The organism is Streptomyces olivochromogenes, from assembly GCF_021538895.1.
GTDB lineage: Bacteria > Actinomycetota > Actinomycetes > Streptomycetales > Streptomycetaceae > Streptomyces > Streptomyces olivochromogenes_A.
In genome coordinates this window covers 1-54,080 of the sequence record NZ_JADDRL010000017.1, presented here as the reverse complement: position 1 = coordinate 54,080, position 54,080 = coordinate 1, and the positions used below count along the sequence as shown (strand labels likewise).

Annotated in this window: 55 protein-coding genes, 2 pseudogenes and 1 riboswitch (1 of these 58 running past the window's edge); of the genes and pseudogenes, 29 read left to right on the top strand and 28 right to left on the bottom strand. The window is 72.6% G+C overall.

Features of this window, described 5'->3' with window-relative positions; translation table 11 throughout:
* Window positions 1-764 carry the 5' portion of a LysR family transcriptional regulator gene (locus IPZ69_RS11145; RefSeq protein ID WP_235453892.1) on the bottom strand. Its footprint begins 151 nt before the window's first position, so only the first 764 of its 915 coding nucleotides appear in the window; its start codon is at window positions 762-764; the stop codon falls past the left edge of the window.
* Between the two features lie 102 nt (window positions 765-866).
* Here IPZ69_RS11145 and IPZ69_RS11140 point away from each other — a divergent pair, with 102 nt between their 5' ends.
* Window positions 867-1,484, top strand: a complete 618-nt coding sequence (locus tag IPZ69_RS11140) for a LysE family translocator (RefSeq protein ID WP_235453891.1) — start codon at window positions 867-869, stop codon at window positions 1,482-1,484.
* A 75-nt stretch (window positions 1,485-1,559) separates the two neighbouring features.
* Here the strand turns inward: IPZ69_RS11140 and IPZ69_RS11135 are convergent, their stop codons facing one another.
* From IPZ69_RS11135 to IPZ69_RS11125, 3 genes are all read right to left on the bottom strand, one after another.
* Entirely contained in the window at window positions 1,560-2,033 is a 474-nt protein-coding gene (locus IPZ69_RS11135; protein ID WP_235453890.1) for a C40 family peptidase, read from the bottom strand.
* A gap of 3 nt (window positions 2,034-2,036) precedes the next feature.
* Window positions 2,037-2,245: riboswitch (cyclic di-AMP (ydaO/yuaA leader) on the bottom strand.
* 343 nt (window positions 2,246-2,588) lie between these two features.
* A complete protein-coding gene (locus tag IPZ69_RS11130; RefSeq protein WP_235453889.1) occupies window positions 2,589-2,897 on the bottom strand; it encodes a hypothetical protein in 309 nt (102 codons plus the stop codon).
* Between the two features lie 7 nt (window positions 2,898-2,904).
* Entirely contained in the window at window positions 2,905-3,540 is a 636-nt protein-coding gene (locus IPZ69_RS11125) for an ATP-dependent Clp protease proteolytic subunit (protein ID WP_235453888.1), read from the bottom strand.
* 128 nt (window positions 3,541-3,668) lie between these two features.
* Between IPZ69_RS11125 and IPZ69_RS11120 the strand changes: the two genes are divergently transcribed.
* A complete protein-coding gene (locus IPZ69_RS11120) occupies window positions 3,669-3,947 on the top strand; it encodes a type II toxin-antitoxin system Phd/YefM family antitoxin (protein WP_235453887.1) in 279 nt (92 codons plus the stop codon).
* Here the strand turns inward: IPZ69_RS11120 and IPZ69_RS47725 are convergent.
* A pseudogene (locus IPZ69_RS47725) lies at window positions 3,850-4,350 on the bottom strand (hypothetical protein); the annotation flags it as partial. The gene IPZ69_RS11120 and the pseudogene IPZ69_RS47725 sit on opposite strands and share 98 nt — an antisense overlap.
* Window positions 4,351-4,549: 199 nt before the next feature.
* Between IPZ69_RS47725 and IPZ69_RS11110 the strand changes: the two are divergent.
* From IPZ69_RS11110 to IPZ69_RS11080, 7 genes are all read left to right on the top strand, one after another.
* Window positions 4,550-4,852 (top strand): urease subunit gamma, encoded by a 303-nt coding sequence (locus IPZ69_RS11110; RefSeq protein ID WP_235453886.1) that lies wholly within the window; start codon window positions 4,550-4,552, stop codon window positions 4,850-4,852.
* 13 nt (window positions 4,853-4,865) lie between these two features.
* On the top strand, window positions 4,866-5,177 hold the full coding sequence (locus tag IPZ69_RS11105; protein ID WP_235453885.1) for an urease subunit beta: 312 nt from the start codon (window positions 4,866-4,868) through the stop codon (window positions 5,175-5,177).
* Window positions 5,170-6,891 (top strand): urease subunit alpha, encoded by a 1,722-nt coding sequence (locus tag IPZ69_RS11100; RefSeq protein WP_235453884.1) that lies wholly within the window; start codon window positions 5,170-5,172, stop codon window positions 6,889-6,891. Before IPZ69_RS11105 ends, IPZ69_RS11100 begins: the two co-directional genes overlap by 8 nt.
* Window positions 6,892-6,900: 9 nt before the next feature.
* Window positions 6,901-7,575, top strand: a complete 675-nt coding sequence (locus IPZ69_RS11095; protein ID WP_235453883.1) for an urease accessory protein UreF — start codon at window positions 6,901-6,903, stop codon at window positions 7,573-7,575.
* A gap of 90 nt (window positions 7,576-7,665) precedes the next feature.
* A complete protein-coding gene (ureG, locus tag IPZ69_RS11090; RefSeq protein ID WP_235453882.1) occupies window positions 7,666-8,343 on the top strand; it encodes an urease accessory protein UreG in 678 nt (225 codons plus the stop codon).
* Window positions 8,340-9,098, top strand: coding sequence for an urease accessory protein UreD (locus IPZ69_RS11085; RefSeq protein WP_235453881.1), 759 nt, complete (start codon window positions 8,340-8,342; stop codon window positions 9,096-9,098). The genes ureG and IPZ69_RS11085 overlap by 4 nt, the downstream gene beginning before the upstream one ends.
* Window positions 9,099-9,227: 129 nt before the next feature.
* Window positions 9,228-10,823, top strand: a complete 1,596-nt coding sequence (locus IPZ69_RS11080; protein ID WP_235453880.1) for an alpha/beta hydrolase — start codon at window positions 9,228-9,230, stop codon at window positions 10,821-10,823.
* A gap of 80 nt (window positions 10,824-10,903) precedes the next feature.
* Here the strand turns inward: IPZ69_RS11080 and IPZ69_RS11075 are convergent, their stop codons facing one another.
* The gene (locus IPZ69_RS11075; protein ID WP_235453879.1) at window positions 10,904-11,629 is read right to left on the bottom strand and encodes a lysophospholipid acyltransferase family protein; all 726 of its coding nucleotides are present in this window, start codon (window positions 11,627-11,629) and stop codon (window positions 10,904-10,906) included.
* Between the two features lie 295 nt (window positions 11,630-11,924).
* Window positions 11,925-15,104, bottom strand: a complete 3,180-nt coding sequence (locus IPZ69_RS11070) for a patatin-like protein (RefSeq protein WP_235453878.1) — start codon at window positions 15,102-15,104, stop codon at window positions 11,925-11,927.
* Between the two features lie 133 nt (window positions 15,105-15,237).
* On the opposite strand from IPZ69_RS11070, the gene IPZ69_RS11065 reads away from it, so the two are divergent.
* Window positions 15,238-15,636, top strand: a complete 399-nt coding sequence (locus IPZ69_RS11065) for a DUF6153 family protein (RefSeq protein ID WP_235453877.1) — start codon at window positions 15,238-15,240, stop codon at window positions 15,634-15,636.
* Between the two features lie 82 nt (window positions 15,637-15,718).
* Window positions 15,719-16,351: a DUF305 domain-containing protein gene (locus tag IPZ69_RS11060; RefSeq protein ID WP_235453876.1), complete on the top strand. Its 633-nt coding sequence runs from the start codon at window positions 15,719-15,721 to the stop codon at window positions 16,349-16,351.
* Between the two features lie 78 nt (window positions 16,352-16,429).
* Here the strand turns inward: IPZ69_RS11060 and rocD are convergent, their stop codons facing one another.
* The 3 genes from rocD to IPZ69_RS11045 form a co-directional block, all read right to left on the bottom strand.
* Window positions 16,430-17,656, bottom strand: coding sequence for an ornithine--oxo-acid transaminase (rocD, locus tag IPZ69_RS11055; RefSeq protein WP_235453875.1), 1,227 nt, complete (start codon window positions 17,654-17,656; stop codon window positions 16,430-16,432).
* Entirely contained in the window at window positions 17,653-18,477 is an 825-nt protein-coding gene (gene ddaH / locus IPZ69_RS11050) for a dimethylargininase (RefSeq protein ID WP_235453874.1), read from the bottom strand. The genes rocD and ddaH overlap by 4 nt, the downstream gene beginning before the upstream one ends.
* A 155-nt stretch (window positions 18,478-18,632) precedes the next feature.
* Window positions 18,633-19,118 carry an Lrp/AsnC family transcriptional regulator gene (locus IPZ69_RS11045; RefSeq protein ID WP_235453873.1) on the bottom strand — a complete coding sequence of 162 codons (486 nt, stop codon included), beginning with the start codon at window positions 19,116-19,118 and terminating at the stop codon, window positions 18,633-18,635.
* Window positions 19,119-19,195: 77 nt separating this feature from the next.
* Between IPZ69_RS11045 and IPZ69_RS11040 the strand changes: the two genes are divergently transcribed.
* From IPZ69_RS11040 to IPZ69_RS11025, 4 genes are read left to right on the top strand one after another with little or no spacing between them, the layout of a single operon-like run.
* Window positions 19,196-19,945, top strand: a complete 750-nt coding sequence (locus IPZ69_RS11040) for a LytR/AlgR family response regulator transcription factor (protein ID WP_235453872.1) — start codon at window positions 19,196-19,198, stop codon at window positions 19,943-19,945.
* 2 nt (window positions 19,946-19,947) lie between these two features.
* Complete coding sequence (locus IPZ69_RS11035; protein ID WP_235453948.1) at window positions 19,948-20,343, top strand: hypothetical protein; 396 nt, start codon at window positions 19,948-19,950, stop codon at window positions 20,341-20,343.
* Complete coding sequence (locus IPZ69_RS11030; protein WP_235453871.1) at window positions 20,340-22,052, top strand: sodium/solute symporter; 1,713 nt, start codon at window positions 20,340-20,342, stop codon at window positions 22,050-22,052. Before IPZ69_RS11035 ends, IPZ69_RS11030 begins: the two co-directional genes overlap by 4 nt.
* The gene (locus IPZ69_RS11025; RefSeq protein ID WP_235453870.1) at window positions 22,049-23,254 is read left to right on the top strand and encodes a sensor histidine kinase; all 1,206 of its coding nucleotides are present in this window, start codon (window positions 22,049-22,051) and stop codon (window positions 23,252-23,254) included. The genes IPZ69_RS11030 and IPZ69_RS11025 overlap by 4 nt, the downstream gene beginning before the upstream one ends.
* A gap of 14 nt (window positions 23,255-23,268) precedes the next feature.
* Here the strand turns inward: IPZ69_RS11025 and IPZ69_RS11020 are convergent, their stop codons facing one another.
* The 5 genes from IPZ69_RS11020 to IPZ69_RS11000 form a co-directional block, all read right to left on the bottom strand.
* Window positions 23,269-23,439 carry a hypothetical protein gene (locus tag IPZ69_RS11020; RefSeq protein ID WP_235453869.1) on the bottom strand — a complete coding sequence of 57 codons (171 nt, stop codon included), beginning with the start codon at window positions 23,437-23,439 and terminating at the stop codon, window positions 23,269-23,271.
* 101 nt (window positions 23,440-23,540) lie between these two features.
* Window positions 23,541-24,491: a cytochrome c oxidase assembly protein gene (locus IPZ69_RS11015; RefSeq protein WP_235453868.1), complete on the bottom strand. Its 951-nt coding sequence runs from the start codon at window positions 24,489-24,491 to the stop codon at window positions 23,541-23,543.
* Window positions 24,492-24,613: 122 nt separating this feature from the next.
* Window positions 24,614-25,639 carry a 6-phosphofructokinase gene (locus IPZ69_RS11010; RefSeq protein WP_235453867.1) on the bottom strand — a complete coding sequence of 342 codons (1,026 nt, stop codon included), beginning with the start codon at window positions 25,637-25,639 and terminating at the stop codon, window positions 24,614-24,616.
* Window positions 25,640-25,894: 255 nt separating this feature from the next.
* Window positions 25,895-26,623 carry a type 1 glutamine amidotransferase gene (locus IPZ69_RS11005; RefSeq protein ID WP_235453866.1) on the bottom strand — a complete coding sequence of 243 codons (729 nt, stop codon included), beginning with the start codon at window positions 26,621-26,623 and terminating at the stop codon, window positions 25,895-25,897.
* Window positions 26,624-26,643: 20 nt separating this feature from the next.
* Window positions 26,644-27,882: a MurT ligase domain-containing protein gene (locus tag IPZ69_RS11000; RefSeq protein WP_235453865.1), complete on the bottom strand. Its 1,239-nt coding sequence runs from the start codon at window positions 27,880-27,882 to the stop codon at window positions 26,644-26,646.
* A gap of 151 nt (window positions 27,883-28,033) precedes the next feature.
* On the opposite strand from IPZ69_RS11000, the gene def reads away from it, so the two are divergent.
* Window positions 28,034-28,573 (top strand): peptide deformylase, encoded by a 540-nt coding sequence (gene def, locus IPZ69_RS10995; protein ID WP_235453864.1) that lies wholly within the window; start codon window positions 28,034-28,036, stop codon window positions 28,571-28,573.
* 3 nt (window positions 28,574-28,576) lie between these two features.
* On the opposite strand, the gene IPZ69_RS10990 is transcribed toward def, so the two are convergent.
* Window positions 28,577-29,221 carry a TetR family transcriptional regulator gene (locus IPZ69_RS10990; protein ID WP_235453863.1) on the bottom strand — a complete coding sequence of 215 codons (645 nt, stop codon included), beginning with the start codon at window positions 29,219-29,221 and terminating at the stop codon, window positions 28,577-28,579.
* A gap of 170 nt (window positions 29,222-29,391) precedes the next feature.
* Here IPZ69_RS10990 and IPZ69_RS10985 point away from each other — a divergent pair, with 170 nt between their 5' ends.
* Complete coding sequence (locus IPZ69_RS10985; RefSeq protein WP_235453862.1) at window positions 29,392-30,621, top strand: acyl-CoA dehydrogenase family protein; 1,230 nt, start codon at window positions 29,392-29,394, stop codon at window positions 30,619-30,621.
* An 84-nt stretch (window positions 30,622-30,705) separates the two neighbouring features.
* Here IPZ69_RS10985 and IPZ69_RS10980 read toward each other — a convergent pair whose 3' ends face one another.
* The 8 genes from IPZ69_RS10980 to IPZ69_RS10940 form a co-directional block, all read right to left on the bottom strand.
* The gene (locus IPZ69_RS10980) at window positions 30,706-31,227 is read right to left on the bottom strand and encodes a cupin domain-containing protein (RefSeq protein ID WP_235453947.1); all 522 of its coding nucleotides are present in this window, start codon (window positions 31,225-31,227) and stop codon (window positions 30,706-30,708) included.
* A gap of 94 nt (window positions 31,228-31,321) precedes the next feature.
* A complete protein-coding gene (locus IPZ69_RS10975) occupies window positions 31,322-32,536 on the bottom strand; it encodes a cytochrome P450 (RefSeq protein ID WP_235453861.1) in 1,215 nt (404 codons plus the stop codon).
* The gene (locus IPZ69_RS10970) at window positions 32,533-33,597 is read right to left on the bottom strand and encodes a type III polyketide synthase (RefSeq protein ID WP_235453860.1); all 1,065 of its coding nucleotides are present in this window, start codon (window positions 33,595-33,597) and stop codon (window positions 32,533-32,535) included. The genes IPZ69_RS10975 and IPZ69_RS10970 overlap by 4 nt, the downstream gene beginning before the upstream one ends.
* A gap of 675 nt (window positions 33,598-34,272) precedes the next feature.
* A complete protein-coding gene (locus tag IPZ69_RS10960) occupies window positions 34,273-34,506 on the bottom strand; it encodes a DUF6213 family protein (RefSeq protein WP_235453859.1) in 234 nt (77 codons plus the stop codon).
* 25 nt (window positions 34,507-34,531) lie between these two features.
* Window positions 34,532-35,917: an NADP-dependent succinic semialdehyde dehydrogenase gene (locus IPZ69_RS10955; RefSeq protein ID WP_235453858.1), complete on the bottom strand. Its 1,386-nt coding sequence runs from the start codon at window positions 35,915-35,917 to the stop codon at window positions 34,532-34,534.
* A 72-nt stretch (window positions 35,918-35,989) separates the two neighbouring features.
* Window positions 35,990-36,457 carry an NUDIX domain-containing protein gene (locus IPZ69_RS10950; protein ID WP_235453857.1) on the bottom strand — a complete coding sequence of 156 codons (468 nt, stop codon included), beginning with the start codon at window positions 36,455-36,457 and terminating at the stop codon, window positions 35,990-35,992.
* Entirely contained in the window at window positions 36,454-37,992 is a 1,539-nt protein-coding gene (locus IPZ69_RS10945) for an ATP-dependent DNA ligase (RefSeq protein ID WP_235453856.1), read from the bottom strand. The genes IPZ69_RS10950 and IPZ69_RS10945 overlap by 4 nt, the downstream gene beginning before the upstream one ends.
* 29 nt (window positions 37,993-38,021) lie before the next feature.
* On the bottom strand, window positions 38,022-38,960 hold the full coding sequence (locus IPZ69_RS10940) for an NAD(P)/FAD-dependent oxidoreductase (RefSeq protein ID WP_235453855.1): 939 nt from the start codon (window positions 38,958-38,960) through the stop codon (window positions 38,022-38,024).
* 79 nt (window positions 38,961-39,039) lie between these two features.
* Between IPZ69_RS10940 and IPZ69_RS10935 the strand changes: the two genes are divergently transcribed.
* The 6 genes from IPZ69_RS10935 (at window position 39,040) to IPZ69_RS10910 (ending at window position 44,316) form a co-directional block, all read left to right on the top strand.
* Window positions 39,040-39,612, top strand: a complete 573-nt coding sequence (locus IPZ69_RS10935) for a helix-turn-helix domain-containing protein (protein ID WP_235453854.1) — start codon at window positions 39,040-39,042, stop codon at window positions 39,610-39,612.
* Between the two features lie 86 nt (window positions 39,613-39,698).
* Window positions 39,699-40,676, top strand: a complete 978-nt coding sequence (locus tag IPZ69_RS10930; RefSeq protein ID WP_235453853.1) for an NADPH:quinone oxidoreductase family protein — start codon at window positions 39,699-39,701, stop codon at window positions 40,674-40,676.
* Window positions 40,673-41,854, top strand: coding sequence for an acyl-CoA dehydrogenase family protein (locus IPZ69_RS10925; RefSeq protein WP_235453852.1), 1,182 nt, complete (start codon window positions 40,673-40,675; stop codon window positions 41,852-41,854). Before IPZ69_RS10930 ends, IPZ69_RS10925 begins: the two co-directional genes overlap by 4 nt.
* Window positions 41,851-42,942 carry an acyl-CoA dehydrogenase family protein gene (locus tag IPZ69_RS10920; RefSeq protein ID WP_235453851.1) on the top strand — a complete coding sequence of 364 codons (1,092 nt, stop codon included), beginning with the start codon at window positions 41,851-41,853 and terminating at the stop codon, window positions 42,940-42,942. The genes IPZ69_RS10925 and IPZ69_RS10920 overlap by 4 nt, the downstream gene beginning before the upstream one ends.
* Window positions 42,943-43,136: 194 nt before the next feature.
* Complete coding sequence (locus tag IPZ69_RS10915; RefSeq protein ID WP_235453850.1) at window positions 43,137-44,000, top strand: phosphatidylinositol-specific phospholipase C/glycerophosphodiester phosphodiesterase family protein; 864 nt, start codon at window positions 43,137-43,139, stop codon at window positions 43,998-44,000.
* Between the two features lie 121 nt (window positions 44,001-44,121).
* The gene (locus IPZ69_RS10910) at window positions 44,122-44,316 is read left to right on the top strand and encodes a hypothetical protein (RefSeq protein ID WP_235453849.1); all 195 of its coding nucleotides are present in this window, start codon (window positions 44,122-44,124) and stop codon (window positions 44,314-44,316) included.
* 1 nt (window position 44,317) lies between these two features.
* Here IPZ69_RS10910 and IPZ69_RS10905 read toward each other — a convergent pair whose 3' ends face one another.
* The 3 genes from IPZ69_RS10905 to IPZ69_RS10895 all read right to left on the bottom strand — a co-directional run bounded on the left by IPZ69_RS10905 (window position 44,318) and on the right by IPZ69_RS10895 (window position 47,247).
* Complete coding sequence (locus tag IPZ69_RS10905) at window positions 44,318-45,556, bottom strand: phosphodiester glycosidase family protein (protein ID WP_235453848.1); 1,239 nt, start codon at window positions 45,554-45,556, stop codon at window positions 44,318-44,320.
* A 76-nt stretch (window positions 45,557-45,632) separates the two neighbouring features.
* Window positions 45,633-46,001, bottom strand: a complete 369-nt coding sequence (locus IPZ69_RS10900) for a DUF779 domain-containing protein (RefSeq protein ID WP_235453847.1) — start codon at window positions 45,999-46,001, stop codon at window positions 45,633-45,635.
* A 49-nt stretch (window positions 46,002-46,050) separates the two neighbouring features.
* Entirely contained in the window at window positions 46,051-47,247 is a 1,197-nt protein-coding gene (locus IPZ69_RS10895) for a bifunctional class I SAM-dependent methyltransferase/NUDIX hydrolase (RefSeq protein ID WP_235453846.1), read from the bottom strand.
* Window positions 47,248-47,624: 377 nt separating this feature from the next.
* Between IPZ69_RS10895 and IPZ69_RS10890 the strand changes: the two genes are divergently transcribed.
* The gene (locus IPZ69_RS10890; RefSeq protein ID WP_235453845.1) at window positions 47,625-47,897 is read left to right on the top strand and encodes a hypothetical protein; all 273 of its coding nucleotides are present in this window, start codon (window positions 47,625-47,627) and stop codon (window positions 47,895-47,897) included.
* Between the two features lie 103 nt (window positions 47,898-48,000).
* Here the strand turns inward: IPZ69_RS10890 and IPZ69_RS10885 are convergent, their stop codons facing one another.
* The gene (locus IPZ69_RS10885) at window positions 48,001-48,477 is read right to left on the bottom strand and encodes a carboxymuconolactone decarboxylase family protein (RefSeq protein WP_235453844.1); all 477 of its coding nucleotides are present in this window, start codon (window positions 48,475-48,477) and stop codon (window positions 48,001-48,003) included.
* Window positions 48,478-48,543: 66 nt separating this feature from the next.
* Here IPZ69_RS10885 and IPZ69_RS10880 point away from each other — a divergent pair.
* The 5 genes and pseudogenes from IPZ69_RS10880 to IPZ69_RS10865 form a co-directional block, all read left to right on the top strand.
* Window positions 48,544-49,477, top strand: a pseudogene (locus IPZ69_RS10880) (pirin family protein).
* Window positions 49,478-49,602: 125 nt separating this feature from the next.
* Window positions 49,603-50,274 carry an enoyl-CoA hydratase-related protein gene (locus IPZ69_RS10875; RefSeq protein ID WP_235453843.1) on the top strand — a complete coding sequence of 224 codons (672 nt, stop codon included), beginning with the start codon at window positions 49,603-49,605 and terminating at the stop codon, window positions 50,272-50,274.
* Between the two features lie 241 nt (window positions 50,275-50,515).
* Window positions 50,516-51,964 carry an AfsR/SARP family transcriptional regulator gene (locus IPZ69_RS47375; RefSeq protein WP_308407444.1) on the top strand — a complete coding sequence of 483 codons (1,449 nt, stop codon included), beginning with the start codon at window positions 50,516-50,518 and terminating at the stop codon, window positions 51,962-51,964.
* A 344-nt stretch (window positions 51,965-52,308) separates the two neighbouring features.
* Window positions 52,309-53,274, top strand: coding sequence for a tetratricopeptide repeat protein (locus IPZ69_RS47370; protein ID WP_308407446.1), 966 nt, complete (start codon window positions 52,309-52,311; stop codon window positions 53,272-53,274).
* A gap of 23 nt (window positions 53,275-53,297) precedes the next feature.
* Window positions 53,298-54,080 (top strand): AfsR/SARP family transcriptional regulator (locus IPZ69_RS10865; protein ID WP_235453842.1); only part of this gene is annotated, 783 nt, incomplete at its 3' end.

The window sequence follows — 54,080 nt, the reverse complement described above, 5'->3', positions numbered from 1 at the left end:
GTCCGCGCCACCATCTCCGGTACCACCGCCACGCCGAGTCCCGCGCTCACGAGCGCGCACACCACCGCATACCCGGGAGTCGGGACCAGCACGGACGGCGTGGCCCCCGCCGCCGCCAGCAAGGACTCGACGCCCTGCCGGGCCGGATTGTGCGGCGCCATGCTGATCAGCGGCTGGCCGGCCAGCTCGGACAGCGGCAGCCGGGCGGAACCCTCGCTCAGGACGTGCCCCGGAGCGGTCACCAGGACCAGCTCCTCCTCCAGCACCGGCTCCAGACCGACCGAGGACGGCACCGGCCACGGCTCCGCCGGGTGGTATGCGTGCGTCAGCGCCAGGTCCACCTCCCCGGCCGCGACCGCGGCCACCCCGGCCGGCGGATCGTAGTCCGCCACCGACAGCTCCACGTCCGGATGCGCCCGGCGGAACGCGCTGAGCGCCGGCGGCAGCAGATGGATCCCGGCCGTCGGAAAGGTGCCGAGCCTGAGCGTGCCGCCCGAGAGCCCGGCCAGCCGGGCCAGTTCGTGCCGGGCGCGCTCCAGCTCGTCCAGGACCCGGCGCGCCCGCGCCACCAGCAGCTCGCCCGCGTCCGTCAGCCGCGCTCCGCGGTGGTGGCGGACCAGCAGCGCCGTGCCCGCCTCCCGCTCCAGCTTGGCCAGCTGCTGAGACAGCGCGGGGGTCGTGTAGCCGAGCCGCTCGGCGGCCCGCGTGATGGAACCCGCCTCCGCCACCGCGACCAGCGCGGCGAGCCGTGTGGGGTCGTACATGCCCGGCCGCCCGTCTGCCGTCCCGTGCCTAAAGAGATGCTTAAGGCTAACCCAGAGGATTCGACATACCTGCTGAAGGCTGTGCTCCGGCAGGCTGAGCCCATGGACCGACAGCTCATCGCCTTCACCGGGGTCGCCGCCGGCATGGTCGCCATGCCGGGTGCCGACTTCACCGTCGTCGTACGCAACGCACTGGTCTCCCGCCGCGCGGGCGTGGCCTGCGCGCTGGGCATCGCGGGCGGGCTGCTCGTGCACACGACGCTGGTGGTCGCGGGGGTCGCCGCGGTCCTGGTGGCCGTGCCGGCGCTGTTCCGGACCCTGCAACTGCTGGGCGGCGCCTACGTCCTGTATCTCGGCGTACGGACCCTGTGGGCGCTGCGGGGGCCGGTGGAGGAGCCCGAGGCGCTCTCGGCGGCGGCCACGCACCCCGTGCGGCAGGGGTTCGTCACCAACGCCCTCAACCCCAAGGTCTCGCTGACCTTCCTCAGTCTGCTGCCCCAGTTCGTGCCCGCGGGGAGCCCCGCGCTGCCCAGGACCCTGCTGCTCGCCCTGATCGTGATCGGGCTGACCCTCGTGTGGTTCCCGACGGTCGCGCTGCTCGTCGACCGGCTCGGCGGGTGGCTGCGCCGGCCGCGGGCCGCCCGGGCCCTGCGGACGGGGACCGGCCTGGCGCTGACGGTTCTGGGCGGGGCCCTGCTGCTCGAACCGTACGTGTCGTGACCTGACCGCACGTCATCTCGGGCCAGGCCCCGAGGGGGTGACGGCACGTCAGTCGCCGCCACCCCCTCGGGCAGGTCAGCTGACCCGGCCGTACCAGACGCTCCTCGTCCAGATCTTCTGGAGCTTCACCACGTCCCCGGTCTTCGGGGCGTGCCAGATCTTCCCCTTCCCGGCGTAGATGCCGACGTGGTAGACGCTGGAGCCGTAGTGGAAGAACACCAGGTCTCCGGCCTTGCGGTTCCTGGCCGAGACGTGGTGCGTCCTGTTGTACTGCTGGGCGGCCGTGCGGGGCAGGGTCTTGCCCGCCTTCTTGTACGAGTACAGCGTCAGCCCGGAGCAGTCGAACCTGCGCGGCCCCGTGGCGCCCCACTTGTACGGGGCACCCTTCTTGGAGGCCGCGACCTGGAGTGCCTTCGTCGCCATGGTCGCCGCCGAGGCGTCGGCGGCGAAGCCCGGGACCACGATCGAGCCGCCCACGGCGGCGATGGTGAGGGCCGAGGCCGTACCGGCCCGGGCCATGAGCGACGGGACACGATTGAGCGCAGTCATGCGCAACCCTTCGTCAGCCGCCTGTGAAGGATGACCTGTCGGATTCGGGCTGGCGAAGTTGCCCGGCCGCGTTGCCGCGGCTTCACCCCAAGGGCTGCTCGGAACGAACAAACAGACGAAGAACGTCCGTTCCGGCGACCCGTCTTGCTCGGGTCCTCCACTCCTGCCGATCCACTCCTGTCGACCGGTCATCCGGGCGGCGGCAGGACTCGGCGTCCGCCCGGACCGCCCCGCCGTTGTGGCGGGGGCTTGTCGTCAGACAGGGATCTTCACTCACAGGTGTCCGAAAATCCCAATGGAATCGGGGATTTGTGGTGTTACTCACCACTCACCCGTTCGGGTGGACAGTGCTGTGTTCGAGTCATGGTCCAGTGGGTCACGAGGCCCCGGACCAGCGCGAAAGCGCCTCACGACACCTCTCGGGCAAGCGCGTTGCGCAACCCTGACGGTCGAGTGAAAGGACGCGCCGCTACGCCGAACGGGGGTACGTCATTTGGATCGTTTCGACCGGACCGCGCACGTGTCGACGGACAGCCGCGCGGTCAACCCACGCCGTCAGCAGGTGTCGTCGGGCGGCACGGCGAGGCGGGCGGTGCGTCGTTCGCCGTCGAGCACCCGCAACGCCCGTGCCAGAGTGGCCGCGTGCACCTCCGCCTCGCCCCTTCGGTGCATCAGGGCCAGCGCGTCGCGCAAGTCCGTGGCCTTGGCGACCAGCGCCTGGGCCGCCCGCAGTCCACGGTACGTGTCCCCGTGCCGGCCCGGGTTGATCCGGCCGAGCAGATCGACCACGTCCAGGTATCGGTCGATCAACTCGCCCTCGGCACGGGTCAGCGCGGGCAGCGGCGGAAGTTCCGGTGGCAGCATCGGCGGCTCACCTCGCGTCCGGCGTGCCGCGCGAGGCCCTGCGGCTCGGGATGATCCCGTCCACCAGCCCGTACTCCAGCGCTCCTTGCGCGTCGAGCACCATGTCCCGCTCCAGGTCCTCGTGCACCTGCTCCGGGTCGCGGCCCGTGTGCCGGGCGAGCATCTCTTCGAGGAGGGCGCGGACCCGGGTCAACTCCTCGGCCTGGATGACGAGGTCGCTCGGCTGGCCCTGCACCGGCTCGGGCAGGGACGGCTGCCGGAGCAGCATGCGCGCGCCCGGCAGCGTGAACCGCTTGCCCGGTGTGCCGGCCGCGAGCAACAGCGCGGCGCAGGAACCCGTCTGGCCCAAGCAGATCGTCTCCACGTCGCAGGTGACGTACCGCATCGTGTCGTAGATCGCCGCCGCCGCGCTGAAGGAGCCGCCGGGGGAGTTGACGTACAGCGAGATGTCCCGGTCGGGGTTGTCGTGCTCCAGGTGCATGAACTGTGCCATCACGTCGTTGGCCGACGTGTCGTCGATGGGTGTGCCGAGGAAGACGATCCGCTCCTGAAGGAGCTTGGAGTACGGATCGAGCGTGCGGTGGCCGGTGCTCGTGCGCTCGGTGAACTCGGGCAGGACATAGCGGGCGGACGGTCGGGTCATGGCATACCCCTCCTGTCGGCAGAGCCGTCTCCGGCAGAGCTGTCTGTAAAAAATGTACAGGACGTACAGACTCTTGGGATGGCTGTCCTCGGGGCGGTGTGTCCGGGGGAGCCCCGTAAGCTGTGGGTATGGCCTACGAGATTCCGGTGACTCAAGCCAGGGCTGAGCTCGCCGACCTGATCAACCGGGTGGTGTACGGCGGTGAGCGTGTCGTCGTGACCCGGCACGGCAAGCCTCTCGTCGCCCTCGTCTCCGCCGCCGACCTCGAACGGCTGGAGGAGCTCCAGGAGCCCGCCGAGGAGCCGGTGATCAGCTCGGTCTCCGGCGTCCGCGACCCCGCCCCCGCGTCCCGCGAACGCAGGCGCTTCGGCATCGCCGCCGAGCACCGGGGGTCCAACGGGGCCTAGGGGTACGGCTCTCCGGGCCGACGCGATGCTCGTGGCGCGGGACCGCAGCGCTGCCGGCCAGTGCGGCGCCCAGGCCGAGGGCGGGGGGCGGCCGCCGCGCCGTCGAAGAACGACACCGAGCCCAGCAGGGTCGCGCCCGCGCCCAGCGGCAGCCACTGGCCGATCGTCCCGACGGCCTCGGTCGGCACCTGCGGGGCCGAGGTGGCGCCCGAGAACGGGTTGCCGAATACCACCACCCGCGCAGCCCGAGCAGGGTCCTCACCGCGCCCGCCGCTGTGGCGGCCGGGGCCAGCGGTAGCACGCTCGCCGTGAGGGCGCTGCCGCGCGGGTCCGTCGCGGGGGCGGCCACCATGCCGACGCTCGGCACGGGGGTACCCTCGGCCGCCGCCTGTCGGCGAACCGCCCGAGGGAACCCTGAAGGGCGGGACTGAGGGCGTTGACGGGCCTGCGCGCACCGCGCACCGGTGACCGAGGGATCACAGCTTGGTTAACGTGCTCGAAACTCGGTCCAACTAGCCTGCCGCATCACGCCACCAGGGACTTTGCCCCGGGGCGCGGCATCCGGACCCCGCACGGTCCGGGCGAGGACGGTGAGGTGGGACGTGCAACTGACCCCGCACGAGCAAGAACGGCTGCTGATCCACGTGGCGGCCGACGTGGCCGACAAGCGCCGGGCCCGGGGCCTCAGGCTGAACCACCCCGAGTCGGTCGCGCTCATCACGTCGCACATCCTCGAAGGCGCGCGCGACGGACGTACCGTCGCCGAACTGATGGCCTCCGGCCGCACGTTGCTCACCCGGGACGACGTCATGGAGGGCATCCCCGAGATGATCCACGACGTCCAGGTGGAGGCGACCTTCCCGGACGGCACCAAGCTCGTCACCGTCCACGACCCGATCGTATGACGGGGAGGCCGTCGTGATTCCCGGAGAGATCCTCTTCGCCGACGAGCCGATCGTCTGCAACGAGGGCCGCGAGGTCACTCGCCTGACCGTGCTCAACGCCGCCGACCGGCCCGTCCAGGTCGGCTCCCACTACCACTTCGCCGAGGCCAACCCCGGCCTGGAGTTCGACCGCGCCGCCGCGCGCGGGCTGCGGCTGAACGTCGCCGCCGGCACCGCCGTGCGCTTCGAGCCCGGCATCCCCGTCGACGTCGAACTCGTACCGCTGGCCGGCGCCCGCGTCGTGCCCGGACTGCGCGGGGAGACCGGAGGTGCCCTCGATGCCTGAGCTCTCCCGCGCCGCGTACGCCGACCTGTTCGGGCCGACCACCGGCGACCGGATCCGGCTCGCCGACACCGACCTGCTCGTCGAGATCGAGGAGGACCGCTGCGGCGGGCCCGGACTCGCCGGTGACGAGGCCGTGTTCGGCGGTGGCAAGGTCATCCGGGAGTCCATGGGCCAGTCGCGCGCCACCCGCGCCGACGGCACCCCCGACACCGTGATCACCGGTGTCGTCGTCATCGACCACTGGGGGATCGTCAAGGCCGACGTCGGCATCCGCGACGGCCGGATCGCCGGCATCGGCAAGGCGGGCAACCCCGACACCATGGACGGCGTGCACCCGGATCTGGTCATCGGCCCGGAGACCGAGGTGATCGCCGGCAACGGACGGATCCTGACCGCGGGCGCCATCGACGCGCACGTCCACTTCATCTGCCCGCAGATCGCGGACGAGGCGCTCTCCGCCGGCATCACCACCCTGGTCGGCGGCGGCACCGGGCCCGCCGAGGGCTCCAAGGCGACCACCGTGACGCCCGGCCCCTGGCATCTGGCCCGGATGCTGGAGGCGATGGAGCGGTACCCGCTCAACATCGGCTTCCTCGGCAAGGGCAACACCGTCTCCCAGGAGGCGATGCTCTCGCAGATCCGCGGCGGTGCGCTGGGCCTCAAGCTGCACGAGGACTGGGGCTCCACCCCGGCCGTCATCGACGCCTCGCTGACCGTCGCCGACCGGACCGGCATCCAGGTCGCCATCCACACGGACACGCTGAACGAGGCCGGGTTCGTCGGCGACACCCTCGCCGCGATCGGCGGGCGCGGCATCCACGCGTACCACACGGAGGGCGCGGGCGGCGGGCACGCGCCGGACATCATGACCGTCGTCTCCGAGCCGCACGTGCTGCCCAGCTCGACGAATCCGACGCGGCCGTACACCGTCAACACCGCCGAGGAACACCTCGACATGCTGATGGTGTGTCATCACCTCAACCCTGCCGTGCCGGAGGATCTCGCCTTCGCCGAGTCCCGGATCCGGCCGTCCACCATCGGGGCGGAGGACATACTCCACGACCTGGGCGCCATCTCGATCATCTCGTCCGACTCCCAGGCCATGGGGCGGGTCGGCGAGGTCGTCCTGCGGACCTGGCAGACCGCGCACGTGATGAAGCGGCGGCGGGGCGCCCTGCCGGGGGACGGGCGCGCCGACAACCTGCGGGTGCGGCGGTACGTCGCCAAGTACACGATCAATCCGGCGCTCGCGCAGGGTCTCGCGCGGGAGGTGGGCTCCGTGGAGACCGGGAAGCTCGCCGACCTGGTGCTGTGGGAGCCCGCGTTCTTCGGTGTGAAGCCGCAGCTCGTCATCAAGGGCGGGCAGATCGCGTACGCGCAGATGGGCGACGCGAACGCCTCCATTCCGACGCCGCAGCCGATCCTGCCGCGTCCGATGTACGGGGCGATGGGGCGGGCGCCCGCGGCCAATTCGGTCAACTTCGTGGCGCCGCTGGCCGTCGAGGACGGGCTGCCGGAGCGGCTGCGGCTGGGCAAGCGCTTCGTCGCCATCGAGTCGACGCGCGGGGTGACGAAGGCCGAGATGAAGGAGAACGACGCGCGGCCGCGGGTCCAGGTCGACCCCGACAGCTTCGCCGTACGCATCGACGGGGAGCTGGTCGAGGCGGCACCGGCCGCCGAACTTCCCATGGCCCAGCGTTACTTCCTCTTCTGAGGGGGCGAGATGGCACGGGCAGCGCTACTGGTCCTGGCCGACGGCCGCTTTCCCGCCGGGGGGCACGCGCACTCCGGCGGGGCGGAGGCGGCCGTCCGCGCCGGGCGGATCACCGGGGCCGCGAACCTGGAGGACTTCTGCCGGGGCCGGCTGCACACGGCGGGGCTCGTCGCGGCCTCGATCGCCGCGGCGGCCGTACTCGGGCTGGATCCCGGGGAGTTGGACGCGGCGGCGGACGCGCGGACGCCCTCGCCGGCGTTGCGGGGTGCCGCGCGGCGGCTCGGGCGGCAGTTGACGCGGGCGGCGCGGGCGACCTGGCCCTCGGCCGAACTGGACGCCCTGGCAGGGGAGTTCCCCAAGGGGGCGCATCAGCCGGTGGTGCTCGGGCTCACGGCACGGGCGGCGGGGCTGGGGGCGGACGACGCGGCGTACTGCGCGGCGTACGAGAGCGTCAGTGGGCCCGCGACGGCGGCGGTGCGGTTGCTGAGTCTCGATCCGTTCGATGCGGCCGGGGTGTTGGCGCGGTTGGCCGGGGAGGTGGACCGGGTGGTGGACCAGGCCGTGGAGGCGGGGCGGCGGGCATCGGTCGACGGGGTGGATGTGTTGCCCGCGGCTTCCGGGCCGGTGTTGGAGGTCAGCGCGGAGGCTCATGCGGCGTGGGCTGTCCGGCTGTTCGCTTCGTAGGTGCCCGGCGCCGGACTCGGTGGGTCGAGACGCCGGCCCACGGGATTCGGGCCTTTCCAGGAATCACGTCAGCTCGTACAGGAGCCGTACATGCATATCGATCACGTTCAGCACGGTCCCGCCGTCATGAGTGCCGATGCTCGTCGTCCCGACGGGGCCCGGCGGGCGTTGCGGATCGGGCTCGGGGGGCCCGTGGGGTCCGGGAAGACCGCCACCGTCGCGGCGCTGTGCCGGGTGTTGCGGGAGGAACTGTCGCTCGCTGTCGTCACGAACGACATCTACACCCGCGAGGACGCCGAGTTCCTGTTGCGTGAGGCCGTGCTGCCGCCCGAGCGGATCGCGGCCGTGGAGACGGGGGCCTGCCCGCACACGGCGATCCGGGACGACATCTCCGCGAACCTCGAAGCGGTCGAGGACCTGGAGGACGAGGTCGGGCCGCTGGACCTGATCCTCGTGGAGTCCGGCGGGGACAACCTCACCGCGACCTTCTCCAGAGGACTCGTCGACGCGCAGATCTTCGTGATCGACGTGGCCGGCGGGGACGACATCCCGCGCAAGGGCGGGCCCGGGGTGACCACGGCCGACCTGCTGGTCGTGAACAAGACCGACCTCGCGCCGTACGTCGGCTCCGACCTCGCGCGGATGGCGGCGGACGCGAAGGCGCAGCGGGCCGAACTGCCGGTTGTCTTCCAGTCGTTGCGCGGCGGGACCGGGGTGGCGGACGTGGCCGACTGGGTGCGCGGGCGGCTCGCCGCGTGGACGGCATGACCGCGACCGGGGTACGGGCCGTCGCGCGGATCGTCGCGCGGGCGGACGGGCGCGGCGGCACCTCGCTGCCCGTGCTGCGAGGGGAGGGGCCGCTCGCGCTCCGCCGGACGAGGGCGGGCGGTGACGAGGCCCGGGTCATGCTGGTGGGGGCGATGAGCGGGCCGCTCGGCGGGGACCGCTTCGCCGTCGCGGCGGAGGTGGGACAGGGGGCCCGGTTGGAGGTCCGGTCCGCCGCCGCCACCCTCGCGCTGCCGGGGCAGGCGAAGGGCGAGGCGCACTACGACGTCCGGCTCGACGTCGCCGACGAAGGGGAACTGCGGTGGCTGCCCGAGCCGTTGATCTCGGCGGCGGGGAGCGACCTGCGGGTCACCACCCGGGTCGAGCTCGCCGGCGGTGCGCGGCTCGTGTTCCGCGAGGAGCAGGTGCTGGGGCGGGTGGGTGAGCAACCCGGACGGCTCGGCAGTCGTCTTACGGTGCGGGTGGCGGGGCGGACCGTGCTCGATCAGGAGCTGGCCTGCGGACCCGGTGCGCCGGGCGGCTGGGACGGGCCCGCCGTGCTCGCCGGGCATCGGGCCGTGGGGCAACTTGTGGTCGTACGGCAGGAGTTCGAGGAGGAGCCGGCGGCCGCGCGGATGCTGGGGGAGTGCGCTGCGCTGGTGCCGCTCGCGGGGCCCGCCGTGCTGGTGACCGCTCTGGCGTCCGACGGGCTGCGGTTGCGGCGGGTGCTGGACGAGGCACTGGCACTGATCGGTTGATTCCGCTCAGCGGGACATGATCATCCGGTTATCGGATTGGTAAAGAAGGTCGACGACCCCTGTTCTCAGGCTCTTCACAGCCGCGAGGATCCCGGTGACCATCCGCAACCATGCACGGGAGGGGCCCACTTGAGGGACATCAGACCGAAGAACCGCGCGCTGACGCTCGGTTCGGCCGGAGTCCTCGTCACGGCCACGCTGATAACCGGCGCCCTCGCGGCGCCCACGGCCAGCGCCGACAGCCGGCCCGGCCAGGACCGGGAGGCCCGCGGCGCCACGATCGCCGCCGCGCGGGCCGCGAAGGCGGGCATCGACTGGCAGGACTGCCCGGCCGACTGGGGGCTGGAGAAGCCGATCCAGTGCGGCTGGGTCACCGTGCCGCTCGACTACGCGAAGCCGTTCGGCAAGCAGATCAAGCTCGCCGTCGACCGCATCGGCAGCACCGGGACGAAGTCGGAGCGCCAGGGCGCGCTCATCTACAACCCGGGCGGCCCCGGCGGCTCCGGCCTGCGGTTCCCGCGCCGGGTCACCACCAAGAACCCCCTGTGGGTCAACACCTCCAAGGCGTACGACTTCGTGGGCTTCGACCCGCGCGGCGTCGGCCACTCCACGCCGATCTCCTGCATCGACCCGCAGGAGTTCGTCAAGGCGCCCAAGATGGACCCGGTGCCGGACACCGAGGCCGACAAGAAGGCCCAGCGCAAGCTGGCCCGCGAGTACGCCGACGGCTGCTACGAGCGCAGCGGCACGATGCTGCCGCACATGACCACGCCGAACACCGCACGCGACCTGGACGTCATCCGGGCCGCGCTCGGCGAGAAGAAGCTCAACTACCTGGGCGTCTCCTACGGCACCTACCTCGGCGCCGTCTACGGCACGCTGTTCCCGGGCCACGTCCGCCGGATGATCGTGGACAGCGTGGTCGACCCGGCGCGCGAGAACATCTGGTACCAGGCCAACCTGAACCAGGACATCGCCTTCGAGGGCCGCTGGAAGGACTGGGAGGACTGGGTCGCCGCCAACGACGCCGCCTTCCACCTCGGCACGACTCGCGACGCCGTCCAGGCCAAGTGGCTCGAACTGCGCGCGACCGCCAAGAAGAACCCCATCGGCGGGGTCGTCGGCCCGGCCGAGCTGATCTCCTTCTTCCAGAGCGCCCCGTACTACGACTCCTCGTGGGTGCCGGTCGCCACCGTCTTCAGCAAGTACGTGGCCGGTGACACCCAGGCACTCGTCGACGCGGCCTCGCCCGACCTGTCCGACACCGCGGGCAACATCTCCGCGGAGAACGGCAACGCCGTCTACACGGCCGTCGAGTGCACCGACGCCAAGTGGCCCACCAGCTGGAAGAAGTGGGACCGGGACAACACGAAGCTCAACAAGGACTACCCGTTCATGACCTGGGCCAACGCATGGATGAACCTGCCGTGCGCCACCTGGCCGGTCAAGCAGCAGACCCCGGTGAACGTCAAGACCCACAAGGGTCTGCCGCCGGTCCTCATCGTGCAGTCCACGCGTGACGCGGCCACCCCGTACCCGGGCGCCGTCTCACTGCACCAGCGCTTCAAGGGCTCCCGCCTGATCACCGAGAAGGGCGCGGGCTCGCACGGCGTGACCGGCCTGGTCAACCCGTGCATCAACAGCCGGGTCGACGCCTACCTGATCGACGGCAAGGTCGACACCGCCGACGTGACCTGCGCGCCGCACGCGACGCCCAAGCCGTAACCACGTCCGGTACACGAGCGAGGGGCGGCCGGAACTCCGGCCGCCCCTTCCTCTTCGTCCGCGCCCGTCGAGCGCGAGGCTCAACCGAGCGGCGCCCGCGGGAATCTGCGTTCCCGTTCGCCCTTCGAGGCGGTCTCCTCCGCCTTGACGACCGCCGCGTACTGGTCGACGTACTCCTGCTCCGAGAGCGTCAGGATCGCGTACATGATCTCGTCGGTGACGGCGCGCAGGATCGCCTTCTCGTTCTCCATTCCGGCGTAGCGGGAGAAGTCGAGGGGCTTGCCGAAGCGGATGACGACCGGGTGGACGTTCGGGATGACCTTGCCGGGCGGCTGCGCCTCGAAGGTGCCGATCATCGCGCAGGGGACGACCGGGACCCCGGCCTTCAGCGCCATCACGGCGACCCCGACCTTGCCCTTGTAGAGCCGGCCGTCGTGCGAGCGCGTGCCCTCCGGGTAGATGCCGAGCAACTCGCCCTTGCGCAGCACCCCGAGACCCTCGCGGATCGCCGCCTGGCCCGCGTCCTTGCCGGAGCGGTCGACCGGGATCTGGCCCGCGCTGCGGAAGAAGGCCGCGGTCAGACGGCCCTTGATGCCCGGTCCGGTGAAGTACTCGGCCTTGGCGAGGAAGGTGATGCGCCGCTTGAGCATCGCCGGCATCAGGAAGTGGTCCGAGAACGAGAGGTGGTTGCCGGCGACGATGGCCGGCCCCGACGCCGGCACGTTGTCCAGGCCCTCTATTCGCGGCCGGAAGAACAGTCTCAACAAGGGACCCAACAACACATGTTTCAGCAGGTAGTAGAACAAAGGGGGTCGCTCCTCACTCCGGTGGATCTCCTGAGCCGCCGTGTTCTCGCAGGTCAACCGGCGCGTGATGGGGTGCCAGTGTAGGGGCAGGCACAGCGGGCCGGAACCGTCGCGGACGTCGGTCGCCGGACCACACTCGTCTCCGTCGCGGCCGTGGGGCAACCCGAAGCCGCAGGCTGGCGCGATAGCGGTGCTGAGTGGCAGGCGCGCGGGTCTTGCCGCCGGGCCGCCAGGTGTTCACCCGGCGCCCGACCCGGGCCCGGAGTCGGCCAACGGAGCGACGGCGGGGGCCCGTTCACGCCGTCGGAGTGCTCCGAACAGGCCGCTGAGCAGCAGCGCCAGGGCCACGAGCGCGCCCAGGGCGACGAGCGGGTGCCACCATGGCGCGCGCAGCCACGGCAGCGCGTGCCGGCCGAACGCCCCCACGTCGCCGTGGTCGTTGCCGAACAGCCAGCGGCGCCCGATCGGACAGGCGAGGAAGAAGACCGCCACCACGAGCGTGAACGTCCCCGCGCCGACCAGCACCTTGCGCCAGTGCGCGTAGCCGCCGAGCGCGAGCAGATAGCCGCCGATCAGCGCGAGCACCACGCCGGTCAGACCGAGCCAGGTGGCCTGCTGGAACATCGACAGCACGCCGACGACCAGCGCCACCAGCCCGATGAGGAGGGGCGGCCAGCGCGTCGGGGTCCGGCGCCGCGGCGGGCGAGCCGTCCAGCAGCGCCGTGGTGACCAGTCCGCGCTGTACGGGGGTCCAGGTGCCGTTCACCACCGCCGCCTCGGCGGTCCGGGCGGCCGCCTGGGCCCGGGCGGGGCGGCCCGCCGCGTCGAGCACCTGGGCGGCCCAGGTGTGGCCCCGTGCGGACGGTGTGGCCATCACCTCCCGTGCGAGGACCGGCAGTTCGACCTCGACGACGCACCGCTGCCAGGCTTTCGCCACCCACATCGACGTCAGGGGCAGGCTGCGCGGCAGGGGTGCGTCGCCGTCGTCGAGGAAGCCCAGCTCGCCCAGGACGTCCCGCTCGGTCAGCCGGATCCCGGATCCGTCGGCGGCCGTACCGACGACGTCGTCCGGGTCCGCGCCGGCCGCGAACAGCTCGCGCAACTTCCCGTAGAACCACTCGCCGCGGCTCCCGGTGGGCGGGTGCTCCGGTACGACGGTCAGGATCCGCCTCGGGTCGAGCAGGAGGTGCACCAGCCAGCCGGCGCCGTCCAGCCGGCCCCAGGTCCAGTCGTTGGCCCGCCAGGAGGACTTGTAGAAGGCGCCGAAGTGGTGCAGTTGGAGACCGGTGAGCTTCGAGGCCGCCGTCGCGCGGCGGTGTGCGAGGAGGCACCGGGTGTCGGCGCTGACCTGCACCAGCTCGACGGGCTGCTCGACCTCGGTGCCCACCGGGAGCACGGAGCGGGTCGCCACGTGCAGCTCGAACAGGGCGAGGGCCGTGCCGTCGGCGTGGGCGGGCAGGAAGTCGAAGTAGGCGAGGAGTTCCGCGGCGGCCCGCTGCCGTCGCCCCTCGGCGCTGCTGGGAGGGGACGGGACGCCGGTGGCGGGCGGGGCGAGGAGCGCGTCCGGGACGATGTCGCGCAGGACGACCACGGCCTCGGCGAGCCGCTCCCAGCCGTTCCGGAGGCGGGGATCCCGTCGGCCGTCGGACCCCGGCCCCGTGGCCGGTTCGGCGGGCTCGGGGGCGTACCGCTTCATCGCCTCGGCCGCCACGCGCGGGAGCGGCCAGCCGGCCGCGTACCCCTCGTCGAGCACCTCCTCGACCAGGTCCTCCAGGTTCGGCCGCGGCGGCGGCTCGTACGCCTCGTGCACCCGCTCCACGACATCGGCCAGCCGGTCGCGCCGGTCGGGGCAGCAGACGTGCGCCTCCCGGAGCAGGGCCAGCACCGTCGCCTTGGCGCCGTTGAACGGAGCCACGCCGAAGGCCGCCAGCCGTGGGTACAGGGCGGTGCCCTCGTCGCCGGGCTCCGGGAAGCGCCACCCCCGCGTCGTCTCGGTCACCGCGGCGGCCCGGCACTCCTCCTCGGCGCTGCGGCCCGGCCCCAGGGCGTCCAGCCAGGCGCGCGTCATCGCGCCGTACGGCCGTGTGGTCAGGGCGCGCATCAGGGCGGCGATCACGGGACGGGCCAGCCAGGCGCCCTCACGGCCGCGGAAGTCGTCGCGCATCGCGGGGCCGAGCAGCCCGCACCCCGGAGCCGGCGGGCCGGCCCCGTCGGCCGGGGCGCCCGTCGCCTCGGCCAGCCGCCGCCGGCACGCGGCCAGTTCCTCCTGGACCGTACGGCCCTGCGCGCCGAGCTCGGCCATGCGGCGCCGGGTGTCGCGCAGGGCGTCCATCCGGTCGTTGTGGTCGCGCAGTTCGGTCAGTTCGGCGCTGACGGACTGGTTGAGCGCGGCACCGAGGTCCTTGGCCAGGGCCTCGCCCAGGGTCCACGGCCGCTCGAAGGACTCCGGGGCGGGCGTGGGACGGGGGTCGGGCGCGCCGCCGGCCGTGGGAACGACGTAGAGCAGGACGCGCCGCACCTGGCGGGCGGCCGGACGCTCGAAGACGGCTCGCAGCAGCGGCCGGATCGGACGGTTCGCCAGCAGCCCGCCGTCCGCGACCCAGTGCGGGCGGGTGATGTTGGCGTACTGGCGCATCGGAGGGCGCTCGGGGGCGCCGGGCCGTCCCGGGATCGCCGTGTCGTACGGCAGGAACGAGGGCTCGAACGCGGCCGGGTACGAGGCGCTGCTGCGCGCCGCGAGCGCCACGGCCTGTTTGCCGCCCTCGTCGGCCAGTGCCTCCTCGTCGAAGACGAGCAGTCCCCGGTGGTCGTCGTCCTGGACCTGGGTGCCGTAGGAGTCGGTGAACCGGCCCGTCTCCCCGGTGAGCAGGGTGGTGGTGATGAGGACCCTGGTGGTCCTGGGCGGGCGGGGTGTGGCGTCGTCGTCCCCGGGGCCGGGAAGCGGGGGCGTGGACGACGCCCGTACGCCCAGATCGGCGATGCCGTCCACGAGTTCCTGGAACAGGACGCCGTCCCCCTGCAGCAGCGAGGGCGGCCGCTTCTCGTCGGGATCGCGCAGCAGGGTCTCGAACGCGCCGGAGGTCAGCCAGAAGTCGCGCAGCGGCCCGAGGTCCCAGGACCGGGCCCGTGCGAGCCCCAGCAGCGCGGCGTTGATGCCGCCCGCGCTGGTGCCGGACAGGATGTCGACGGAGACGGTGGTGTCCAGCAGGTCCAGCAGCCGCAGGTACAGCGCCTTCGCCCGCTCGTCGCCCGTCGCCGAGGCGGCCGCCTCGGGGAGCGCCGCGTCCTCGGGGAGGCCGTCGCGCCACCAGGCCGCCTGCTGGAGCAGGTTCAGCTCGCGCGCCACGCCGCCCATCCAGATCGCCAGGCTCACGCCGCCGGTCATCGCCGTGGCGATCCGCAGCTCCTGGGTGCCGGGCCCGAGTTTCAGCCTCGGCCTGCGGTCATCGAGTCCGGACTTCGTCGTACCGCGCATATCCCAGGTTCTTCCCACGCGACGCGCGACGCGCAGGGTTCGGCAGTACATATCACCCGATCGTGGCCCTCCGCTTTCCGTGCGGATGCGCCCGGTCGCGTCGCCCGCCGGCGCCCTGGCTACGATGGCCGGGATGATCGCAGCCGAGCACAGCGCACCGCGACCGCCCACGCGGCGGTGGCACGCGCTGCTCGTGCTGGGCCTGCTGGCCGGGTTGCTCGGTATGCACGCCCTGGCCCCCGGCGGCGCCGTCGAGCGAGCGGAGCACGTCCGTTCCGCGCACGCCGTGGCGACGCTCACCGCCGTCGACGACTGCCCCGACGAAGGGCACTGCGGCGGACACCACCTGCGGCACGCCGACGCGACGTGCGCGTCGGCCGCCGTGAGCGGGGGACCGCAGCTGCCCGCGCTGGTTCCCGACCCGGTGGCCGCGCCCGTACGGGCCGAACGCGCCCGCTCCCACCCGGCGACGGCACCGGACGGCGCACGCGCGCCACCGTCCCTGGCGGAACTCCAACTCCTGCGGATCTAGAAGCCGCGCCGACCGCACCGAGCCCCTGGCCGATGCGGTCCCACGCGTGCCCACTTCCCTTTTCCACCGCAGGAGTTCACGTATGACCACCCGTACCCCGGCGCGCCGTGCCGCCCTCGTCGCGGTCCTCGCCGCCGCCGCGCTCCTCCTCGCCGCCTGCGGCGGCGAGGACCACGACAGCGCCGGTCACACCGGCCACGGCGCCTCCGCGTCCCCGAGTGCGGGCGCCGAGGCCCACAACGCCCAGGACGTCTCCTTCGCGCAGGGCATGATCCCGCACCACCGGCAGGCCCTGGAGATGGCCGCACTCGCGGCCGACCGCGCGTCCTCGGTGCGGGTCAAGGACCTCGCCGCGCGCATCCAGAAGGCGCAGGACCCGGAGATCAGGACCATGACCGGCTGGCTGACGTCCTGGGGCGAGGACGTGCCCATGGCCGGCACGGACCACTCCCACCACTCCGGTATGTCGGGGATGCCCGGCATGTCCGGGATGATGAGTGCCAAGGACATGGACCGGCTGAAGAAGGCGTCCGGCAAGGAGTTCGACACCATGTTCCTGACCATGATGATCGACCACCACCGGGGCGCCGTCGCGATGGCCACCACCGAGAAGGACGAGGGCCGGTACGGTCCCGCCACGAGCACGGCCGACGACATCGTCACCGCGCAGAACGGCGAGATCAAGGAGATGAACCAGCTCCTCGGCGCGAGCTGATCCGGCAGGGGGCCGACCCCGACAGCAGAGGGGGCCGGCCCCATGGCCGGCCCCCTCTCACCGTTGCTTCGCCCCGGGTCAGCCGCCCTGGGTCAGGACCTTCTCCAACGTGCCCAGCGCGGAGCGCAGTTCCTCGTCGGTGATGGTCAGCGGCGGGGCCAGCCGGATCGTGGAGCCGTGGGTGTCCTTGACCAGGATCCCCTCGCGCATGAGGCGCTCGCTGACCTCGCGGCCGGTGCCGATCGCGGGGTCGACGTCGACGCCCGCCCACAGCCCGCGCGCCCGGAAGCCCACCACGCCCCGGCCGACCAGGGCCGCGAGACCCTCGCTCAGCACGACGCCCAGGTCGGCGGCTCGGCGCTGGAACTCGCCGGTCTCCAGCAGCTCGACCACCGCCGTGCCGACCGCCGCGGCGAGCGGGTTGCCGCCGAAGGTCGAGCCGTGCTCGCCCGGCCGGAGCACGCCCAGCACGTCACGGCGGGCCACCACCGCGGACACCGGCACGATGCCGCCGCCGAGCGCCTTGCCGAGGAGCAGGACGTCGGGAACGACGGACTCGTGCTCCACGGCGAGCGTGCGGCCGGTGCGGCCGAGGCCCGACTGGATCTCGTCCGCGATGAACAGGCAGCCCTTGCGGCGGGTCAGCTCGCGGACCCCGGCGAGGTAGCCGTCGTCCGGGATGACGACCCCGGCCTCGCCCTGGATCGGCTCGATCAGCACGGCCGCCGTCGTCTCGTCGACGGCCTCCTCCAGCGCGGCCAGGTCGTTGTACGGGACGATCCGGAAGCCGGGGGTGAACGGGCCGAAGCCGGTGCGGGCGGTCTCGTCGGTGGAGAAGCTGACGATCGTCGTCGTACGGCCGTGGAAGTTGTCCGCGGCCACCACGATCGTGGCCCGGTCGGCCGGGACGCCCTTCACCTCGTAGGCCCACTTGCGGGCCACCTTGATGCCGCTCTCCACCGCCTCCGCGCCGGTGTTCATCGGCAGCACCATGTCCAGGCCGGTCAGCGCGGCCAGGCGCTCGGCGAACTCGGCGAGCCGGTCGTTGTGGAAGGCGCGCGAGGTCAGCGTCAGCCGGTCGAGCTGGCGGTGCGCCGCCTCGATCAGGCCCGGGTGGCGGTGGCCGAAGTTGAGGGCCGAGTAGCCGGCCAGCATGTCGAGGTAGCGCCGGCCCTCCACGTCCTGGACCCACGTGCCCTCGGCACTGGCCACGACCACCGGCAGCGGGTGGTAGTTGTGCGCCAGGACCGGCTGCTCGGCACGGATCAGGTCGTCGGACGTACGCGTGCGGGCAGGTGCGGTCATGAGCGGATCTCCTGGGTGCAGCACTTGATGCCGCCGCCGGCCTTGTGGAACTCCGACAGGTCGACGGGGACGGGAATGTAGTCGTGGTCGGCCAGGCGCGAGGCGAGAGCCTCGGCCTGCGGTGCGATGAACACGTGGCGGCCGTCGGAGACGGAGTTCAGTCCGAAGGCCATCGCGTCGTCGCGGGTGGCCAGCACGGCGTCCGGGAACAGCCGCTGGAGCACCTCGCGGCTGCCCGGCGAGAACGCCTCCGGGTAGTAGACGATGTTGTTGTGGTCGTTGTCGTCGTTGAGGACGAACAGCGCCGTGTCCAGGTGGTAGAAGTACGGATCCACCAGCGTCAGGCTGATCACCGGGTGGCCGAAGAACTCCTGCGCCTCACGGTGGGCCTCCCGGGTCGTGCGGAACCCGGTGCCGGCCAGCACGTACCGGCCCGTCCACACCAGGTCGCCCTCGCCCTCGGACACCGACTCGGGGCGGTGCACGTCGAACCCGGCCGCCTTGAACCAGGTGTCGTAGTGGGTCGACTCGGGGCGGCGCTCGGGCGCGTGGAAGAGGGAGCCGAAGACGCGGCCGCCCACGACGACCGCAGAGTTCGCGGCGAAGACCATGTCCGGGAGACCGGGGACCGGCTCCACGGTGTCGACCGTGTGGCCGTGGGCACGGTAGACGCGGATCAGCGCCTGCCACTGCTCCTGGGCCAGGTCCACATCCACCTGGACGTCGGGTTGCATCCAGGGATTGATCGCGTACTGCACGCCGAAATGTCTGGGTTCACAGACGAGAAAGCGCCGGGGGCGCGGCACACGGCTGTCGGACACAGAGGTGTTCCTCCGCTTTCCTGCGGTGTCGACTGGGGGTGGACACCAAGGTAGGAAGTGACCGGCAGGCCCGACAAGAAACGACAGCTGCGTGTGTGCGCAGGAATGCTGCGTTGTGCCCGGGAAAAACGCAGGACTGCTGCGCGCTGCCGGGTTTACTCCGGAGCCGCGTGCGTCGCACCCGCCTCAGGACTCTCCGGCAGCAGGTGGGACAGCACCATCACGCTGATCGTCTTCCGGATGAACGGTTCCACCCGGATCCGCTCCAGCACCTCCTCGAAGTGCCCCACGTCCCGCGCCCGCACGTGCAGCAGCGCGTCCGCGCCGCCCGTCACCGTCATGGCGGCCGTGATCTCCGGATGGTTGCGCACCACCTCCGCCAGGCGCCGGGGCGGGGCCGCGCCCTCGCAGTACACCTCGACGTACGCCTCCGTGCGCCAGCCCAGCGCCGACGGCCGCACCGTGGCCGTGAACCCGGTGATCACGCCCGTGTCCCGCAGCCGGTCGACCCGCCGCTTGACCGCCGTCGCCGAGAGCCCGATGTCCGCCCCGATCTCGGCGAAGCTGCTCCTCGCGTTCGCCATCAACGCGGTGATGATCTTCCGGTCGAGCTCGTCGAACGGGGCCGTCCTGCTGTTCATGTCGGCACTGTATCCAGCGGGAACGCCCGTGCCCGGCACATGTCCAGGCGTACGGATCGCCCCTACACTCCACGTTCATGCTGCGCGCCCTCGCCGTCGACGACGAACGCCCCTCGCTGGAGGAACTTCTCTATCTGCTGGGCGCCGATCCACGCGTCGCCAGCGTCGAGGGCGCCGCCGACGCGACCGGCGCGCTGCGCCGGATCACCCGTGCCCTGGAGTCCGGTCCGGACGGACCCGAGTCCATCGACGTCGTGTTCCTCGACGTCCAGATGCCGGGCCTCGACGGACTGGAGATGGCCCGGCTGCTGACCGGCTTCGCCCGCCCGCCGCTGGTCGTGTTCGTCACCGCCCACGAGGACTTCGCCGTCCGCGCCTTCGATCTCGAAGCGGTCGACTACGTCCTCAAACCGGTCCGCAAGGAGCGGCTCGCCGAGGCCGTGCGCCGGGCCGTCGAACTGAGCGGCGCCGCCCCGCGGATCCCCGTGCACGAACCCGACCCCGACCACATACCCGTCGAACTCGGCGGCGTGACGCGCTTCGTCGCCGTCGAGGACATCACCCATGTCGAGGCCCGCGGCGACTACGCCCGGCTGCACACCGACCGCGGCAGCCACCTCGTCCGCATCCCGCTGTCCACCCTGGAGGACCGCTGGCGCTCGCGCGGCTTCGTGCGCATCCACCGCCGCCACCTCGTCGCCCTGAGCCACGTGGGCGAGCTCCGCCTGGACGCGGGCACCGTGAGCGTCCTGGTCGGCGGCGAGGAACTCCAGGTCAGCCGCCGCCATGCGCGCGAGCTGCGGGATCTGCTGATGAGGAGGACATGACGGTGCCCCAGGACCCCGCCGAGCGCCGTGTCGTCGTCACCGGCCCGCCCCGCCGCACCGCCCCCCACGCTCGGCTCCGCTCGCGCAGGCGCCACCCGCATGCCTCCGGCTACTACCGGCCGCGCACCGAGATCGACGAACAGACCACCCTCGGCCACACCTACGTCCGCTCCCTGATGCGCACCCAGCTGCGGGCCGCCCTGAGCGTGTTCGCGGTCCTCGTGCTGCTCGTCGGCCCGCTGCCGCTGGTCTTCGCGGCCGCCCCGGACGCCGGCCGCCTGGCCTGGCTGGTGCTCGGCTTCTGCCTGTACGCGCCGCTGATCCTGCTCGCCCGCTGGTACGTGCGCCGTGCCGAGCGCAACGAACGGGACTTCGTGCGCCTCGTCGAGGACCGATGAACCCGAACTTCGCGATACCCGCCGTCGCCCTCGTCGTCGTGGCGACCGTGCTCGTCGGCGCCTTCGGCCTGCGCGTCTCCCGCACCACCTCCGACTTCTACGTCGCCTCGCGCACCGTCGGCCCCCGCCTCAACGCGGCCGCCATCAGCGGCGAGTACCTGTCCGCCGCCTCCTTCCTCGGCATCGCCGGCCTGGTCCTCGTCCAGGGCCCGGACATGCTCTGGTACCCGGTCGGCTACACCGCCGGGTACCTGGTCCTGCTCCTGTTCGTCGCCGCCCCGCTGCGCCGCTCCGGCGCCTACACGCTGCCCGACTTCGCCGAGGCCCGCCTCGCCTCGCCGGGAGTGCGGCGGCTGGCCGGTGCCTTCGTCGTCGGGGTCGGCTGGCTCTATCTGCTGCCCCAGCTCCAGGGCGCCGGGCTCACCCTGGCGGTCCTCACCGGCGCGCCCGACCCGCTCGGCGGGATCGTCGTGGCCGTGGTCGTCGTCGCGACCGTCGCCGCCGGCGGCATGCGCAGCATCACCTTCGTCCAGGCCTTCCAGTACTGGCTCAAACTCACCGCCCTCCTCGTCCCCGCGCTCTTCCTGCTCCTCGCCTGGCAGGGCGACGGCGCACCCCGCCACGCCTTCGAGGAACCGGCCACCTTCCGCGAGCAGCGCACCGTACGCGTCGAGGACACGGTCGACCTGGACCTCGAACGGCCGCTCACCGTCACCGTGCGCGGCCGGGTCGACGGCCGCCCGCACGACGAGACCAGGCTGCGGCTCTCCGCCGGCCCGCACCGCATCGCCGCGGGCACCCGGCTGACCTTCGCGGCGGGCACGCCCGTCCCCGCCGCCGAGCGGGCCGGCACCGGCCCCATGTCCACCTCGCTCGCCGCGAGCCGCGAGGAGCGCCCGCTGTACGCCACGTACGGACTCATCCTCGCCACCTTCCTCGGCACCATGGGCCTGCCGCACGTGGTGGTCCGCTTCTACACCAGCCCGCACGGCGTCGCCGCCCGCCGCACCACCGTCGCCGTCCTCGCCCTGATCGGCGGCTTCTACCTGTTGCCGCCCGTGTACGGCGCGCTGGGCCGCCTCTACGCCCCCGAACTCACCCTCACCAAGGGCACCGACGCGGCCGTCCTGCTGCTGCCCGACCGGATGATCGGCGGGCTCGGCGGCGACCTGCTCGGCGCGCTGGTGGCGGGCGGCGCCTTCGCCGCGTTCCTGTCGACCGCGTCCGGGCTGACCATGGCGGTGGCGGGGGTGCTCACCCAGGACGTCCTCCCCTCGCGCGGAGTGCGGCACTTCCGGCTCGGCACGGTGCTCGCCATGGCCGTACCGCTCGCGGCCAGCGTGCTGGTGGGCGGACTGCCGGTGGCCGACGCGGTGGGGCTAGCCTTCGCCGTCTCCGCGTCGTCCTTCTGTCCGCTGCTCGTCCTCGGCATCTGGTGGCGGCGGCTGACCCCGCCCGGCGCGGCCGCGGGCATGCTGGTGGGCGGCGGCTCCGCGTTCCTCGCCGTCGCCGCGACCATGGCGGGCTTCCCCGGCGGCGGCCCCCTGCACGCGCTGCTCGCCTGGCCCGCGCTGTGGTCGGTGCCGCTGGGCTTCCTCACCATGGTGCTGGTGTCGCTGGCCACCGCCTCCCGCGTGCCGCCCGGCACGGCGGCGATCCTGGCCCGGTTCCATCTGCCGGAGGAGCTGTGGGCGGAGGCCAAGGCATGAGCGGCTTCCTCGCCGGACTCTGCGTCGCCGTGCTCCCCCTGCTGGCCGCCGGTTTCTGGCTCGGCCGGCGCACGGCCCGCCCACAGAGCCTCGCCGGTCTCGGCACCCCCGTCGAGCACGCCACCTTCGAGACCCTGCACACCGCCTCGCTCGCCGCGCCCCCGCTACGGGCGGGCCTCACGGAGGAGACCGCCCGCCGGTCGGCCCGCGGACTGCGCTCGCTGCTCGGCACCGACGCACTCTGCCTCACCGACGAGAAGCGGGTGCTCGTCTGGGACGGCGTCGGCGACCACCACCGCGCCGAGATCATGGAGCGGCTCGCCGGGCCGCTGGAGACCGGCCGCGGCGAGGCGTTCCCGCTGGCCTGCGAGACCCCCGACTGCCCGGTCCGCTGGGCCGTGCTCGCCCCGCTCACCGTCGACGACCGGGTGTACGGCGCCCTCGTCGCCTGCGCCCCGCGCGAGTCCGCCGTCCTGGTACGGGCGGCCGGCGAGGTCGCCCGCTGGGTGAGCGTCCAGCTGGAACTGGCCGACCTCGACCAGTCCCGCACGAAGCTCATCGAGGCCGAGATCAAGGCCCTGCGCGCCCAGATCTCACCGCACTTCGTCTTCAACTCGCTGGCCGTGATCGCCTCGTTCGTCCGTACCGACCCGGAACGCGCCCGCGAGCTCCTGCTGGAGTTCGCCGACTTCACCCGCTACTCGTTCCGCAGGCACGGCGACTTCACCACCCTCGCCGAGGAACTGCACGCCATCGACCACTACCTGGCCCTGGTCCGCGCCCGCTTCGGCGACCGCCTCTCCGTCACCCTGCAGATCGCCCCCGAGGTGCTGCCGGTGGCCCTGCCCTTCCTGTGCCTGCAGCCCCTCGTCGAGAACGCCGTCAAGCACGGACTTGAGGGCAAGTCGGACGCATGCCACATCCAGATCACCGCACGGGACGCGGGCGCCGAGGCGCTGGTCGTCATCGAGGACGACGGCGTCGGCATGGACCCCGCACTGCTGCGCCGCATCCTCGCCGGGGAGACCAGCCCCTCCGGCGGCATCGGCCTGTCCAACGTGGACGACCGGCTCCGCCAGGTCTACGGCGACGACCACGGCCTCGTCATCGAGACCGCGGCCGGAGCGGGCATGAAGATCACGGTCAGGGTGCCGAAGTACCAGCCGGGCGTGCACTCGGCCGGACGCCTCTCGGCACCGTGACCGCGTCCTCGCTCTCAGGCGCTCTGGGTGACCACCATCGCCAGGGTGAGCAGGCCCAGGACGACCCAGCCGAACCACAGCCAGCCGTTGCTGCCGAGCGCCACCGTGTAGGCCGTCACCATCACGAGACCGCCGACGGTGAGCACCCCCATCGCCTTCGTGGAACCGTGCGTAGAACCGGGCATCGCGACACCCTCCTCATGGTTCGTCCTCCTCCATGGTGACCCCGGTTCGGCCCGCGCACGGTACGGACGAGGAAATGAGTGCCCGGTTCTGCCGCCGCCGCTCAGCCCTCGCGGGCGTTCAGCGAGGCCAGGTAGGCGTTGTACGCCGCCAGCTCCTTGTCCCCGTCCCGGTCGGCCGCGCGGTCCTTGCGCCGGGCCTGGCGCTGTTCGGAGCCGTACCACTGGAACAGCAGGGCGATCAGCACCAGCACGGACGGGATCTCGCTGAACGCCCAGGCGATGCCGCCGGCCGCGTTCTGGTCGGAGAGCGCGTCGATGCCGAGCGAGGCGGGCGGGTTCTTGAACGTCTCGACCATCGGCGACGACGCCATCATCAGCGCGATGCCGAAGAACGCGTGGAACGGCATGCCCGCGAACAGCTCCAGCATCCGCATCAGGTAGCCCGGCCGGTGCGGGCCCGGGTCCACGCCGATGATGGGCCAGAAGAACGCCACGCCCACCGCGAGGAAGTGCACCATCATCGCGATGTGCCCCGCCTTCGAGCCCATCAGGAAGTCGAAGAGCGGGGTGAAGTACAGCGCGTACAGGCTGGCGATGAACATCGGGATCGTGAACCCCGGGTGCGTGACGACCCGCATGTACCGGCTGTGCAGCAGCGCCAGCAGCAGTTCGCGCGGGCCCTTGCGGCCCTTGCCCGCGACCGGCAGCGCGCGCAGCGCCAGCGTGACCGGGGCGCCCAGCAGGATCAGGATCGGCGACAGCATGCTGATCACCATGTGCTGCACCATGTGCACGCTGAACATGACCATGCCGTAGTCGTTCAGCCCGGTGCACATCATCAGCATGATGGTCAGCACACCGACGGCGTACGACACGGTCCGGCCGACGGGCCACGCGTCCCCGCGCCGCCGCAGCCGCACCACACCCCAGCCGTACAGCCCCAGCCCCACCAGGCAGGCGACGAGGAAGAACGGGTCCGCCGACCACTCAAGACCTCGCCCCAGCGTGAACGGCGGCAAGTCCGTGGTCATGCCGTGCCCGCTGTGATCCATCCGACGGCTCCTGATTCGTGGGGGTTGTGCAAGTCTGTCCGGACCAGACTAGAACCGACCCCGGTCACCTTCGTGACCGGGGTCGGCGCGACCCACGAGACAGTCCCCCTGTGGCGAGCGTCCTAAAGAACGCACTCCGCCTCGTCGTACCGCTCCTGCGGCACCGTCTTCAACGTCTCCACGGCCTGGGCCAACGGCACCATCACGATGTCGGTCCCGCGCAGCGCGGTCATGTGACCGAACTCCCCCCGGTGCACCGCCTCCACCGCATGCCAGCCGAACCGCGTCGCCAGCACCCGGTCGTACGCCGTGGGCGTCCCGCCCCGCTGCACGTGCCCGAGGATGACCGGCCGCGCCTCCTTGCCCAGGCGCTGCTCCAGCTCGATCGAGAGCTGCCGGGCGATGCCGGCGAACCGCTCGTGGCCGTAGATGTCCTTGCCGCCCTCGTCGAACTCCATCGAGCCGGCCTTCGGCTTGGCGCCCTCCGCGGCCACCACGATGGCGAACCGCTTGCCCGCCTCGAAGCGCTCGCCGACCCGCTTGGCCAACTCGTCGATGTCGAAGGGGCGTTCCGGTACGACGACGGCGTGGGCGCCGGCCGCCATGCCGGAGTGCAGCGCGATCCAGCCGGTGTGGCGGCCCATGACCTCCACGACCAGCACGCGCTGGTGGGACTCGGCGGTGGTCTTCAGCCGGTCCAGGGCCTCGGTGGCGACGCCCACGGCCGTGTCGAAGCCGAAGGTGACGTCCGTGACCGCGATGTCGTTGTCGATGGTCTTCGGCACGCCGACGATCGGCAGGCCGCCGTCGGACAGCAGGCGGGCCGCCTTCAGCGTGCCCTCGCCGCCGATCGGGATGATCGCGTCGAGTCCGAGCTCCGCGACGTGGCCCTTGGCCCGCTGCACGCCGTCCCGCAGATGCGAGGGCTGGACGCGGGAGGAACCGAGGATGGTGCCGCCGCGGGCGAGGATGCCCGCCACGGCGTCGAGGTCGAGCTTCAGATAGTCGCACTCCAGGAGGCCCTTCCAGCCGTCCCGGAAACCGATGACCTCGTCGCCGTGGTCGACGACGGCACGGTGCACGACGGACCGGATGACAGCGTTCAGGCCGGGGCAGTCGCCGCCTGAAGTGAGGACACCAATGCGCATAGCCCGAATACCTTCTCAACGTGGGCCGGGGACCGGACCACGTTGTCCGGCTGGTACCCGGTCACCCTACCGGCGTGAGGGGGTGGCTCCGTAGCGGGCGTCCGCCTGCTGGACGTGCCCGCACATGTGAGCGGACGGTCTGTCAGGCGGGCCCGGTGACGACGATGCCGACGGCCACTGGAAGACCCCTCAGGTCCCTCTCGAACACCGGTGTACGCGCAGGCCGCCGCAATACGCGGCGGCCCGCGCGGGCGGCTACGCGGGCTGCTGCGCGGCCGTGATGCGCTCGTTGCGCAGCGCCTCGTACCAGCGGTCGTCGGTCGGCGGCAGCGCGTTCACGTCGAGCGCCAGCTTCAGCAGCAGGTCGGCGATGAGCGGGTTGCGGGCGAGGACGGGCCCGTGCATGTACGTACCGAAGACGGTGTCGTTGTACGCGCCCTCCGTGCCGTCTCCCGCGCCGTTGCCGTTGCCCACCCGGACCTGGGCGAACGGGCGGGCGGTCGGGCCGAGCCGGGTGACGCCCTGGTGGTTCTCGAAGCCGGTCAGCTGGGGCAGGCCGAGGCGCGGGTCGATGTCCGCGAGGACGTCGCCGACGCACCGCTCGCCCTCGCCGCGCACCGAGACCACGTCGAGCAGGCCGAGGCCCGGCTCGCGCTGGCCGAGGTCGTTGATGAACTCGTGGCCGAGGATCTGGTAGCCGGCGCACACGGAGAACAGGATCGCGCCGTTCTCGGCGGCCCGGGTCAGACCCCCGTCCCGGCGCAGCCGCTCGGCCGCGAGCCGCTGCGGCCGGTCCTCGCCGCCGCCGATCAGGTAGATGTCGCCGGAGGTCGGGACCGGCTGGTCGCTGCGCACGTCGAGACGGGCCACGTCGAGGCCACGCTGGCGGGCGCGGCGCTCCACGACGAGCGCGTTGCCCTGGTCGCCGTAGGTGCTCAGCAGGTCCGGGTAGACCCACACCAGCCGCAGTTGGTTGTCGCTCATGAAGTGATCCTCCTCCGTGGTCAGTTGCCGACGCGGCGGCGCAGGTCCTGGAACGCGGTGTAGTTCGCGATGACCTCGATCCGGCCCTGCTGGGCCTGCTCGACGGCCTGGTCGAGGCTGTCGCAGACCTGGAAGTGCTGGTTCGCGACCTCCAGACGCACGGCGAGGTCCAGCTTCCGGTCGCCGATGACGAAGATCGGGTGCCCGGTCAGACGCGTGTAGTCGACGTCCCACAGCCAGGAGGTGTCGGTGCCGTCGGCGCCGCGCGCGTTCACGGAGAGGATCACCGGGGCCGGCGGCGGGTCGATCAGGGAGAACGTTTCGAGCCAGCCCGCGGGATTCTTCGCCAGCAGCAGGCGCAGGTCGCGGCCCTGGAACTGGACGACGTCGTAGCGGCCGGCGACGGCCTGCACCTGGTACATGCGCTCCAGGGCGACCTGCGGCGGCACACCGAAGACGGCGGCGACGGCCGCGGAGCTGGCGGCGTTGGCCTTGTTGGCGCGGCCGGGCAGCTGGAGGTGGATCGGCCAGGCCGAGCCGTGCGGGTCGAGGACATGGTCCCCGGACAGCGCCCAGGTCGGCGTGGGGCGGCGGAAGCCGCACTCGCCGCAGTACCAGTCGTCGCCGGGGCGCTGCATCACACCGCCGCAGGACGGGCAGGACCAGGCGTCGTCCTTCCACATCTGGCCGGCCGCGACCCAGATCACGTTGGGGGAGGAGGACGCGGCCCACACCACCAGCGGGTCGTCGCAGTTGGCGACGACGACGGCCTTGGAGCCGGCCAGGCCCTCGCGCCAGTTCTCCGCGAGCATGCGGGTCTCGGCGGCGCGGTCGAGCTGGTCGCGGGAGAGGTTGAGCAGGGCGATGCACTTCGGATCGGTGTCCCGCGCCACGCCCGCCAGGTACTTCTCGTCGACCTCGATCACGCCGTAACGGGCTTCCGAGCTGCCCGCGAGCGCCGAGGTGATGCCGGCGGGCATGTTCGCGCCGAGCGCGTTGGAGACGACCGGGCCCGCGGCGCGCAGCGCCTCGGCGATGAGCCGGGTGGTCGTGGTCTTGCCGTTGGTCGCCGAGACCAGGACGACGTCCAGGTTCTGGGCGAGCCGTCCGAGGAGGTCGGGGTCGAGTTTCAGCGCGACCCGGCCACCGATCACCGATCCGCTGCCGCGCCCCGCCGCACGGGACGCCGCCGCGACCGCCTTGCCCGCGGTCACGGCCAGCTTGGCCCGCGGCGTGAGCGGGTCCGAGTTGCCTGCCATCAGTTCTCGATCCTCCTTGCGTACGCGCCGCGCCTGAGCCATTCGGCACGTGGGTGTGGGCCTCAGCCTATCGAGATCCATTCGCACACCCGAATCCCGGCCCACGGTCGCGCGGCGGGTGGTGGGCCGAGGGAACCGTACCCTTGCCGCCATGCGACACGGCTCGATCCCGGGCGCCCGCGGGCGCGTCCGGCCTCTTTCCCTGGTGGGTGACCCCGTACTCCAGTCCCCGTGCGCCGAGGTCACCGACTTCGGCCCCGAACTCTCGGTGCTCGTGGAGGACTTGTTCGCGACCATGTACGCGGCACAGGGGGTGGGCCTGGCCGCGAACCAGATCGGCGAGGGACTGCGGGTGTTCGTCTACGACTGTCCCGACGACGAGGACGTGCGTCACCTGGGGCACCTCGTGAACCCGCGGCTGGTGGAGGCCGACGGTGTGGTGATCCGCGGGCCGGAGGGCTGTCTGTCCCTGCCGGGGCTGGAAGCGGGCACGCCGCGCTACGACCACGCGGTCGTCGAGGGCTTCACGATGACGGGGGAGGCGGTCACCGTGCACGGCACCGGGTTCTTCGCCCGGTGCCTGCAGCACGAGTGCGACCACCTGGAGGGCCGGGTCTACGCGGACCGGCTGGCGGGCTGGCGCCGGCGCAGGCTGATGCGTCAGGTGGACCGAGCCCCCTGGAGCCGCTGAGGGTCAGAAACCCGGGCCGCCGATCTTGTCCCCGGCCGCCGCGAGGCGGCCCCACAGCAGGTCGGCCAGGCTCCGCACCAGCTCCGCGCGCGAGCAGGGCCGCTCCCCGAGCCACCAGTCACCGGCCGCGTGCATCATGCCGACGATCCCGTGTCCCCACACCCGGGCCAGCTGCTGGCTGCCGGGTCCGAGGTCGAGGCGGTCCTCGATGACCTGGGCCAGCTCCTCACCCATCCTGCGCAGCAGGGGTGCCGAGTGTTTCCCGACGTCGAATCCCTGGTCGGCGCCCGGGGTCCCCTCGGCGGGGTGCATCAGGAACCGGTACACCTGGGGCCGTGCCTCGATCGCCGCGAGGTAGGTGTCCAGGGTGGCCTCGACCCGCTCCCGCCGGTCGGCTGGAGCGTCCAGCGCGGCGCGCAGGGAATCGAGCAGGGCGTCCGTGTGCCGCTTGGCGAGGGCGGCGTACAGCCCGCCCTTGTCGCCGAAGTGGCGGTAGAGGATCGGCTTGGTGATGCCGGCCTCCGCGGCGATCGCGTTCATCGAGGCCTGCGGACCATCACGCAGCACCACTCTGTCCGCGGCCTCCAGCAGCTCGCGCCTTCGGCGGTCCGCGGACCGCTGCTGATCGGTCCGCTGCGTGGTGTCCATGTGCTCTCCCCACCCGTGCTGTTTCGGTGACGCCTGCGCAAACTAACACTGACTGGGCTGCTGACATCGAACGGGATGCCGACAGGTCATGTGGAGTTGACTTTTCCTACCCGTGAGTAACAGACTCGGGTTACCGCTAGTAACATGCACGTGCCGCCGCTGGAGGGGACATGGCCGAGTTCACCATGGAGCTCAATGACGAGCAGAAGGAGGTCCGGGACTGGCTCCACGGCTTCGCCGCCGATGTGATCCGTCCCGCCGCGGCCGAATGGGACGAGCGCGAGGAGACACCCTGGCCCGTCATCCAGGAGGCCGCCAAGGTCGGCATCTACTCCCTCGACTTCTACGCGCAGCAGTACTTCGACCCCACCGGACTCGGCATCCCGATGGCCATGGAGGAGCTGTTCTGGGGCGACGCCGGCATCGCCCTGTCCATCGTCGGCACCGGCCTCGCCGCCGTGGGCGTCCTCGCCAATGGCACCGAGGAGCAGATCGGCACCTGGATCCCCCAGATGTACGGCGACGCCAATGACGTGAAGGTGGCCGCGTTCTGCTCCTCCGAGCCCGACGCCGGCTCGGACGTGGCCTCCCTGCGCACCCGGGCGGTGTACGACGAGGCCAAGGACGAGTGGGTCATCAACGGCACGAAGACCTGGGCGACCAACGGCGGCATCGCCAACGTCCACGTGGTCGTCGCCCAGGTCGACCCGGAGCTCGGCTCCAAGGGCCACGCCTCCTTCATCGTCCCGCCGGGCACGCCGGGCCTCACGCAGGGCCAGAAGTTCAAGAAGCACGGCATCCGCGCCTCGCACACCGCCGAGGTGGTCCTGGACCAGGTCCGCGTCCCGGGTTCCTGCCTGCTCGGCGGCAAGGAGAAGCTGGACGAGCGGCTCGCCCGCGCCCGCGAGCGGGCGAAGGCCTCCTCGGGGGAGCGGGTGAAGAACGCGGCCATGGCCACGTTCGAGGCGTCGCGGCCGGCCGTCGGCGCGATGGCCGTGGGCACCGCCCGCGCCGCCTACGAGGTCGCCCTCGACTACGCCATGACCCGAGAGCAGTTCGGGCGGCCGATCATCGACAACCAGGGCGTTGCCTTCCAGCTCGCGGACATGCGGACGGCCGTCGACGCGGCCCGGCTGCTGGTGTGGCGCGCCTCCTGGATGGCCGTCAACGGCAAGCCGTTCACCGCGGCCGAGGGCTCGATGTCCAAGCTGTTCGCCAGCGAGACCGCGAAGAAGGTCACCGCGCAGGCGATCCAGATCCTGGGCGGCAACGGCTACACGCGGGAGTACCCGGTGGAGCGCATGCACCGCGACTCGGCGATCTACACGATCTTCGAGGGCACCAGCGAGATCCAGCGGCTGGTCATCGCCCGGACCCTGTCCGGGATGCCGATCCGGTAGTGCCGCACGGGGCTGCGCGACCCGGGCCGCGGATGTGCCGCGGTGGGTCGCGCAGTTCCCGGCGCCCCTTCGGGGCGGCGGCGCTCACCGGTGCCGCAGAGGCGTGAGCTGCTCGATGTCGTAACGCCGGCGCAGTTCCTCGATCGCCTCGTGGTCGGGCGGGCCCGAGTTGTTCAGGATCTCCAACAGCTCCTCGAAGTAGCGTTCGTGGTCGGGGGGCGGGGACGCCTGGAAGAACATCTTCGCCGGGGCGTCCGTCGGGTTCGCGAAGGCGTGCGGGCAGCCGGGGGGTACGACGATGACCGTGCCCGGTGTCGCCCGGACCACCCGGTTGCCCGAACTCGACTCCCACTTCTGCCAGTTGTCGGGGGTGCGCACGCGCGGCTCGAAGGCGAGCACGTCCAGCTCGCCCTCCAGCACGTAGAACAACTCCTCGCTGCGCGTGTGCACATGGGCGCCGACGTCGAAGCCCGGCGGGACCTCCACCTCGAAGGTGGAGGCCATCCGCGAGTGCGTGCCGGTCACCTTGAAGGTCACCCGCTGGGCGGGCGTGTGCACGACGCGGCCGTGTCCCGGCGGCACGAGCAGTCCTTCGCCCCGTGCCACCTCGTCGGGCGGTGCTTCCGCCTGGGCCGGCGCCACTCCTTCGGCCGCGGGGCCTTCGGGTACCGCCAGCCCTTCCGTCGTAGTCATGAGTCGCTCACCATGTCACGGGCAGGGCCTCGGGCCCGCGGATCAACGCGCCCTTTCTGAAGGGCACCTGGTCGGGAGGAACGGACAGCCTCAGGTCGGGCAGCCGGTCCAGCAGCGTGTCGACCAACAGCTCCGACTCCAGCCGGGCGAGCTGGGCGCCCGGGCAGTAGTGCGGGCCGAAGCCGAACGCGACATGCGGGTTCGGACTGCGGGCGAAGTCGATCATCTCCGGGTCCACGAAGACGTCCGGGTCGCGGTTGGCGGCCAGGTAGGAGACGTAGACCGGTTCACCCGCGCGAATCCGTACGCCCCTGATCTCCACGTCCTCCATGGCGATCCGGGACAACCCCACCGCGCTGCGGTGCGGGATGTAGCGCAGCAGCTCGTCGACGCCCCGGGATCTGATCTCCGGTTCGGCGCGCAGCCGTTGGGCGAGGTCGGGGCGGATCAGCAGCAGGTAGAACAGCTGCCCGCTGTTGTTGGTGACCGCCTCGCCGCCGATCTGGAGGAGGACGGCCAGTCCGACCGCCTCCTGGGGCGTCACCTCGCCCCGGCCCACGGCGGCGCCGAGCAGCGAGGTGACGTCCTCGGCCGTACTTCCCTCACGCCGGCCGATGAGGTCGGCGAAGTACGCGGTCATCTCGTTCCTGGCCTTCTCGCTGAGCTCCTTGCCGTGCGAGGAGGACAGGATCAGCTGCGTCCAGGAGTGCATGGCGTGCCGGTCGTCGGCCGGCACGCCCATCAGCTCGCAGATGACCGCGATGGGGAAGGGGCTGAGGACCGCCCCGGTGAGATCGGCGGGCGGACCGTCCTGGAGGAGCTCGTCGACCAGCTCGTCGAGCATGGCGCGGGCCTTGTCCCGGACCCGCTCGACGCCCTTCGCGGTGAACGCGGGGGCGACCGCCCGGCGCAGCCGGGTGTGGTCCGGTGGATCCAGGAAGCCGACCGCACCCCGGGTGGGGATGAAGTGCGGTGCCAGCCGGGTGACCGGATGGTCCATGACCGCCTCGCGGCTGAACCGGGCGTCGTTGGCCACCATCCGTACGTCGTCGTACCGGGTGAGCAGCCAGGCCCAGCCCTCGCCGTTGGGCAGTTGGATGCGGTTGACCGGGCCCTCGCGCATCAGCTCGGTCAGCACCGGGTCGAAGTCGATGCCGGTCAGATCGAGCGCCGGCCACAGCCGGACGGGGGGTGGCGCCCCGGCGAGTGCTTCCTCGGTCATGACGCCTCGTCGTCCGACCGGACCCACCGGCCCACGGTCATCTCGGCGGTGATGCCGGGACCGAATCCGGCGAGCAGTCCGCGCGCCCGGTCCGCCGCGCCGCCCTCCTCGAAGAGCCGGCGCAGCGCGTCCAGCACGACGGCGCTCGCGATGTTGCCGTACTCGGTGAGCGTCGACCGGCTGAACCGGAACGCGTGCGGGTCGACCTGCAGGAACTTGCTGAGGTCGTCGAGTATTCGGGGCCCGCCCGCGTGGATGATGTAGAAGTCCAGGTCGGACGCGTCCCAGCCGTGTGTGCCCGCGAGGTCCTGGAGCGCCGGGGCGAGCGGCTCCATGGTCGTGGGCACCCGCTTGTCCAGCAGGAAGTGGAAGCCCGTCTCCCGGACGTCGTACGCGATCCAGTCCTCGGTCTTGGGGATCAGGTACGAGCCGTTGCGCTCCAGCCGGACGCCGGTGCCGCCCTGCCCGCGCACCACGGCCGCGGCGACGCCGTCGCCGAACAGGCCGTTGGAGAGCAGCGAGCCCACGCCGAGGTCGGTGGGCTGGTAGCACAGCGAGCAGAACTCGCAGGCCACGATGAGTGCGTTGGCCTCCGGGTAGGCCGTGCAGAAGTCGTGCGCCCGGTTGATGGCCGCACCGCCCGCCGCACAGCCCAGCTGGGCTATCGGCAGCTGCCGGGTGGTGCTCGGGAAGTCCATCTCGTTGATCAGCCACGCGGTCAGCGAGGGCATCATGAAGCCCGTGCACGACACGTAGATGAGGACGTCGATGTCGGAGGTGAGGACTTCGGCGTCGTCGAGGGCCCGCTGGATCACCGCGGGGACACGGGCCTTGGCCTCGGCCTCGTAGAGCTTGTTGCGCTGGTCGAAGCCCGGGTGCTTCAGGGTTTCCTCGATGGGCTGCACGATGTGCCGGGTGCGGACTCCCGTGTTCTCGATGAGTCGGAGCGCCAGCGGGAGCTGTGGGTGGTCCGCGTGCCGTTGGCGCGCGAGCTCCAGCGTGTCCTCCATCGTGATCACGTGTTCTGGTACGGACACCGAGGGTCTGCACAAAGTCGCCATGAGCCGTCCCTGCTTTCGCCTTCCGGCGGGCCTTCGCCCACCGGTCAGAAGGTGGTCCACCCAGGTTCACCCGACGGGGCGACGATCTCGCGCCGGATTACTCCGAATCGGGGACAACGGGTATGGAACGGACAGGAACCAGGGGCGCTCCGGCGGAGGGCACATGGCCCCCGCGACCTGCGAAATTCTGGCCACGACGACCCGGGACCCGGCCCCGGATCCGCAGGTCAACCGGGTCGTCCCGGACATCGCCGCGGGCCTGGCCTGGCTGGGCCGACCGCGCCGCACTCGCCGCCCTCGCCCTCGAACAGCGCTGGGTGATCACCGCCGACGAGCGTTCCCTCCGGCATCTGGCCGAACGCTCGACCGACGCCCCCGGGCCGCCGCTTTCTTCGCCCTGCTCGCCGGGGGCGAGGTGCCGGCGGGGGAGCGGCTGACCGCGTTCGCCGCCGCGTGCGGACTGGACGGGGAACGCCTGCGTGCCCACCGGCCGCTGCCGGGGTGTCAGGCCTACCCGCCTTGTGGCCCGGCTCGCCCTCAACGGCTCACCGGCCGACGTGGTCCTCGCACTGACCGCCAACTCCGCGGCGTGGGGCGGTTGTTGCGCCCGAATCGCCGAGGGCCTGCGCCGGCCTCGTAGGTCGGGAGCAGGCTGCCGCACGTCCGGGACGTCCCCTACGGCGCCCCGCTGCTGTGAGCGATGCAGGCCACGTCGATCCGGTCGGCCAGCTTCGCCAGCTCGATCGTCAGCGCGGCCACCGTGTCCTCGTCCAGCCCGTCCTGTCCGGCCTCCACCAGGTGCAGCCACCTGCCTCCCACCGTGCGGAGCAGCTTGCTCACGTCGGCCGCGGCCACCTGCAAGGTACCGCTGTCGTCGACGATCAGAGGCAGAGTCACTTCGCGGTTCACAGACGGGATCGTAGCCGCGGAAACGTCACGCACCCTGCCAAACAGTGGTGATGTTGCAGAACTCGCGGATCCCGTGCCCGGACAGCTCACGCCCGTACCCGGACCGCTTGGCCCCGCCGAACGGAAACGCCGGATGGGACGCGGTCATCCCGTTCACGTACACGGAACCGGCCTCCAGGTCCCGTACGAAGCGGTCCATCTCGGTCTCGTCCCGGGTCCACACGTTCGAACTCAGGCCGAACGGCGAGTCGTTGGCGATGAGCACCGCCTCGTCCAGGTCGCCGGCCCGGTACAGCGTGGCGACCGGCCCGAACGCCTCCTCGCGGTGGATCCGCATCTGGCGGGTGATGCCGGCGAGGACGGTCGGCGGGTAGAACCAGCCGGGCCAGGCCGGGCGCTCCCCGCCGCACAGCACGGCCGCGCCGCTGCGCCTCGCGTCGTCGACCAGCTCCTCCAGGTCGGCCCGTCCCTGCTCGCTGGCGAGCGGCCCGACCTGCGTGTCCTCCTGCATCGGGTCGCCGACCTTGAGTGCCTTCATGCCCTCGACGAACCGGTCGGCGAAGGCGTCGTAGACGTCGGTGTGCACGATGAACCGCTTGGCCGCGATGCAGGACTGCCCGTTGTTCTGCACCCGGGCGGTGACCGCGATCTGCGCGGCGCGGTCCAGGTCGGCGGAGGGCATGACGACGTACGGGTCGCTGCCGCCGAGCTCCAGCACCGTCTTCTTGATCATCTCCCCGCAGGTGGCGGCGACGGACCGGCCCGCGGGCTCGCTCCCGGTCAGGGTGGCCGCCCTGACGCGCTCGTCGCGCAGGATGCCGTCGACCGCGCCGGAGCCGATCAGCAGGGTCTGGAAGCAGCCCTCGGTGAAGCCCGCGCGGTGGAAGAGGTCCTCCAGGTAGAGGGCGGTCTGCGGGACGTTGGAGGCGTGCTTGAGCAGGCCGACGTTGCCCGCCATCAGGGCCGGCGCGGCGAAGCGGACCACCTGCCACAGCGGGAAGTTCCAGGGCATCACCGCGAGCACCGGGCCGAGCGGCCGGTAGCGGACCCGGACCCGGGACGCCCCCGAGTCCGACACATCGGCCTCCGCGGGTTCCTCGTCGGCGAGCAGCGCCTCGGCGTGTTCCGCGTACCAGCGCATGGCCTTCGCGCACTTGGCGGCCTCCGCGCGGGCCTGTGCGATCGGCTTGCCCATCTCGGTGGTCATGATCCGCGCGATGTCCCGCTGGTCCTCGTCCAGCAGATTGGCGGCCTGTACAAGGAGACGCCCGCGGTCGACGAAGCGGCTCAACCGGTACGTGCGGAACGTGGCCTCCGCGAGCTGGAGCCGGCGCTCGATCTCCTCCTCGCCCATGGCCTCGTACGTCTTGAGCGTCTCGCCGTTCGCCGGGTTGATCGTTGCGATGGGCATGGCTGACCTCCCTGGGAGCGGGCTTGATTCGACCTTCGCGCGCGACGGTGACGACCGCAACGCGTGCATCGGCTACTCGGCCGAGTGCCGTACCAGCCGGTCCAGGAAGGCGGCCTGCGCCGTGACGATCACCTCGCGGGCCCGGTCCAGACCGAACCAGCGCACCCGGTCCAGCTCGGGGAACTCCTGGACCCGGCCCGACCGCGGCGGCCACTCCATCGTGAAGGTGCCCGGCTCGATCGACTCCGGGTCCAGGTCGGCCTCGACGGCCCACACCGTGACGAGCTTGCCGCCCGTCTGCCGGACCTCGCCGAGCGCCACGGCCCGCCCGTCGGGCGGCGGCAGGCCGAGCTCCTCCCGGAACTCGCGGCGGGCCGCGTCCCATGCGGCCTCCTCGGGCCCGTACTCGCCCTTGGGCACGGTCCACGCCCCGGCGTCCTTCTTGGCGAAGTAGGGGCCGCCCATGTGGCCGAGCAGCACCTGCGTGCCGTCGTCGGTGTGCCGGAACAGCAGCAGGCCGGCGCTCCGCTTCTCCGTCACGGCCGCACCTGTGGGTGCGCGGCCAGCAGCGCCGCGACGGTGTCCGCCTCCTCGGGGCGCTTGTCCTCGCGGTAGCGGACCACGCGGGCGAAGCGCAGGGTGACGCCGGCCGGGTAGCGGGAGGAGCGCTGCAGACCGTCGTAGGCGATCTCGACGACGAGTTCGGGGCGTACGGTCACCACCCAGCCGTCGTCCTCGACGGCCAGCTCCGTCAGCCGTTCGGTCTGCCAGGTGAGCATCGCGTCGGTCATGCCCTTGAAGGTCTTGCCGAGCATGGCGTAGCCGCCGTCCGCGGTGCGGGCGCCCAGATGGAGGTTGGACAGCTTGCCGGTGCGGCGGCCGTGGCCCCGTTCGACGGCCAGGACGACCAGGTCGAGGGTGTGCACGGGCTTGACCTTCAGCCAGGAGGCGCCGCGCCGGCCCGCGCTGTAGGGGGCGTCCAGGGCCTTGACCACGACCCCCTCGTGGCCGCGTGCGAGGGTCTCGGCGAGGAAGTCCTCGGCCCGTCCGACGTCGTCCGGGCCGGACACCAGGGTCCGGCGCACCCGCATCGGCTCGGGCACCAGCCGGGCCAGCTCCGCGTGCCGCCGCTCGAACGGCAGGTCGAGCAGGTCGTCGCCGTCGACCGCGAGCGCGTCGAAGAACACGGGGGAGACCGGCACCTCCCGGGCGGCCCTCGCCACGTCCACCCGGGAGCCGACCCGGCCCGCCGTCTCCTGGAAGGAGCGGGGCCGCCCCGACGCGTCGAAGGAGAGCACCTCGCCGTCCAGGATGAACCGCTCACCCCTCAACTCCAGCGCGGCCGCCGTCACTTCGGGCAGCCGGTCGGTGATGTCGTCGAGGGTGCGGGTGTGGATCCGCACCGAGTCGCCGTCCCGGTGGACCTGGACCCGGATGCCGTCCAGCTTCTCCTCCACCACGCACGCGCCCAGCTTCCCCACCGCCTCGGCCACCGAGGAGGCGGTCTGCGCCAGCATCGGCTGCACCGGCCGGCCGACGGTGAGCCGGAACCGGCCGAGTGCCTCGGGGCCGTCGGCGAGCAGGGCCCGGGCCACCGTCTGCAGCGAACCCGCGAGCATCACCGCCCGCCGTACCTCCGCCGCGTCCGCGCCAGTCGCCCCGGCCAGCCCCTCCACGGCCAGCGCGTCCAGGGCGCCCTGCCGCACCTCACCGGTGATCAGCCCGACCAGGAACCGCTGCTCGTCCTCGGTGGCCGCGCCCATCAACTCTCCGACCAGCCGCGCCCGCTCGGCCTGCGAGCCCGGACCGGAGAGCTCGCCGATCGCGGTGAGCCGGGCGTCCGCCTCGCGCACCGTGAGGGAGGGCTCCGCGGCGGGCGGCACCCGCGCGCTCAGCACCTTCCAGCCGATGCCGAGGCGGCCCTGCGGCAGCCGTCCGGCCAGATACGGGATGACGATCGGCACGTCGTCCGCCTCCGCGTCCCGGAACAGCTCCGCGAGCAGGGCGGTCTTCCGGGACCGTGCCGAGGTCGCGGCGACCTCCCGGGACACGTGGGCGAGCCGGGTCAGCAGCATGCAGCCATGGTGCACCGCGGGCGCCGCGACTACACCCGGGCGGCCGCGTCGAGATCGGCGAACAGCAGCTCCCCGTTGATCGCCGCTCCGGCCCGGTAGCCGCGGCTGGCCGCGTTCACCACCTGCTCCGCGAATCCGCTCGCGTTACCCGCCGCCCACAGCCCGGGGACGGTCGTCAGGCCGCGCTCGTCGATCACCGGGTAGGTGCCGAAGGGCGTCTCGCGCATCTCGGCGCCCAGGGCGGCCAGGAGGCCGGTCCGCGGCACGGCGCGCGGCGCGACGAACAGCACCTCGCGCTCGTGCACGGTGCCGTCCGCGAGCCGGACCCCGGTGAGCCGGTCGTCGGAGCTCACCACCTCGGCCACCGCGCCGGGGACCACGACGACCCCGGCCGCCGCCAGCCGTCGCCGGTCGTCCTCGCCCAGCTCGGCCTCGGCGACCTCGTGCAGGAAGAGGGTCACGTCCTTGGACCACTGGGTCACCATCAGCGCCTGGTGCACGCTCATCGGGGTACTGGCGAGCACGCCGAACGCCCGGTCGCGCACCTCCCAGCCGTGGCAGTACGGGCAGTGCAGCACGTCCCGGCCGAACCGCTCGGCCAGGCCCGCCACCACCGGAAGCTCGTCCTTCAGTCCGGTGGCGACCACCAGCTGCCGCGCCCTCACGGTGCGACCACCGGCGAGGACGACGGCGAACTCCCCGTCCTTCGACACGTCCACCACCCGGTCCCGGACCAGCTCCACGCCGTACCGCGCGATCTCCTCGCGCCCCACGGCGAGGAACTCGGCGGGCGCCATGCCGTCCCGCGACAGATAGCCCTGCATATGGGCGGCCGGCGCGTTGCGCGGCTCGCCCGCGTCGACGACCAGCGTGCGCCGCCGGGCCCGGCCCAGGACGAGCGCGGCGGACAGCCCGGCCGCGCCGCCTCCGACGACGACGACTTCGTAGTGCCCGGTGTTCTCGGTCATGGATGACCACCTCCGCGGCCGACGGTCGCGCGCCCGCCGCCGGATTGACAAACTTGTTTGCCGAAACTGCAATACGGACATGACCACCGACGACGTTCTCGCGGGCGTGGGCCCCCGGCTGCGGCGGATCCGCAAGGAGCGGGAGGTGACCCTCGCGGCGCTGTCCGAGGCGACCGGCATCTCCGTCAGCACCCTGTCCCGGCTGGAGTCCGGCCTGCGCAAGCCCAGCCTGGAGCTGCTGCTGCCGATCGCGCAGGCCCATCAGGTGCCGCTGGACGAGCTGGTCGGTGCCCCGCCGGTCGGGGATCCGCGGGTGCGGGCCAAGCCGATCGTGCGGTACGGGCGCACCCACTGGCCGCTCACCCGCCAGCCCGGCGGGCTCCAGGCGTTCAAGGTGCTGGAGCCGCAGCGACAGCAGGAGCCGGAACCGCGGACCCATGAGGGCTACGAGTGGCTGTATGTGCTCTCCGGGCGGCTGCGGGTGGTGCTCGGGGAGCACGACGTGGTGCTGACGGCGGGGGAGGCCGCCGAGTTCGACACCCGGGTGCCGCACTGGTTCGGGTCGACGGGGGAGGGGCCGGTGGAGTTCCTGAGCCTGTTCGGTCCGCAGGGTGAGCGGATGCACGTACGGGCGCGGCCGTCCGGGTCGTGACACGCGGGCCTGTTCCCTGAATGGCAAGCGACCGCTTAGTATGCCGTCGACCCCGGTCAGACGAAGCAGTCCCGTGGAGGCACCGCATGCAGGCATGGCAAGTGCACGAGAACGGCGAGCCGAGCGAGGTGATGCGGCTCCAGGAGGTGGAGCGGCCCACGCCCGGCACGGGCCAGGTGCTGCTGAAGGTGCGTGCCGCCAACATCAACTTCCCGGACGTGCTGATGTGCCGCGGCCACTACCAGGTCCGGCCGCCGCTGCCGTTCACGCCGGGCGTGGAGATCTGCGGCGAGACCGAGGACGGGCGCCGGGTGCTCGCCCACCCCGCGCTGCCGCACGGCGGATTCGCCGAGTACGTCGTCGCCGATGCCGCCGCGACGCTGCCCGCTCCCGACTCCCTCGACGACGCGGAGGCCGCCGCCCTGCACATCGGCTACCAGACGGGCTGGTTCGGCCTGCACCGCCGCGCCCGCCTGGAAGCGGGCGAGACCCTGCTCGTGCATGCCGCCGCCGGCGGGGTCGGCAGCGCGGCCGTGCAGCTCGGCAAGGCGGCCGGGGCCACGGTCATCGGCGTCGTCGGCGGCGCCGACAAGGTCGCCGTCGCCCGGGAGCTGGGCTGCGACGTGGTGATCGACCGGCGTGCCGAGGACGTCGTGGCCGCCGTGAAGGAGGCCACCGGCGGCCGGGGCGCCGACGTGATCTACGACCCGGTCGGCGGCGAGGCCTACACGCAGTCCACCAAGGTCGTCGCCTTCGAGGGCCGGATCGTGGTCGTGGGCTTCGCCAGCGGCACCATCCCCAGCCCCGGCCTCAACCACGCCCTGGTGAAGAACTACTCGATCCTCGGCCTGCACTGGGGCCTGTACAACACCAAGAACCCGAAGCTGGTCCAGCACTGCCACGAGCAGCTCACCGAGCTGGCCGCCCGGGGCGCGATCAAGCCGCTGGTGAGCGAGCGCGTGCCGCTGGCCGGCGCCGCGGCCGCCGTGCAACGGGTCGCCGACGGCGTCACCACCGGCCGGGTCGCCGTCCTGCCGTCGCTGGAGAACGGAGCCGCCGCATGACCGACACCGCCGAACTCCAGCGCCGTACGGCCGAGTTGCTGGCCGCGCACCCGCCCACGACCACCGACCGCCTGGACTTCCTGCGCGCCCGCTTCGACGCGGGGCTCGCCTGGGTGCACTACCCCGAGGGCCTCGGCGGACTCGGCGCCCCGCGCTCCCTCCAGGCCGTCGTGGACGCCGCGCTGGAGGCCGTCGGCGCCCCCGACAACGACCCGAGGCGCATCGGCATCGGCCTCGGCATGGCCGCCCCGACGATCCTGCGCTACGGCACCGAGGAGCAGAAGCGGCGCTTCCTGCGGCCCCTGTGGACGGGCGAGGAGGTCTGGTGCCAGCTGTTCAGCGAGCCGGGCGCCGGGTCCGACCTGGCCGCGCTCGGCACTCGCGCGGTGCGTGAGGGCGAGGACTGGGTGGTCAACGGGCAGAAGGTGTGGACCTCCAGCGCCCACGTCGCCCGCTGGGCCATCCTCATCGCCCGCACCGACCCGGACGTGCCCAAGCACGCGGGCATCACCTACTTCATCTGCGACATGACCGACCCCGGCGTCGAGGTCCGTCCGCTGCGCCAGATCACCGGCGAGGCCGAGTTCAACGAGGTCTTCCTCACCGACGTCCGCATCCCCGACGCCCGCCGCCTCGGCGAGATCGGCGACGGCTGGCGGGTCGCGCAGACCACGCTGAACAACGAACGCGTCGCCATCGGCGGCATGCGGCTGCCCCGCGAGGGCGGCATGATCGGGCCGGTCGCCAAGACCTGGCGCGAGCGCCCGGAGCTGCGCACCCACGAGCTGCACCAGCGGCTGCTCAAGCTGTGGGTGGAGGCCGAGGTCGCCCGGCTCACCGGCGAACGCCTGCGCCAGCAGCTCACCGTCGGCCAGCCCGGCCCCGAGGGCGCCGGCATGAAGCTCGGCTTCGCCCGCCTCAACCAGGAGATCAGCGGCCTGGAGGTGGAACTCCTGGGCGAGGAAGGGCTCCTGTACGAGGACTGGACGATGAGGCGCCCCGAACTGGTCGACTTCGTCGGCCGCGACGCCGGGTACCGCTACCTGCGCGCCAAGGGCAACAGCATCGAGGGCGGGACCAGCGAGATCCTGCTGAACATCGTCGCCGAGCGCGTCCTCGGCCTGCCCGCCGAGCCGCGCACCGACAAGGACGTCGCGTGGAAGGACCTCGCCCGATGACAACACAGCGCACTCAGCCCGACCTGCTCTACTCGGAGGAGGAAGAGGCGCTGCGCGCCGCCGTCCGCGACCTGCTCACGGACCGCTGCGACGCGGCCGGCGTGATCGCCCGCACCGAGTCGGACGCCCCGCACGACGTGGCGCTGTGGAAGGCGCTCGCCACCGGCATGGGCCTGGCGGGTCTGCTGGTCCCCGAGGCGCTCGGCGGCCAGGGTGCCACGCACCGCGAAGTCGCCGTCGTCCTGGAGGAGCTGGGGCGCGCGGTCGCGCCCGTGCCCTATCTGACGAGTGCCGTCCTGGCCACCGAGGCACTGCTCGCCTGCGGGACCGACGACCTGCTGGCCGAGCTCGCGTCCGGCGCGTCGATCGGCGCGCTCGCCGTCGGGCTGCACACCGCCCCCGGCGCCGCGTTCACGACCGTACGGCTCGAAAACGGCACCCTGCACGGGGAGTTGACCGGCATCGCCGACGCCGCCGTCGCCGACCTGCTGCTCGTGCCCGCGGACGACGGCGGGCTGTACGCGGTCACCGCCTCCGCCGTGACCGTCACCCCGCAGGTGGCCCTGGACCTGACCCGGCCGCTGGCCACCGTCACCCTCGACGGCGCCCCCGGCCGCCGTCTCGGCGCCGCCGAGCCCGCCGTGCGCCGGGCCCTGCGTGCCGGGGCCGGACTGCTCGCTTCCGAGCAACTCGGCATCGCCGAAGGGGTGTTGACCGAGACCGTCCGCTATCTCAAGGAGCGCAAGCAGTTCAACCGGCCGGTCGGCGGTTTCCAGGCGCTCAAGCACCGGCTCGCCCAGCTGTGGCTGGAGGTCGTCAACCTCCGGGCCGCCGCGCGCGCCGCCGCCGACGCCCTTTCCACCACCCAGGACGCCGACCTCGCGGTCGCCGTCGCCCAGGCCTACGCGGCACCGGTCGCCGTGCACGCCGCCGAGGAGGCGCTGCAGCTGCACGCCGGTATCGGCATGACCTGGGAGCACCCGATCCACCTCTCCCTCAAGCGGGCCAAGGCGGACTCGATCGCCCTCGGCACGGCGGGCGCACACCGCGCTGCCCTGGCCGAACTGGTCGACCTCCAGGCCCCCTGACACCCGCCCGCGGCAGCCAGCGGCAGCCTGCGAGAAGCCCGTCCCACCTGGGGCGGGCTTCCTCGTGCGCACTGCTCCGACGAAGTGAACACAGGGCGGCGGTCCGGCCAACTCGCCGCATGACAGGGCCTGTTGAGCCCGGATCGCACGCATACTCCCTTCGGTCCCGTACGGCCCTACAAGGGAGGCAGAGCATGGCCCTCACCACCCGTCGCAGAGCCCTCACCACCCTCGGCGCCGCCCTCGTCGGCGCGGTCGCGCTGCCCGCCGGCCAGGCGTGGGCGGGCGGCGGTCACCGCGGCCCGCGCCCGCTGTGGCGCGCCCACGCCCACAACGACTACGAGCACCCGCGCCCCTTGTTCGACGCCCTCGACCACCGCTTCGGCAGCGTCGAGGCCGACATCTTCCTCGTCGGCGACCAGCTCCTGGTCGCCCACGACGCCTCCGAGCTCGACCCGACCCGCACCCTCGAATCCCTCTACCTCGCCCCCCTCGCCGCCCGCGTGAAGGCCAACCACGGTTCGGTGTACCGAGGTCGGCGCAGGTCCCTGCAACTGCTCGTCGACATCAAGACCGAGGGGTCGTCGACCTACCTCGAACTCGACCGCCACCTCCTGCGCTACAAGCACCTGTTCACGACCTACGCGCACGGCCGGGTGCACCCGGGCCCGGTCACCGCCGTCATCTCCGGAGACCGGGCCGCCCGGATCCCCATGGAGGCCCAGAAGGTGCGCCGCGCCTTCTACGACGGCCGGCTCTCCGACCTCGGCAGCACGGCGCCCGCCTCCTTCATCCCGCTGATCTCCGACAACTGGACGCTGAACTTCACCTGGCTCGGCGACGGACCGTTCCCGGACGCCGAGCGGCAGAAGCTGCGCGGCATCATCGGCGCCGCGCACGCGCGCGGGCAGCGCGTCCGGTTCTGGGCCACCCCGGACCTGGCGGGCCCGGCACGGGACGCGCTGTGGACGGAACTGCTCGCCGCCGACGTCGACTACTTCAACACCGACGACCTGGCCGGCCTGGAGGCGTTCCTGGACGCTCACCCCTCGGCCTGAGAGCGCACGTTCGGTAGACACCACACGATCGGAGGACACGTCAGCCGCCCGGACCAACCCTCCGCTACGCCACACTTGCGGCCGAACGCCCGCGAAAGGGGCGTGGCGGAGGAGGTTCGCGATGGCCGTTTCCATCTCTGTGGTGCTGTTGCTCCTGATCATTGCGGTGATCTTCATGCGCAACGGCGCGTTGAAGATCTCCCACGCCCTGGTGTGCATGCTGCTCGGCTTCTACATCGCCAGCACCAACATGGCGCCCACCATCCAGAGCGGACTCACCGCGACCGCGGACCTGGTGAGCAGTCTGCGCCCCTGAGTCACGGCGCCGAGAAGACCCCGATGCCGGTGGGCACCGGGCGCTCGGCGCCGTCACTGGGATGGTTGCGCACGGAGACGGCACTCGCGCCCGGCTCCCGGGCGACCAGCGTCGACGAGCCGCCGCCGTCCAGGCTGAACGCGTCGACCGAGCCCAACGCCCGCATCTGGGCGGCCACTTCGGCGATCGACAGGCCGCTGCGGTAGGCGGGCGCCCCGTCCAGAGCCAACAGCACCAGCCGCCGCCCGTTGCCGGCGATGCCCACGGCGGTGCGCACGGCCGACGTGGTCGAGTCGAGACCGGCCGATGGCTGCCCGCCGCGCAGCACCGGGTAGCCGCCGAGGGCGAACCGGTACGGGATCCTGGACCGCGCCGCCCACAGCCGCTGACGCACCGTCACCCGCTCGCCCGTGGACAGCTTCCGCAGCTGCTGGGCGCCCGCCTCCCGGCCCACCAGGACCGTGGTGCCCGCGGCGATGGGACCACTGCCCGGGGTGTTCGAGGCCGACACCACCCGGCCGCGGCGGACCGTCACCTCATAGGTGTCCGTGCTGCACGGGGCCGCCCGGACGGTGTCGGTGCCGCACGTCGCGCGCACCCGGGAGACGCTGCCCCACTTCGGGGTGAACGCGCCGACGGAGTTCTCCGGCAGCGCGTACTGGTTCAGCCCGCCGAGCGGTAGCCGCCCCTCGGGCGTGAGCACGGAGCCGACGAGCGAGAGCCGGTCCAGCCGGGCCCGCCGGTCGACACCCACACCGAAGACCTCCCTGGTGTTCGTGCCGGGCGGCAGCGCGGGACCGAACCGCTGGCCGTTCGGCACCGCGGCCTTGAGCGGCCGCCCGTGCGCGATCAGCGGTCCCACCGCCGCGCCCGTCGCCTCGACGCCCGGGTGCTGCACCTCGTTGATGTTGAAGAAGTCGCCGTTGACACCCGCGACCGCCCTCACCGACTGCGCGAGCCGGGACACGGGGGCGCGGTCGGCCACCACTCCCGGGTAGAGCAAGTCCAGGTGCACCTGCGGATTGCGCAGGTCCACCCGCAGCACATGGGCGTGCGTCACGCCCCGGGTCGCCGTGATGTCGAACTGTTCGTAGGTGACACCCGGCGCGATCTCGGTGACGGCCTCGACGGCGCCGGCCGGTGCCGCCCCCGTCAGGGCCGTACCGGCCAGCATGCCGAACGCCGTGAGGACCGTCAGTACCGTTCTGCCTGCCGCTAACCGCTTCAGACGACGCGTCACTGCTTCTCCCTGAGGTCTCGTCAACTGTTCCAGGGCTCAGGGGAAGTGCACCAGATCGCGGTTTCCGCCGCGGTGGCTAGAGGTCTACGACACGAGAACGGGTGAGAAAACGCACCCCCTCAGGTGCTTCCAGCGAGAATCCGCTGCCCCGGCCGGGCACCACGTCCACGATGAGGCGCGTGTGGCTCCAGACCTCGTACTGGCTGCGCGACATCCAGAACGTGACCGGCTCGTCGACGCCCTCGACCTCCAGTTCGGCCAGCAGCACGTCCGAGCCGCCGGTGCGGAACTCGCCGTCCGGATAGCACATGGGCGCACTGCCGTCGCAGCAGCCGCCGGACTGATGGAACATCAGCGGGCCGTGCGAGGCACGCAGCCGTCGCAGCAGATCCGCGGCCTGCGGGGTGAGTTCGACGCGTGGTGCTTCCTGGCTTTCCAGGTTCATGGTCACCGTCCTGGGCGAGGCGTCGGGTGCCCACCAGTCTCACGACTCGTCAAGGTCCCGTCCAGCCTGCGTGGTCGGCCTGCGCGTACGGCGTGAACCGGGCGGGCGTGTGGTCGACGGGCAGGTCGGGACGCCAGGCGGTCAGGGCCTGCGCACTGCACACGAACAAGCCGGGCGGCAGCCGGTCCAGGGCGAACCAGCGCCAGTCGCCGACGCGCTCGCCCGGCTGGTCGGCCGGTTCGCCCCGCCAGTCGGCGACCAGTGCGGCCACGGTCATCCGGACCACGCCGCCGACGTCGTCGAGGAGCGTGCCCAGCAGGCGTACATCGGCCGGGCGGGCGTCGAGGCCGGTCTCCTCGCGCAGTTCCCGGACCACCGTCCCGACGAGCGACTCGCCGGGCTCCACCGTGCCGCCCGGCAGTTCCCAGGTGCCCCGGCGGTGCCGGCCCAGGAGGAGGCCGCGCGGCCCGTGCAGGATGGCGCCGACGCCCAACGCGGCGTGTGCGACGGGCGGCAGGTCAACGCGGGGGCGGGAGGAGACGCGGGCCGGCCGGCGCACCCGGAAGAGCCGGTAGGACGCGTGATTGCCGTCCTCGGGCGCGTCCAGGACGTCCACGCCCTCGACGCACAGCCCGTGCTCGGCGAGCAGTTCCGCCCAGAGTTCGGGGGTGAGCACCCACATCCGTACCGTGGTCGTTCCAGCGCCGGCCAGCACCTGCGTCTCCGGCCGGGAGGCGACCTCGCACGAGGGGCCGTCCCCCTCGGAGTTGGTGTGCAGCACCGTGAAGCACAGCGTTCCGCCGGGCGCCAGGGACGCCGTCAGCGCGGGCAGCAGCCGACGGGGATCGAGGTACGGCACGGAGTTCACGGAGTAGACGACGTCGTACGGTTCGGCCGTGCGCAGATGGGCGACCGCGTCGCCGAGCACGAGCCGGAGTCCGGGCGTGGCGCCGTACCGCGCGCGGGCGCGTTCGTACTGTCCCGGCGACGCGTCGACCGCGTCCACCGACGCCCCGTGCGTACGGGCCAGATGGGCCGCGTGCCACGCCGTGCCGCAGCCGAGGTCCAGCACCCGCCGGCCCGTCAGGTCGCCGAGCACCTCGGCACCGGGCCCGGCGCTGCCGGGGCCCCACGCGAACCGGTCCGCGTCCGGCGGGACGGTGCCGCGCCGCAGGTGGTGGGCGCCGTACGCCTGCCAGGCACCGGCGTTGACGGCCTCCGCGTCACCGAGCCCGCCGTCAGCCATGACCGACCACCTCGACCACGCGCGCGTCGGGGTCCGGGACGAAGGGTTGCGGGCTCTTCGGCAGGGTGCTCGACCGGGCGTCGGGCAGCACACGGCGAACGGACATCTCGCGGCTCCGCTGGTCGGTTCGGACGCGGTGAGGTGAACGGACGGGCCAGCCTAGCCCGCTCCGTCCGTGGGGCGCGCTGACAGGCTCGTCACCGTGCGCTCAGGGAATCGGGCCGTCGGTCCACCCGCCCTCCCGGGCGACGCGGAGGCCGTCGACCGCCTCGTGGGCAAGGGCGGGCGTCCGCTGCGCGGCCGGGGACTCCTGGACGGCCCCCGCCGGGTGACGGTGGGCGACCGCACCCTCGAAGCCACGACGGCACCGGGTTCGCGTGCGGCTCGACGGCGCGGCGGAGCCGGTGCGCGCCGAGCGGCCGCTGGTCGCCACCAGGCGGCAGAACGACCTCGCCGAGCCGGGGCTCGGGTCGGTGGGGCTCGACCCGGCGGTCGGCGCCGTGCCCACGGACGGACAGTTGCGGGCGGCGGACGGCCTGCGGGCGGTGGGCGACATCACCGGCCAAGGCGCCTTCACCCACGTGGCCATGTACCAGGCGCGGATCGCCGTGCGGGACGTTCTCGGCCGCCCCGGCCCCGATGCCGACTAGCGGGCGCTGCCGCGCGTCACCTTCACCGACCCCGAGGTCGCCGCGCCGTGGGCCTCACTGAGCGGCAGGCCCGGGAACGCGCTCTGCGTGGCCGCCCGGCGGGTCACCGCACCGGGTGCTTGCTGAGGATCGAGACCCGGTTGAACGCGTTGATCGTGACCGCCACCCAGATCACCGCGGATATCTGGTCGTCGGTGAGCACCTCGCGCGCGGTGGCGTACGCGGATTCCTGCAAGTCCGCGTCGGACGGATCGGTGGTGGCCTCGGCCAGGCCGAGGGCGGCGCGCTCCACGGCGGTGAACACCTCGGTGTCCCGCCACGCGGCCAGCACGCCCAGCCGCTGGGCCGTCTCGCCGCCGCGCACGGCCGCCCTGGTGTGGACGTCCAGGCAAGAGGCACAGCCGTTGATCTGCGACACGCGCAGGTTGATCAGCTCCACGACGGTACGGTCCAGGTCCGCCTCGGCCGCGGTCGTGCGGACCGCCTCGGAGGTCTGCACCAGCGCGTGGTACGGCTTGGGGCTCTGCTTGTCGATGTAGATCCGCCGGTCCGCCGACCCGGGGCGGGTGCTGTTGCTCAACCTGGACTCCTCCGGAATAATTGTTGAAGATAAAACTATCAGGTTGGATGCTGGAGGCGGTCCCCGATGAGCAAGATCGAGATACTCACCCCGCGTGACGTCCCCCTGGGCGGGCCCCCGGGCGATGACCGTGCGGCGCACCCTGCCGCAGCGTGAGCGGTCGCTGATCGGCGCCTGGTGCTTCGCCGATCACTACGGTCCCGACGACGTCACCCGCACCGGCGGCATGGACGTGGCCCCGCACCCGCACACCGGTCTGCAGACGGTGAGCTGGCTGTTCAGCGGCGAGATCGAGCACCGTGACAGTCTCGGCAGCCACGCGTTCGTACGGCCCGGCGAGCTGAACCTCATGACGGGCGGCCGCGGCATCGCCCACTCGGAGGTCTCCACCCCGCGCACCGGTGTCCTGCACGGGGTGCAGCTGTGGGTGGCGCTGCCGGGGGAGCACCGCGACACGGGCCGGGACTTCCAGCACCACGCGCCCGAGCCGGTGCGCGTCGACGGCGCGGTGATCAGGGTCTTCCTGGGCTCCCTCGCCGGAGCCGTCTCGCCGGTGCGCACCTACACGCCTCTCCTCGGTGCAGAGATCGTCCTCGAACCGTACGCGGCGATCACCGTCGCCGTGAACCCCGATTTCGAGCACGGCCTCCTCGTCGACCAGGGGGAGGTCCGGGTGGAGGACACCCTGGTCCGTCGGGCGGAGTTGGGTTACGTCCACCCCGGAGCCGACGCCCTGACCCTCGTCAACGACTCGGACGCCGCGGCCCGCGCGGTGCTGCTCGGCGGCCCACCGTTCGAGGAGGAGATCGTCATGTGGTGGAACTTCGTCGGCCGCACCCACGAGGACATCGTCCAGGCCCGCAAGGACTGGATGGAGGGCACCACCCGCTTCGGTGAGGTGCGGGAATACGGCGGTGACCCGCTGCCCGCCCTCCGCCGCGGCTTCAGCGCGATCGACGGCAGCTCCGGGGCGGGCCAACCGCGGCGGTCGGGGGTGTGAATTCGGCTCACGCCCCTTGTCCGTCCTGCGCGCGCGACATAAGTTACCGAGCGGTAGCCCCTGGATGTCCGCACAATGTGACCAGAGGGGCACTGCCGATCCATGCCCAGACCCAGGGAGCCGACATGCCCGCACTGGAACGCCACGACAACGTCTTCGTACTCGACCTCGGGGACGGTGAGAACCGCTTCCACCCCGACTGGATCGGCTCCGTCGGCGCCGCCCTGGACGAGGTGGAGAAGGCGGACGGCCCCCGCGCCCTGGTGACCGCCGCGACCGGCAAGTTCTACTCCAACGGCCTCGACCTGGACTGGCTGGGCGCCCACGCCGACCAGCACGAGGACTACGTGTCCTCCGTGCAAGGGCTCTTCGCGCGCCTGCTGGCCCTGCCGATGATCACCGTGGCCGCGCTGCAGGGGCACACCTTCGCCGCCGGAGCCATGCTCTCCCTGGCCCACGACTTCCGTGTGATGCGGGGCGACCGCGGCTTCTGGTGTCTGCCCGAGGCCGACATCAACATCCCCTTCACGCCGGGCATGTCCGCCCTCATCCAGGCCCGTCTGGCTCCGCAGGTCGCCCACGAGGCGATGGTCACCGCCCGCCGCTACGGCGGCGTCGACGCGGCGGCCGCCGGCATCGTCGACCGCGCCGTCGACGAGGACGCGGTCCGCACGACCGCCGTGGAGATCGCCGGGGCCCTGGTGAGCAAGGCCGGCGACACTCTCGGCACCATCAAGTCCCGTATGTACGGCCCCGTGTTCGCCGCCCTGCGCGACAACGCCGCCCCTCTGGGCTGACGCCGGCACCGCCCCGGACCCTGCCTCGCGGCAGCCGTGACTCCGGGTAACCCCTCCGGTGACGTACAGTCGATGATCGGAGGGGAACGCGGAGGGGGATGGTGTGCCGCTGGAGCCGGTGCGGTTCGCGGTGCTGGGGCAGGTGCGGGCCTGGCGGGGGCGGACGGAGCTGGATCTCGGGGGGCCTCAGGAGCGCGCGTTCCTGGCCCTGTTGCTGGTCCGGGCGGGTCAACCGGTCGCCGTGAGCGAGATCGTCGACGTGCTGTGGGGCACCTGCCCGCCGCGCAGTGCCGTCAACGTGGTCCGTCGGCACGTCGGTTCACTGCGCCGGCTGCTGGAGCCCGGACTCTCGGCCCGCGCGGCGGGCAACTGGCTGCTCCGCGAGGCGGGCGGATACCGGCTGTCGACCGACAGCGCGTCCTCGGACCTCCTGCGGTTCACCGGACTCGTCGAGGAGGCTCGGCGGGCGGACGCCGGGCAGGAGGCCGCCCGGAGCGTCGAACTCCTCACCGAGGCCCTGTCGTTGTGGCGGGGACCGGTCGCCGACGGCATCCCCGCCGTGGCCCGCGCGCACGCCGCGTTCCAGGCGCTGGACCGCGAACACCTGACGGCCGTCCGGGACGCCGCCGACGCGGCCCTGCGCGCCGGTGTCCCCGACCGGGTCCTGCCCGACCTCCGGAAGGCCGCCGCCGCACACCCGCTGGACGAACCCCTGCTGGCCGGGCTGATCCTCGCCCTCACCGCCGCCGGCCGCCGCCCCGAGGCGCTGCGCGTCTACGAGGCCACCCGCGCGCGACTCGCCGACGAACTGGGTATCGACCCCGGGCCCGACCTGCACGACGCCCACCAGGCCGCACTGCGCGACGCGGCCGGGACGACCATGCTCCCTCCCTGGCCCGCCCCGCAGCCGCCGGTCGCGCCGACGCCCGCCCAACTTCCCCACGACATACCGGCGTTCACCGGGCGTTGCGCGGAACTGGACGCGGTGCTCGCCCCACCCTCCGAACACGGCCCGCCCGGCGGAACGGTGGTGATCAGCGCGATCGGGGGTATGGCCGGCGTCGGCAAGACCGCACTCGCCGTCCACTGGGCCCACCGGGTCGCCGACCGGTTCCCCGACGGGCAGCTCTACGTCAACCTCAGAGGCTTCGACCGCGCCGGCGCGATCATGGAACCCGGCGAGGCCGTCCGCGGCTTCCTCGACGCCCTCGGCGTGCCGCCCGAACGCGTCCCGAGCGGCCTGGACGCCCAATCGGCCCTCTACCGCAGCGCGTTGGCCGGCCGCCGGATGCTCGTCCTGCTGGACAACGCACGGGACACCGAGCACGTACGACCGCTGCTGCCCGGCACACCCGGCTGCCTCACCATGGTCACCAGCCGCAACCAGCTCTCCGGACTGGTGGCCGCGCATGGGGCTCGCTCCCTGACCCTGCGCCCGTTCGACCCCGAGCAGGCCCGGGCGTTCCTCGTGCGCCGACTGGCGCCGCGCGGGTCGCCGCCGAACCCCGGGCCGTGCGGCAGATCATCCGGCGCTGCGCCGGACTGCCGCTCGCGCTGGCCTGCGTCGCCGCCCGTGCCGCCGTCCACCCCGACTTCCCGCTGGCGGCCGTCGCCGCCGAACTGCTGGAGGCCGAGGGCACCCTCGACGCCTTCGCCGGGTCCGACACCACCGTCGACGTCGGCGCCGTGATCTCCTGGTCCACCCGAGCCGTCTCGGCCGAGGCCGCCCGGCTCCTCGGGCTGCTCGCCCTTCACCCGGGGCCGGACTTCGCGGCACCGGCCGCGGCCGCCCTCACCGCCCTGCCGGTACGCCGGGTCCGCGGGCTGCTCACCGAACTCGCGAACGTCCACCTGCTCCACGAGATCGGACCCGGCCGCTACGCCTTCCACGACCTGCTCCGCGCGCACGCCGGAGACCTGGTCCGCGAGCGGCACACCGAGGACGAACGGCAGGCGGCCGTGCACCGCCTGTTCCAGCACTACCTGCACACCGCCCACGCCGCAGGACTGCTGCTCGCACCCCACGCGGACCCGATGCCCCTCGCACCGCCCCCGCCGGGCGCGGCCCCCGAACCACTCGCCGACGACGTCCGGGCCCTCGCCTGGCTCGGCGCCGAGTACGGGGCGCTGCTCGCCGTCATCGACGCCGCGGCGGCCGCCGGACGACCCGGCCACGACCGGTCGGCCTGCCTGCTCGCCTGGGCACTGGAACCCTTCTTCGACCGGCGGGGCCACTGGCACGACTGGCAGCAGGCGCAGCACACCGCGCTCGACGCCGCTCTGCGGCTCGCGGACCCCGCCATGGAGGCCCGCGGCCTGCGCGGACTCGCCAGGGCGGAGGGCAGGCTGGGACTCCTCGACCGGTGCGAGCCTCGCCTGGAGCGGGCCCTGGAGCTGTTCACCGGCCTCGGTGACGACCTCGGCCGGGCCAACACCCACCGCAGCCTCGGCTGGGTGTCCGAACAGCGGGGCGACCTCACCGGCGCCCTGCGGCACAACCAGCTCGCCCTCGACCTGTTCCGTTCCACCGGTCACCGGGCGGCGCAGGCCGGCGTGCTCAACTCCGTCGGCTGGTACCACGCGTTGCGCGGGGAGTACCGGCAGGCACTGAACCACTGCTTCGACGCCCTGGCCATGCTCCAGGAACTGGGCGACCGCTACGGCCAGGCCACCACCTGGGACAGCATCGCCTACGTCTACCACCACCTCGGCCGCCATCCGCACGCCCTGCTCGGCTACCGCAACGCGCTCACCCTGCTGCGCGAGCACGGCGTGCCGTACCTGGAGGCCGTCACCCTCGTCCGCATCGGCGACACCCTCTTCGCCACCGGCGACCACGAGGCGGCCCGCGCCTCCTGGCGGGAGGCGCTCGCGCTGCTCACCCCGCTCGGCCATCCCGACGCCGACCGGGTCGGGGCCCGGCTGCGGGGGCAGGACGAACACCTCGGCGCAGGCATCGGCGTGGGCGTGGGCGTAGGCGTCGGGGTCGGCGTCGGTTGAGGCGCGAGACGGAGAGCGGTGACGTGACGCGGTTGCGGTTCGAGGTGCTGGGGCCCCTGCGGGTACGGCAGGGAGAGCGGGAGCTGGATCTCGGCTTCCCCCAGCAGCGTGCCCTGCTCGCCCTCCTCCTGCTGCACACGGGCCGGCCCGTGCGGATGCACGAGATCGTCGACGCGCTGTGGCCCGAGCAGCCGCCCCTCAGCGCGCCGAACGTCGTGCGCCGGTACGCCGGTTCGCTGCGCCGCCTGCTCGAACCCGGCCTCCCACCACGGGCCCCCGGGCGGCGCCTGCTGAGCCGTACCGGCGGCTACCTGCTGGAGGCCGACCGGGACGAGGTCGATCTGCTGCGCTTTTGCGACCTGACCAAACAGGGCGAGCGGGCCGCCGCGACCGGGCGACCGGAGAGCGCGGTACGGCACTTCGCCGATGCCCTCGGCCTGTGGCGCGGGCGGGTGGCGATGGGGATCCCCGCCGCCACGCGCGCGCACGTCCAGTTCGCCTGCGTGGAACGGGAGTTCGTCCACACCACGCAGATGGCGGCCGACGCCGCCCTGCTGTGCGACCGGGCCCAGGACGTGCTGCCCGCCCTGCGCCGCGCCGCCGAACTCGACCCCCTGAACGAGCCGTTGCACGCCCGGCTCGTCCGCTCCCTGGAAGGCCAGGGGCTGCGGGCCGAAGCCCTCGACGTGTACGAGACGGTCCGGCGGCGGCTCGCGGCGGAACTGTCCGTCGTACCCGGCCCCGAACTGACCGCCGCCCACACCCGGGTGCTGCGCCGGCAGGCGCCCGCGCGGAGCCGGGACGAA

Excerpts from the sequence above, each read along its gene's own strand:
- IPZ69_RS11140 (WP_235453891.1), top strand. The coding sequence starts at position 867 with ATGGACCGACAGCTCATCGCCTTCACCGGGGTCGCCGCCGGCATGGTC.
- IPZ69_RS11135 (WP_235453890.1), bottom strand. The coding sequence starts at position 2,033 with ATGACTGCGCTCAATCGTGTCCCGTCGCTCATGGCCCGGGCCGGTACG.
- IPZ69_RS11130 (WP_235453889.1), bottom strand. The coding sequence starts at position 2,897 with ATGCTGCCACCGGAACTTCCGCCGCTGCCCGCGCTGACCCGTGCCGAG.
- IPZ69_RS11125 (WP_235453888.1), bottom strand. The coding sequence starts at position 3,540 with ATGACCCGACCGTCCGCCCGCTATGTCCTGCCCGAGTTCACCGAGCGC.
- IPZ69_RS11120 (WP_235453887.1), top strand. The coding sequence starts at position 3,669 with ATGGCCTACGAGATTCCGGTGACTCAAGCCAGGGCTGAGCTCGCCGAC.
- IPZ69_RS11100 (WP_235453884.1), top strand. The coding sequence starts at position 5,170 with ATGCCTGAGCTCTCCCGCGCCGCGTACGCCGACCTGTTCGGGCCGACC.
- IPZ69_RS11095 (WP_235453883.1), top strand. The coding sequence starts at position 6,901 with ATGGCACGGGCAGCGCTACTGGTCCTGGCCGACGGCCGCTTTCCCGCC.
- ureG (WP_235453882.1), top strand. The coding sequence starts at position 7,666 with ATGCATATCGATCACGTTCAGCACGGTCCCGCCGTCATGAGTGCCGAT.
- IPZ69_RS11085 (WP_235453881.1), top strand. The coding sequence starts at position 8,340 with ATGACCGCGACCGGGGTACGGGCCGTCGCGCGGATCGTCGCGCGGGCG.
- IPZ69_RS11070 (WP_235453878.1), bottom strand. The coding sequence starts at position 15,104 with ATGCGCGGTACGACGAAGTCCGGACTCGATGACCGCAGGCCGAGGCTG.
- IPZ69_RS11065 (WP_235453877.1), top strand. The coding sequence starts at position 15,238 with ATGATCGCAGCCGAGCACAGCGCACCGCGACCGCCCACGCGGCGGTGG.
- IPZ69_RS11060 (WP_235453876.1), top strand. The coding sequence starts at position 15,719 with ATGACCACCCGTACCCCGGCGCGCCGTGCCGCCCTCGTCGCGGTCCTC.
- rocD (WP_235453875.1), bottom strand. The coding sequence starts at position 17,656 with ATGACCGCACCTGCCCGCACGCGTACGTCCGACGACCTGATCCGTGCC.
- IPZ69_RS11045 (WP_235453873.1), bottom strand. The coding sequence starts at position 19,118 with ATGAACAGCAGGACGGCCCCGTTCGACGAGCTCGACCGGAAGATCATC.
- IPZ69_RS11040 (WP_235453872.1), top strand. The coding sequence starts at position 19,196 with ATGCTGCGCGCCCTCGCCGTCGACGACGAACGCCCCTCGCTGGAGGAA.
- IPZ69_RS11030 (WP_235453871.1), top strand. The coding sequence starts at position 20,340 with ATGAACCCGAACTTCGCGATACCCGCCGTCGCCCTCGTCGTCGTGGCG.
- IPZ69_RS11025 (WP_235453870.1), top strand. The coding sequence starts at position 22,049 with ATGAGCGGCTTCCTCGCCGGACTCTGCGTCGCCGTGCTCCCCCTGCTG.
- IPZ69_RS11020 (WP_235453869.1), bottom strand. The coding sequence starts at position 23,439 with ATGCCCGGTTCTACGCACGGTTCCACGAAGGCGATGGGGGTGCTCACC.
- IPZ69_RS11015 (WP_235453868.1), bottom strand. The coding sequence starts at position 24,491 with ATGGATCACAGCGGGCACGGCATGACCACGGACTTGCCGCCGTTCACG.
- IPZ69_RS11010 (WP_235453867.1), bottom strand. The coding sequence starts at position 25,639 with ATGCGCATTGGTGTCCTCACTTCAGGCGGCGACTGCCCCGGCCTGAAC.
- IPZ69_RS11005 (WP_235453866.1), bottom strand. The coding sequence starts at position 26,623 with ATGAGCGACAACCAACTGCGGCTGGTGTGGGTCTACCCGGACCTGCTG.
- IPZ69_RS11000 (WP_235453865.1), bottom strand. The coding sequence starts at position 27,882 with ATGGCAGGCAACTCGGACCCGCTCACGCCGCGGGCCAAGCTGGCCGTG.
- def (WP_235453864.1), top strand. The coding sequence starts at position 28,034 with ATGCGACACGGCTCGATCCCGGGCGCCCGCGGGCGCGTCCGGCCTCTT.
- IPZ69_RS10990 (WP_235453863.1), bottom strand. The coding sequence starts at position 29,221 with ATGGACACCACGCAGCGGACCGATCAGCAGCGGTCCGCGGACCGCCGA.
- IPZ69_RS10985 (WP_235453862.1), top strand. The coding sequence starts at position 29,392 with ATGGCCGAGTTCACCATGGAGCTCAATGACGAGCAGAAGGAGGTCCGG.
- IPZ69_RS10975 (WP_235453861.1), bottom strand. The coding sequence starts at position 32,536 with ATGACCGAGGAAGCACTCGCCGGGGCGCCACCCCCCGTCCGGCTGTGG.
- IPZ69_RS10970 (WP_235453860.1), bottom strand. The coding sequence starts at position 33,597 with ATGGCGACTTTGTGCAGACCCTCGGTGTCCGTACCAGAACACGTGATC.
- IPZ69_RS10955 (WP_235453858.1), bottom strand. The coding sequence starts at position 35,917 with ATGCCCATCGCAACGATCAACCCGGCGAACGGCGAGACGCTCAAGACG.
- IPZ69_RS10945 (WP_235453856.1), bottom strand. The coding sequence starts at position 37,992 with ATGCTGCTGACCCGGCTCGCCCACGTGTCCCGGGAGGTCGCCGCGACC.
- IPZ69_RS10940 (WP_235453855.1), bottom strand. The coding sequence starts at position 38,960 with ATGACCGAGAACACCGGGCACTACGAAGTCGTCGTCGTCGGAGGCGGC.
- IPZ69_RS10935 (WP_235453854.1), top strand. The coding sequence starts at position 39,040 with ATGACCACCGACGACGTTCTCGCGGGCGTGGGCCCCCGGCTGCGGCGG.
- IPZ69_RS10930 (WP_235453853.1), top strand. The coding sequence starts at position 39,699 with ATGCAGGCATGGCAAGTGCACGAGAACGGCGAGCCGAGCGAGGTGATG.
- IPZ69_RS10925 (WP_235453852.1), top strand. The coding sequence starts at position 40,673 with ATGACCGACACCGCCGAACTCCAGCGCCGTACGGCCGAGTTGCTGGCC.
- IPZ69_RS10920 (WP_235453851.1), top strand. The coding sequence starts at position 41,851 with ATGACAACACAGCGCACTCAGCCCGACCTGCTCTACTCGGAGGAGGAA.
- IPZ69_RS10915 (WP_235453850.1), top strand. The coding sequence starts at position 43,137 with ATGGCCCTCACCACCCGTCGCAGAGCCCTCACCACCCTCGGCGCCGCC.
- IPZ69_RS10910 (WP_235453849.1), top strand. The coding sequence starts at position 44,122 with ATGGCCGTTTCCATCTCTGTGGTGCTGTTGCTCCTGATCATTGCGGTG.
- IPZ69_RS10900 (WP_235453847.1), bottom strand. The coding sequence starts at position 46,001 with ATGAACCTGGAAAGCCAGGAAGCACCACGCGTCGAACTCACCCCGCAG.
- IPZ69_RS10895 (WP_235453846.1), bottom strand. The coding sequence starts at position 47,247 with ATGGCTGACGGCGGGCTCGGTGACGCGGAGGCCGTCAACGCCGGTGCC.
- IPZ69_RS10875 (WP_235453843.1), top strand. The coding sequence starts at position 49,603 with ATGCCCGCACTGGAACGCCACGACAACGTCTTCGTACTCGACCTCGGG.
- IPZ69_RS47370 (WP_308407446.1), top strand. The coding sequence starts at position 52,309 with ATGCCCCTCGCACCGCCCCCGCCGGGCGCGGCCCCCGAACCACTCGCC.